A 46,871-nucleotide genomic window follows, 5' to 3' on the forward strand; every position below is an offset into this window, starting at 1 on the left:
TGGAAGCTCCGCGCGGCTTGCCCAAAACGTTCACCATGGCGCCGCGCCCAGTTCGACACGCTGCGGCTGCATCTCGTCAAGCTGGCCGCCACCATCGTCGAAAAGAAGACCCGGATCATCGTGACCCTGCCGGCATCGTGTCCCCGAAAGGGACTTCTCCTCCTTCTCTTCGACGCCCTCGCCCCACCGAAAACAGCCTGACGCATGCGCCCCGACAAACCCCGAAACATCAACCCGTATCGCCCAAGACCCAAGTCACCGGCCGGCATGCCAACCGGACGCAAACACCGGGTGCGCGCAAGAAAACCGAGACCGGGGAAACCATCCCACGGAGCACAAGTCCGCAGCTTCATGAATTATGCGGGTTAGCAAACTATACGAGCGCACCAGCGTCGTCATCACCACCAACCTGAGCTTCAGCGAGTGGGCGAGCGTCTTCGGTGATGCCAAGATGACCACAGCCTTGCTCGATCGCCTCACCCATCGCTGCCACATCCTGGAGACCGGCAACGACAGCTACCGCTTCAAGGCAAGCTTCGAGACAGCGAAGAAGAAACGGAAGGAGACAGCAGTATTGACCCCATCATGAACCAACAACCATAACGACCGGGCGGGTCAGATCTCGGTGACAATGCCGGGTCAGTTCTCAGTGACAGCCAACAGTCATGCGGGGAGCCTAGCCAGCCGCCTGCTCCGCCTCAAGCGAAGTTCTTCTGACAAGGCCGAACCCATTGCTCTGCCGTCCATAACGTCAGCCCGGAACGAGAGCGCGGGCCTTCTCACGCAGGGCGAATTTCTGGATCTTTCCGGTCGAGGTTCTGGGGATGGGCATGAAGACGAACTTGCCGGGCACTTTATATGGGGCGAGGTGTTCGCGGCACCAGGCCTTCAGCGCAACCGGATCGGGGTCATTGCCCGCGTTCAGTTCGACAAAGGCGCAGGGCGTTTCCCCCCATTTGTCATGCGGCATGGCCACCACAGCCACCACGGCTACCGCGGGATGGCGATAAAGTGCCTCCTCGACCTCGATCGACGAGATGTTCTCGCCACCCGAGATGATGATGTCCTTCGAACGGTCCTTCAGCTGGACATAGCCATCCGGGTGCATCACGCCGAGATCGCCCGAATGGAACCAGCCACCGGTGAAAGCCTCTTGCGTGGCCTTCGGGTTGCGGAAGTAGCCCTTCATCACGACGTTGCCTCGGAACATCACTTCGCCGATCGTCCGACCGTCGCGCGGCACCGGTTGCATGGTCTCGGGGTCCAGCACGTCGAGCTGTTCCAGCGGCAGATAGCGCACACCTTGACGTGACTTCAGCGCCGCCTGTTCGGCGCGGGGCAGATCCAACCATTCGGCATGCCAGTCGTTGACCACGGCGGGGCCGTAGGTCTCGGTCAGGCCGTAAAGATGAGTGACATTGAACCCTGCATCGCGCATGTCGGCCAAAAGTTTCTCGGGCGGCGGCGCGGCGGCGGTAAAGAATTGCACAGTATGATCCAATGCGCGTTTCTGATCCTCGGGCGCCGAGATCATCAACGACATCACGATTGGCGCGCCGCAGAGGTGGGTCACGCCCTCATCGGCCAGCGCGGTCCAGATCGGTTCGGCACGGACCTGACGCAGGCAAACATGGGTGCCGACGATAGCCGACAGCGTCCAGGGAAAGCACCACCCGTTGCAGTGGAACATCGGCAGGGTCCATAGATAGACCGAATGTTTCTGCATCGAGGTGGTCAGCGCATTGCCCTGCGCCAGCAGATAGGCGCCACGGTGATGCGACACCACGCCCTTGGGGTCGCCCGTCGTGCCCGAAGTGTAGTTGATCGAGATCGCGTCCCATTCGTCCTCGGGCATCAGCCACGCGAAATCCGGGGCGCCGTCGGACAGAAACGCTTCGTAATCCGGTGCGGCGATACGTGCGCGCGTCCCGTCGAACTCCGGATCGTCATACTGGATCAGGGTCGGCGCGACCTTTGCGAGCGCCAGCGCCTCTTGCATCAGCGGCATGAACTCGGCGTCCACGATCACGACCCTGGACATCGCGTGATCCAGCTGGAACGCGATGATCGCGGCGTCGAGGCGGGTATTGATCGAATGCAGCACAGCGCCGCACATCGGCACGCTGTAATGGCACTCCAGCATCGCGGGCGTGTTCGCCAACATGGCCGACACGGTGTCGCCTCGGCCAATGCCGGCCTGCGCCAAGGCCGAAGCCAGCTGCCGCGACCGCGCGTAGAACTCGGCGTAGGTCCGCCGCAGCGCGCCATGAACAATGGCAGTATGCTCGGGAAAGACGCTTGCAGCACGCTCCAGGAAGGTCAGCGGCGTCAGAGGCTGGTAGTTGGCCGGATTGCGGTCCAGATCGGTGTTATAGGGATTAGCCATGATGCCTCACCGGTCCTGCCATTCCGGCGCACGCTTTTCGATGAAGGCGCCTATGCCTTCCTCGGCGTCCCAGGCGAGCATGTTCTCGACCATGACCTGCGAAGCGTAATCATAGGCCTCGGCCAGTGGCATTTCGCGCTGAGCGTAGAAGGCGCGCTTGCCGGTTGCCAGCGTCATGCTGGACTTGGACGCGATCTTGCGCGCCAGTGCCATTGTGGCCTCGCGCAGGGCCTCGGGCGGAGCGACCCGATTGACCAGACCGATTTCAGCCGCGCGAGTGGCCGATACCATGTCGCCGGTCAGCAGCATTTCCATCGCGTGCTTGTTGCCAACATTGCGCGACAGGGCCACCATCGGGGTCGAGCAGAACAGACCGATATGCACCCCCGGCGTGCTGAATTGCGCGGTCTCGGCGGCAAGTGCCAGATCGCAGCTGGCGACCAGTTGGCAGCCCGCTGCGGTGGCGATGCCAGTCACCTCGGCAACCACAGGTTTGGGGCAATTCACAATCGCCTGCATGACCCTGGAACACCTCGCCATCGCCTTGGTGAAATAGGCCCGCCCCCTGTCGGGGTCGGCGCGGCCCGCCGTCATCTCCTTCAGGTCGTGCCCGGCACAATATGCCGGCCCGTTGGCAGCCAGGATGATGACTCGAACGGCAGGGTCGGCGCCGGCCTCGGCCATGACCCGACCGAGCGCCTCAAGCATCGCCTCGGATAGCGCATTGCGGCGGCGCGCGTCATTCAAGGTCAGGCGCAGGATGCCGTCGCGATCAAGGTCGCTGAGGAGGATATCGTCGGTCATCAGGTCAAACCCCAGTTAGAGGATGTTGATCACCACGCTGTCGGCCAGCGTGTTCGCGATGAAGCAGTAGCGATGCGCGCGGTCCTGCATCTCTTCGAGCGTCTTGTGGTCGATCGAAAAGCCGGTATCGAAGCGGACCACCGGATGCAGGTCGATGCGTGTCACCGACATCTGCCCTTTCGGGTTCTTTCCCAGGTGCGCCACGGCATGGTCGTGATAGCTGGCGACCGGCCATTTCGCCTTTGCGGCCAGTGCGAGGAAGGTCATCATGTGACAACTGGACAAGGCCGAGGCGAGCGCCTGTTCGGGGTTGGTGTTTTCCGGCTTGCCGCCCCAATCCGGGGCGGCATCCGCTTGCACTGCGTAGCTGTTGTTGTAGCGCACGATGTGTTCGGCAGAATATTTGCCGGGCTCGAAGGCGGGCACATCGCGGTGCCAGTGCAGGTCGATCGATAGGTCGGACATGGCTGCTCTTCCCGTCTGGATGATGACACTCAGGCAGCGGCGATCTTCTTCTGCGGGTCGAAGAACGGACGCTCCACGATGACTGCGTTCTCGCGCCCGGCCTCGTTGACCAGGCCGGTCTTGTTGACCACCGTCACAGTATTCCCCACGACTGCCAGATCGGCGGCGACCATCGCCAGCGCGATGTTTTGCTTCAGACGCGGCGAATAGATCGCCGATGTGACCTTGCCGATAACCCTGCCGCCTTTCACGATCAACCAATAGGACGTGTTTGGGCGTTTCAGTGGCTCGCCCTCGATTACCAGGCCGACCTGCTTGCGGCTGACGCCCTGTTCCTTGATCCGACGCAGCGCAGCCTTGCCAATGAAATCAGCCTCGATATCCAAATTCACCAGCCGGTCCAGGCCCAGCTCGAACGGGTTGGTGTTGATGTCGGCATCGGCGTGGTAGGACAGCATTCCGCCCTCGATCCGGCGGATCGATGAGGTGTGGCCGGGCTTGAGGCCATAGGGCTGGCCGGCCGCCATGATCTTTTCCCACAGCTCGTCGCCGCGTGTGCTGTCTTGAAGATAGAGTTCGTAGCCCAGCTCGCTTGACCAGCCGGTGCGCGACACGACCAGCGGCATGCCGTCCAGCTCGACATGGCGCAGCCAGTAGTATTTCAGGTCCATGATGCTGTCGCCGAACAGCGCCCGCATGACCTCGCCCGACTTCGGGCCCTGAAGCTGCAACGGCGAGACATCTGGTTCGCGGATCGTCACGTCCATGCCGGCGTGCACCGCCACGCCCTGCGCCCAAAGCAGGATGTCACTGTCGGCAAGCGACAGCCAGAACCTGTTTTCGTCCAACCGCAGCAGAATCGGGTCGTTCAGGATGCCGCCTTCGGCGTTGGTGATCAGCACATACTTGCACTGGCCCACCGCCATCTTCGACAGGTCGCGCGGCGTCAGGGTCTGAACGAACCTGGCCGCGTCCGGCCCGGTGATCTCGACCTGACGCTCGACCGCCACGTCGCACAGGATCGCGTCGTTCACGAGGTTCCAGAAGTTCTGTTCGGGGTTCCCGAAATCACGCGGGATGTACATGTGGTTGTAGACCGAGAACCCCGTCGCGCCCCAGCGCACGGTGGCGTCGAAATAGGGAGATTTGCGAATCTGAGTACCAAAGCCGAATTCATCCGATTTTCTCATGGCGTCACCCTCTTGAACCGGCGCCTGGTGCGCCGAATGCATGTTGAATTGGGTGTCCGTATAACCCAGGACGAGGCAGCTCAGCGGGCTCCAAACGCGTCGAACGGAGGCCGGTTGGTCTTCATTAAGGTCCGGTTCCGACCGATCGGTCTTTTTCCGTCAGCGGCGAGTAGGTATCACCAGATCAGCCAGTTTCGGGACGGAGGACTTTACGGTTCTTGTAACGATGTAGGTCATGTACCGACCGATCCCCAGATCTTCGGCAAGCAGGGATTCCATCAGGCTCTGAAAGGCGGTCAGGCTCGGGGCATAGATCTTGAGGACATAGTCCATACCGCCACCAGTTGCGATGCACTCGGTCACCTGATCCAAGGTGCGGATACGATCCTCGAACCGGTCGAAATCGATCTTCCGATGCTGGGTCAGCGAGACCGTCACGACGACCTGGGTGAAATCTCCGAGCCGGTCCAGCGCGATGTCGCCACGATATCCGCGGATGTATCCGGCCGCCTTCAATCGGCTCAGTCGCTCCCAGCAGGGGGTCGGAGACAGGTTGACCATTTCTGCCAGCTGGGATTTGCTCAGCTCTCCATGTTTCTGCACTGCAGAAAGGATGCGGATATCGGTCGCGTCCAGGACTGATTTGTTCATACGTTCGTCACCCGCGTGGCCTGCCCCCTTCGGGTGGTCCGGCTTCAGTCTTAGTCTAGTGCATGACGGGTCCGGGAGCTACGGTTTGGGTGGCCGGCGAAGCGGCTCCATTTGGCGAAGCCTGCCACTGCAGGACCTCTGGAGCTGGCAGCCGATAACCCAGCGCTGAATGCGGGCGCTTGGTGTTATAGTGTCTGCGCCAGCTTTCGATGACGATCTTCGCCTCGGCGAGGCTGTAGAAGATTTCGCCGTTGAGCAGTTCGTCCCGTAGCTTGGCGTTGAAGCTCTCGCAGCATCCGTTCTCCGTATCCGTCCGTTGTCGCCGCTCTGACGGGCGGAATCCGCGGCTGGTAGTGTCCGCCATCGATAGTGGACATCTTGAGGCACTCCATGGCGGGCAAGAAGGGTCAGAAGAAGCGGTTCTGGGCTGACGAAGAGAAGAGCTCGATCTGCGCGCAGGCTTTGGCGCCGGGCGTATCGGTCGCGCAGGTTGCACGTCGGTATTCGATGAACGCCAACCTGATCTTCAAATGGTTGAAGGACCCTCGCTTCTCCGCTGCCACGGGCGAAACGCCGATTGCCCCGGAAGTCGGGAGCGTCTTTCTGCCGGTGGAGATCTCCGGCTCCACCATTGACCAACGGATCGACGACAGGACCGTTGTGCCAGCCGGACCGGCATCCGCTTCTCTTCTTGCGCATCGGATCGACATCACGCTGTCGGACGGGCGGCGGGTCGTGGTGGAAGGGCCCACGGGGTGGTGTCAGACCAATTCGAACCAGTCTCAGGAAGGGCAGGGGGCCTGACTGTTATCCTGCGCAAAGACCGCGCCACTCGGCGAGAGCGGCGGTGCGGTTGGTCTTGAAGATGTCTCGGCTGGAGAGGCTGCGTTCCTGGTTGAAGTGGTTCGAGACGGAGGCGTGGACGGCGGCGAACTTCTGCAGACTTCGCATTCGCCGGAAGCGCTGCATGGCCCTCTCGCGTCGTCGGAACGGCAGGTGCAAATTCTCCGCGCGGTTGTTCAGCCACCGACCGGTCTCCTGCCGGTCCGTCATGCCGAGGTCCTTCAGAGCCGCGCCGTAGGAGCGAAGCTTGTCCGTCACGAGGGTCTCCGCTCGGCCGTGCTTCTTCATTGCTTTTCTGAGGAATTTCAGCGCAGCCTTCTTGTCCCGCGTCTTCGTGACGAAGCTTTCCAGCACTTCGCCCTCATGATCGACCGCCCGCCAGAGGTAGTGCTGCTCGCCGTTGATCTTCACGAACATCTCGTCGAGGTGCCAGCGCCAGCGGCTCGATTTCATACCCTCGATGCGTCGCTTCCGGATCTCGCCCGCGAACATCGGACCGAAGCGCTGCCACCAGAAGCGCACCGTCTCGTGGCTGACGTCGACGCCGCGCTCGTGCAGCAGATCTTCGACGTTCCGCAGCGACAGCGGGAAGCGGACATACATCATCACCGCCAGGCGAATGATCTCGGAGCTGGTCTTGAAGTACTTGAAGGGGCTGCGCTTGGTCATGCGGGGAGCCTAGCCAGCCGCCTGCTCCGCCTCAAGCGAAGTTCTTCTGACAAGGCCCATCCAAGGGATTGAGTTCCGCGACGGCCTCCGCCACCTTCAAACTGCCGCCTGATCACGCGTCACCAACTTTCGCGCATACCTCCTTGGTCATGCGGGGAGCCTAGCCAGCCGCCTGCTCCGCCTCAAGCGAAGTTCTTCTGACAAGGCCATCGTCGGACCTCATCGAAGCCGGTCCGGAACCAGGATTTCGAGCAGTATCCGTGCTTCTTCCGGGCGGGGTATTTGTGTCCCATGAGCTGGGCTGCAGCACGGCAGATGAGGGCGATGGCAATAGCGGTTATGGCGATGAGCAGAGACAACTTGGACGCGAGCGTCAGGCGGGTGTCCTCCAGGTTCAGCCCCCGCGTCTTGCTGTCGGCGAACAGGCACTCGATGAGCCAGCGCTTCTTGTACTGCCGCAGGATGTGCGCGCCAGTGGCTGGATAGGGCGAAGCCACCACGAGAAGCTCGCCGCCCTTGATACGGCGCGCACCGAAGTGGAGCTTGAGGTCGGGGTGACTCGCTCTGCCAGGCAGGACGGCCGTGAAGCCCCGCACACCCCTGCACCGTGACAGCAGGGAGCGCAGGTTCAGCTCGCGGCCGTTGGTACGGACTATCTGGCCCTCCTTCATGCGGATCGCGAAGGGGATCTCCTGCTCGACGAGAAAAGTGAACCATTCCTGACCGATGAACTCGCGATCCGCCAGCAGCATCCGAACGGTTGAGGCGTCGAAATACGCGAGATACCGCTTCATCAGCGCGATGCGCTGAGCGGTCGTGCTGTTGCCGGAATGCGGGAGCATGGTCCACATCAACGGGACACGGAACCTGGCCGTGATGACGGCCAACACGAGGACGTTAACGTCGGTCTTGCCGATCTTCCAGTTGGTGCGGTCAAGACACAGATGCCAAGGGCGAGGGTTGCCGAGCAGCGAGATCACGATGCCCACGCTCCAATCCTCGGGCAGGCACACGTGTTGGAAGAAGCGTTGCAGACGGCGATAGGTCGATGCAACCATGGCGCGACTTGGCCGCTCGCTCGCGATATGCGTCAGGTTCACCGTTCGGGCGCTGATCATGCCAAGCAGGATCATGCAGAGCGTCTCGAGCCGTGACTTGCCCAACGGCACATGCGGAGTTAGCGTTTTCTGGAGATCGGCGAGAGCACGGATATTCAAGGGACCGTTCCTTTGGCGAGGTCGAGTCCACCAGAAGAATCCGTCTTGCCGGTCTCGGCCACCCCAAAAACGGCTGTGTCGTGTAGTCTGCGGTATCCTACAACCTGTGTCAGGCCGGGGCGGCTCTTCCGCCCCGCCAGCGCGCCGCGACCCGCGCCCCAAGCGACGAATAGGCGGGGACGAGGATCATTTGCAGGATCGATCCGAACAGCACGCCCATTCCCAGAGACACCGCCGTCGGGATCAGGAACTGCGCCTGTACCGACGTCTCCAGGATCAGCGGCGCGATGCCGAGGAACGTCGTCAGCGTCGTGAGCGTCACCGGCCGGAAGCGGCCGAGCGTGGCGCCCACGATAGCGTCGAGCGGGGCCTCGCCATCCGCCTCCCGCGATCGGGTGAAGTCGACGATCAGAAGCGCATCGTTCACGATCACGCCCGCCAGACCGATCACGCCGAACAGAGACAGGATCGTCAGGTTCAACCCCAGCAACGCGTGACCGATCAAGGCCCCGACGAAGCCGAACGGGATCACGCCGAGCACGATCAGCGGGCGGAAATACGACCCGAAGGCCAGCGACAGCAGCGCATAGATCGCAAACAGCGCCAACGAGAAGTTGAGCGCCAGCGCGGGTAGAAACCGGCCCTGCTCCTCCTGCTCGCCACCGGCGCTGACGCGGAGGCTGGGATGATCCTCGCGCAGTTGCGGCACGACCTCGGCCATCAGATAGGCGGTCTCCTCTCCTCCGGTCGTCACCGCTTCGTTCACATCCGCCAGCAAGGTCGTGACGGACCGGCCGTCGATGCGGGTGATCGCCGTCGGGGCCGGCTGGAAGGCGAGGTCGGCGAGGACCGGCAGGGGGACCATGCCCTGCGCGGTGGGAATGCGCAGTTTCTGCAGGTCGGCCACGGAATCCCGCTGATCCTGTGGCAGACGAAGGCGGATGTCGACCTCTTCGCGATCGCGGGCGAACTGGTCCACGCGTATGCCGTAGAAGGCGCCGCGCACCTCGCGCGCAACCTCTTCGAGCGTGACGCCGAAGACGCGCGCGGCGGGACGCAGGTCGATCGTGATCTCCTGCGCGGCGCTGACGGAGTCGTCGCGGATGTCGAACGTGCCCGGCCGGTCTGCCAGAGCCTCGCGCAGTTTCCTCGTTGCCGCGTCGCGTGCCGCCTCCGTATCGGCGGCCACTTCCAGATTAACCGCCGCGCCGACGCCGACGATCGAGGAGGAGAATATGACCTCCTTCGCGCCAGGCACCTCTCCGACCTCGTCGCGCCAGACCTGCTTGAACCTCTCGGCGGCCGTGTCACGGGTCGCCGCATCCATGAGCTTGACCTCGATCTGTGCGGTGGAAGCCGGGTTCACGCCGCTCGACCCGTCCGGATCGCCGCCGCGCGCGGAAAACCCGATGGAGATGGCTGTCTGTTGCAGCAGCCCCTCCTCGCCGATGGCCTCGGCCGCCCGTTCGGCCGCGACCACGAAGTCGACCGCCCGCGCACGCGTCTCGATCTCGGACGTGCCCTCGGGCAGGTTGAGCTGTGCGGTAACGAAGTTCCCTTCGATGGCCGGAAAGAAGACGAAGCGCACGATCCCGCCGGTCAGCAATCCGAGACCCGCCAGCGCCACCGCAAGACAGACCGCGATGGCGAAGACGGGATGGCGGACGGAACCGGTGACGACGCGGCGGATCGGCCCCTCACGGAACCGGTCGAACCAGCGATCGACGTGACCGCGCACGAAATTGGCCGGACGCCGGGGCGACCACCGGCGCGGCGGGTGCAGGCGGATCCTGCTGAGGTGGCGCGGCAGGACGAAATAGCTCTCGATCAGCGACGCGGTCAGGACGAAGATGACGACCGAAGCGATCGGCGCGATGAAGCTGCCCGACGATCCGGGCAGGAACAGAAGCGGCACGAAGGCGCAGATCGTCGTCGACACGGCAAAGAAGACGGGGCGCCAGACGCGGATCACCGCCCGCTCCGCCGCACCGTCGGGCTCTCCCGTCTCAAGCTCCGCGAACGTGTTCTCGCCCACCACGATCGCGTCGTCGACCACGATGCCGAGCGCGAGAATGAAGCCGAAGAGCGAGAGTTGATTGATGGTCGTCCCGAACAGGAGCATCGGCGCGAAGGCCCCGATGAAGGCGACGACGACGCCGATGGCCACCCAGGCCGCAACCCGAAGGTCGAGAAACAGCATCAGGACCGCGAGGATCAGCGTGACGCCGATGGCGCCGTTCTTCATCAGCAGGTTGATACGTCCGCGCAGGGAATCCGCCTCGTTGCGCCAGATCGTCACCTCCACGCCGGGCGGCAGGCGGGGGCGCAATTCCGCCTCGAGATATTCGATCGCCGTATCCGCGACCGACAGCACTTCCTCCGAGCCGGCGCGATTGGCCGAGATGAACACGGCCGGCTCTCCGGAGACGCTGGCCGTGATGTCGGTTTCCGCCAGCACCTCCTGGATCCGGGCCACATCGCCCAGCGTGACCTGCGCCCCGCTGTCGGAGGTGAAGAGAATCTTGTCGCGCAACTCATCCGCGGACTCGGCCTCGCCCACCGTGCGGATCTGGATGTCGCTCTCTCCGGTGTCGATGGCGCCGCCGGAGAGGTCGAGGCTCTGCGCGGCGATGCGCTCGCCCAGCTCCGCAAGCCCGATCCCGTAGGCCTGCAGGGTCGAGCGGTCGACCGCGATCTCGATCAGGTCGACCGGCACGCCTGACAGGATCACCTGACTGATCTCCGGCTTGGCCGTCATCTCGTCGCGCGCGATCTGCGCGAGGTTCTTGAGCGTCTCGACCGGCACATCGCCGTGGAGGACGAATTGGACGGCCAGTTCGTCCGGATCCCTTTCGGCCACTCGCGGGCTTTCGGCGGCGTCCGGGAAGGTCGTGATGCGGGCGATCTCCGTCTCGATCTCGTCCTTCACCCTGCGCACATCGGCCCCGCGGGTGAGATCGGCGGTGACGACGCCGACGCCGGATTGCGCGCGCCCCGTCAGCTTCCGCACTCCTTCGAGCCCCTGCAGCCGCTCCTCAATCGGCACGAGGATCGCATCCGCGACCTCGGTCGGCGTGGCGCCGGGATAGGCGACGGTGACGGTGACGGCGCCGGTCGTGATCTCGGGAAAGGTACGAATGGTCACTGTCAACGCGGATGCGAGGCCCGCCGCGACGAGGGCCGCCATCAGGAGATTGGCCGCGACCGGGCTGCGCAGGAACAGGCGGATCAGCGCGGTCACGACCCGTCTCCCCCGTCCTGCGGGCCGGCCTGGTCGTCCTGCCGCGACGCGACGCGAACCGGCACCCCGTCCGCCACGCCCGACAGGTCGCTGGTCATCACCAGCGCGCCAGCTTGGAGCGTGTTTCCGCCTTCGAGGATGGCCCGCGTCTCGGTCCGCTGGATCACCACGACGTCCCTGCGGCGCAGAACATGGCGTTGCTCGGGCGCATCTTCGCCTGACGAGGGTTCGTCCCGCCCGTCATCGGGCATCGGCACGACCTCCCAGACGACATCGCCGCCCTTGACCGCACGGACCGGTATGGACAGCACGTTGCCGCGCACGAGGCTCACCGGAAGCTCCAGCTCGACCAGTTCATTCACCCGGAGCGGGCGCGCATCGTTGCGCGGCTCGAACGGGCGCGGAATGCGCACGATCAGGGGAATCGTCCGGGTATCGGGATCGACCGCAGGCCCGGTTCGGGTGACGACGCCGTAGGCCAACGGCGCCTCCCGCTCCGGACCCGTCGTCGCATTCGTCGCGCCAACGGCGACGCGACCGCCGATGGCGAGCGTCGCGTCCCCGAGGATACCGAGATCGGCGGGCGTGAGGCCCAGTTCCACTTCGACGGCCTCGGACGCGACGAGCCGACCCAGGGACTGGCCCGGCGTGGCGATCGCACCGACATCCGCGTCATCCGCGAGGACCAGCGCATCGAACGGCGCGACGACGACGGAATCGGAAAGCCGGGTTCGGGCGGTGACGAGCTCGGCGCGCGCCGATGTCAGGTCGGCCTCGGCCGAGGCGACCGCGACGATGGCCTGCTGCAGTTGTGCCTCCGAGGCGAATTCGCGCGCTTCCAACTGCTCCTGACGGTCGCGCTCGACCCGGGCCTCGGCGAGTGCGGCTTCGGCGCGGGCGACATCCGCCTCCGCCCGTGCGACCGCCGCGCGAAGCTGGCGCGTCTCCAGCCGCACCAGAACCTCCCCCGCTTCCACAAAATTGCCACGCCGGAAGGATGGTGACACCTCTTCGATGCGACCATCGAATTCGGTGGCGACCTGAATTTCTGCGAGCGGGCGAATGAAGCCGGTCTGACGGATGGCGAGCCGGTCCGCCGCCACGGCCCGCGCCGCGTTCACGAGTGGCGGAGGTGGCGGAGAAACCTCGGGGGGAGAGCCCCTAAAGGTGAGCCAGGCCAGAATCGCGGCGCCGACCAGCAGCACGCCGAGCGTGGCGAGGATCCAGCTCCAGTTGCGCCCGGACCCCGTGTCGGATTTGTTTCCGTGCCCTGCGGTACGGCCCGGTCGCGGCGGCAGGATCGGCCCCTCCGGCTCCCCGATGCGCGGTCCCGGCGGAACCGGAGGGCCTTCGGGAGGCGGAGAGAGCGGCGTCGGATCCTCACGCGGCGGGACCGGCGGCCCCTCGTAGGACCTCCCGTCGGCACTCGAGGTCCGCGCCGGTGCGCGGTTGGGGCCCGTACCGTCAGCCACCGTCGCGCGGAACGATGACGGAGCCGTCGAGCGGATCGATCGAGATGCGGTTCATGTCGACGCGCATCCGCTCCTCCTCGCCGATGCCGATCGCTTCGAGCGAGATCAGTCCCCCGTCCGCCGCGTAGACGAGCGTGCGGGCATCGGCCCCGTCGAGCGCGACGAGAACGTCGACGACCTCGCCCAGCTCGGTCCCTTGATCGTCGCGCACCGGACGGCCGATCAGATCGGCGACGGAGATGAGGTCCGCGGTCAGGTCAATCCGCTCCTGGCCTGCGGGGGGGGCGCTCGGCTCGGTCGTGGCGGCGGTAGGCTCCGGCGTCGTGTCTTCCTGAAGCGGCTGAGCGGCGGGCTCCTCGGCGGGAAGCACGACGACTTCGCCCGGCAGGTCGGCCTCCTCCGGCTCGGGGGCGGGTTGGTCCGGCCCGGGGGCGGGTTGATCCGGCTCGTAGACGAAGACCTCGGTATCGGCGGGTGCCGTCGGCTCCGGCGTGTCCGAAGCGGGGTTCACCGGCACGGTCCGGACATCGGCATCCGTCGCCTCCTGAAGGACGGTGTCGCCGGCATCGGTCAGATCCGACTGCTCGGGGACGACATTCCGGGTAGGCCCGTCGTCGGTCGCCGCGACGCGTTCGGCGAAGTCGTCGGCCGGCTCCTCCGCATCGGTGGTGCCGACCCCATCACCGGGTGCCGCGATCTCCTCCAGCATCTCCCCGAGGCCCGGCGGCAGCATGACCTGATCGATCCCGTGGATCACCGCCCCATCCGCCTGAATATCGCCAACCCGCACGCGGGCTTCGGTCACGGCACGGGCGGCAAGTGCGGCATCGGCGGCTGTGAGATCGTCCGGCGGCGCAAGGCGCAGCGTCAGGGCGCCGGTCGTGAAGGTCACGACGATGCGCGTATCGCCGACGATCGGCTTCATTTCGACCGGCAGGTTGTTGGAGGCATAGGACCCCGACGGCACGATGTGAACCGCGACGATCGCGTTGCGCACCTCGGCGGCCGCCGGATCGAACAGACGCTCCCGCAGGTCGGCAGGCAGGCGGCGGAACGCTTCGTCGGTCGGGGCGAAGACGGTCACGCCGGTCATGTCATTCACCGTATCGGCGAGAGGCGCAGCATTCAGGGCCTCGGAGAACGTGCCGAAACGGCTGTCCGACGACAGCGTGTCGATGAGCGAAGCGGCCGATGCGGGAAGTGCCGCGACTGCAAGGAGGATGCTCGCGAATGCAGTCGAGAAAGGTCTTGGCATGTCGTCTCCGATCGGGTTTGCAAACGCATGGGCAACGAGCCTCCGCAATGCAAGGTTCCTGGGTGCGGCGAATGGCGCAGGGTGCGTTCGGCGTTGCGTGCGGCTGTGTGGCCGAAGGCGCAGCAGTCTCGCCTTTGGGGGCGCAAATCGGGCGCCCCTTCAGGCGGAAAGCCTCGGAGCGGGTCCGGGCGGCAGGATGCTTGTCAAACCTCTGCGGCGGCACAGACCTGTCGCCTATCAGGTCGGTTCAGTGAAAATCGCGGGATTTCGGAATGACCTGGACGTCGCGGGGGTGCCGCCGTTCCGGCAGGGGATGCTTCACATGGTCGGCTCGGGCCAGATCGGAGGACAACCCATCCTCGCCAAGCCGCAGGAGCGCGTCGTTGCGGTCGATTACCTCGTGGGCGACGACATGGATGACGGCGTCGTCGAACTGTACGTGGCCGTGTACCGCCATCAGGCGCGAGGCCATGATCGCCCGCCGGTAGCGTTGGAACAGATCGGGCCAGATCACGACGTTGATCACTCCTGCCTCGTCCTCGAGCGTGGTGAAGCAGACACCCTTGGCGCTGCCGGGCTTCTGACGGATCAGGACAAGGCCCGCGACCGACACTTTCTGATTGAAGCGCAGCGACCGCAGCCGATCCGAGCGGGTATAGCCGCCGCGATCCATCGCGCGGCGCATGAAGGACATCGGATGCGCCTTCAGCGACAGCCGCGCGGTCTGGTAATCGGCGACGACATGCTCGTTCATCGGCATTTCGGGGAGCGTATGCTTCGGCTCGGTTCCGACATCCGGCGCGTCGCCATGGGTGAAGAGCGGGAGGGCGGGCGCAGACCGGATTGCCTTGGCATCCCACAAGGCCTGCCGCCGATCCTGTCCGGCGGAACGGAACGCGTCGGCGGCGGCGAGGATCTCGATCGCACGCTTGGACAGGCCGGTGCGGCGGCGCAGATCCTCCACACCGGAAAAAGGCGCATCGCGTGCGGCGACCAGACGTCCGAGTTCCTCTTTCCCAAGACCCGAAAGCTGCCGAAACCCCAGCCGCAGCGCAAAGAGCTTCGGCGCCACAGGCTCCAGCGTGCAGTCCCATTCGCTGTAATTCACGTCGACGGCCCGGACCTCGACGGCCGATTTGCGCGCCATGTCGACGATCTGCGCAGGCGCGTAGAACCCCATGGGCTGAGAATTCAGGAGCGCACAGGCGAAGATTGCCGGGTGGTGGCATTTCAGCCAACTCGACACGTAGACCAGATGTGCGAAGGAGGCCGCGTGGCTTTCGGGAAAGCCGTATTCGCCGAACCCCTCGATCTGGCTGAAGCAGCGCGTGGCGAAGTCGCGGTCGTAGCCGCGCGCGACCATACGTTCGACCATGCGGGCCTTGTGGTCGGACACCTTCCCCTTGGCGCGGAACGTGGCCATGGCGCGGCGCAACTCGTTGGCCTCCGCGCCGGAGAACTCGGCCGCGACGATGGCGATCTTCATCGCCTGCTCCTGAAAGATCGGCACGCCGAGCGTCCGCTCGAGGATGTTTCGCAATTCGTCGGGATCGTGCTTGGGGCCGGGCTTGGGGTAGTCGACCACCTCGCCGCCCCGCCGCCGCTTGAGATAGGGGTGGACCATGTCGCCCTGGATCGGGCCGGGCCGGACGATGGCGACCTGGATCACGAGGTCATAGAACCGCGCGGGCTTCAGCTTGGGCAGCATCGCCATCTGCGCCCGGCTCTCGACCTGAAAAACGCCGAGGCTGTCGCCGCGCTGGAGCATTGCATAGGTCGCACGGTCGCCGCGCGGGATGCGGGCGAGGGTCATCTCCTGCCCGTAATGCCGCTTGAGCAGGCCGAAGCACTTGGCGATGCAGGTCAGCATCCCGAGCGCGAGAACGTCCATCTTGAAGATACCGAGCGCGTCGATATCGTCCTTGTCCCATTCGATGAAGCTGCGATCGGGCATGGCGCCGTTGCCGATGGGCACGGTGCGGGTCAGCGGATGCTTCGTGATGACGAAGCCGCCGACATGCTGCGACAGGTGCCGGGGCATTCCGATCAGCTGATCGGTGAGTTGCAGGACGAGGCGCACCAGCGGGTCGCCCAGGTTCACGCCCGTATCCTCGGGGTGCATGTCCTTCGTCGAGCCCCCCCACGACCCCCAGGTCGTGCGGCCAAGCGCGGTCGTCACGTCCTCGGGCAGGCCCATGACCTTGCCCACCTCGCGCACCGCCATGCGGGGGCGGTAGTGGATCACCGTCGCGGCGAGGCCGGCATGGGTGCGGCCGTAGCGGGAATAGATGTGCTGGATCACCTCCTCGCGACGTTCATGCTCGAAATCGACGTCGATATCGGGCGGCTCGTTGCGCTCGTCGGACAGGAACCGCTCGAACAGGACCTCGTGGCGGGCCGGATCGACCGAGGTGATCCACAGGCAGTAGCAAACGACCGAATTCGCGGCGGAGCCCCTTCCCTGGCACAGGATCCCCTGCGACCGCCCATAGGCCACGATCTCCTGGATGGTGATGAAGTAGCGGGCGAGTTCCTTGCGCGCGATAAAGGCCAGCTCCATCTCGATTGCATCGCGGATCTTCTGCGGCACCCCGTCGGGATAGCGGCGCGCGGCGCCCTCCTCGGTCAGGATGCGCAGATGCGCGTCCGGGGTGCGGCCGGAGGGTACGTCATCCTCTGGGTACTCGTATTTCAGCTCGTCGAGCGAAAAGTCCAGCCGGTCCGCGATCGCCACGCTCTCCCGGATCGCGTGGGGCCAGCGCGCGAAGAGGCGGATCATCTCCTGCGGCGGCTTCAGATACCGCTCCGCATTGGCATGAAGGAGGAATCCGGCCGCATCCATCCGCACCCCCTCCCGAATGCAGGTCATCACGTCCTGCAGCGGGCGGCGATCGGCGGCGTGGTAATGCACGTCGTTGGTCGCCACGAGGCGCAGCCCGTGCCACCGCGCCATGCGGTCGAGCCGCTCGATCCGGGCGTGATCGTCGCCGCGATAGAGATGCGCCGCCGCGATATGGGTGAGCCGCGGCAGCGCGCGGACGAGGCGCGGCAGATCGGCCTCGAACGCATCGACCCCGTCGGGCGGGACGGCGATCAGGATGCTGCCCTCCTGATGCGCGGCGAGGTCGGCGAGCGTGAGGTCGCAGCGCCCCTTCTGCTGCCACGCGCCGTCGGGGCCGGTCATCCGCCCCTTCGAGATCAGCGCGCAGAGGTTGCCATAAGCCTCCCGGTCCTTCGGATAGGCGAGAAATTCCGCCCCGCAGGTCAGCACGATCCGCGTGCCGATCAGGGGGCGCATCTTCGCGGTACGCGCCGCGACATGCAGCCGCACGATGCCGGCCATCGAATTGCGGTCGGCCACGCCCAGCCGATCGTAGCCCATGCCCTGCGCCGCCACGACCAGATCGACCGGATCGGACGCGCCGTGCAGGAACGAGAAACAGGTCGTCAGCCCAAGCTCGACGAAGGGCGCGCGGGGGTTCGGGTCGAACGCCTCCGCCCGCTCCAGCATGCGCTTGCCCGGCATCGGCGGGATGTCGGGCATGTCAGGCGAACATCCCGTGCAGGAACCATTCCGGGTCGCCGCCGCGCCCGTCGCTCACCAGCCCCTCGCGGAACAGCCAGTAGCGCGCGCCCTCCTCGACCTCGACCTTGTAATAGTCGCGCATCCGCGTGCCGGGCCGGGCGCGCCACCATTCGGGCGCGATGCGCTCGGGCCCCTGATGGCGGCGGATGAGATAGGGCTTGCGCCGCCATTCGAACCGCACGGGCGGCCCCTCGGGCACGGCATAGAGCACCTTGATCCGCTCGGGGTGACGCAGCAGGCGGACCGGCCGGTCGCGCCGGGGCGCCACCATGCCGCCGCCGCCGAGGCCCCCGGGGGCGAGCAGATCGGCCCGGCGTCCCTTGAGGGCATCGATGGCAGGGGTCCAGCCTTCGGCCCGCTCGGGAAGGTGGCTCTCCTGCGGGTCGGGCAGCTGTACCGCATCGCGCCCGAGCCGGGCCGCGAGCCGGTCGATCAGCGTGGCCACCGCGACCTCCGCGTCGATCCCGCCATCGAGCCGCACTTGCGCGGCGGCGAGCGGTTCGGGACGCAGCGCCTCGGCGGCCAGCATGTCGAAGCCGAAGCCGGCATCGAGCTCCTCGAAGTGCCGCGCCGTCAGGCGGATCAGGTGGGCCGGATCGCGGTTGGCCTGTGCGCAACCGACCTCGATCCGGGTGGCATGGCCGTCAGCGCGAAACAGCTCCAGCCGCAGACCGCGCAGCCCCTGCCCGGCTGCCGCGAGATCGGCACAGAGCGCGCCGAGCGCCTCGGGCAGAAGGGGCTGCGGATCCATCACCGGCTCGGCCAGACGGCGGATCGTCCGAAACCGGCGCGCGGGCGCGGGGCTGACGACCGGCTCCGGCAGGGTGCCCAGCATCTGGTCGAGCCGGCGCAGCGGCGTCGTCAGCGCCTTGCCGTCGCGGCCGAAGCGGCGCTCCAGCGTGGCACGGGGGATGAGCATCAGGTCACCCACTCGCTTCAGTCCGAGCCGGCGCAGCACGAGACGCGTTTCCCCGTCGAGCCGCAACGCGCCGACCGGCAGCATCGCAAGCCGCGCCCGGAGCGCATCGCCGCCGCAGATCTCGCGCCCGTCGCCGAACCGCGCCAGCGCCCAGGCGGCCCCGTGGGTCGGCGCGACGGCAAGCCGGACCTCCTGCCCCAGATCGGCCAGCCGCGCGGCCATGTCGGCTAGCATCGCATCCTCTCCACCCCAGAGATGATCCGATCCGGTCGTGTCGAGCACCAGCCCGTCCGCCCCGTCGGCGGCCGACCACGGGCACCACCGGCGCACCCAATGCACCAGACGGCGCAAGGCCTCGGCGTCGCCGGCGAGATCGGCGGGGGCGACCTGCAATTCGGGACAGATCGCCCGGGCATCGACCACGCGCGCGCCGGGCATCGCGCCGGCCGCCTGCGCCGCATCGTTGGCGGCATGGATCACCGAGCCATGCGTCCCCTCCACCGCCAGAACGAGCGGCGCGTCGGGGTCCGGTCCGGTTTCAGCCGTCTCCCACGGCGCGAGTTCTTGGCGCGGGGCCTTCGCCTGCGCCCTCTCCCACAGCGCCATCGGAAAGCGGGGCAGCCAGAGAGACACGATGCGCCGCCCGGTCATGGCTGGCCACCCATGTGCCGGGCGGCCGGTCGCGCGCCCGGAACAATTCCGCCCGCCAACGCGCCCGTCCCGGCGCACGGATGTCGAAGGTGTTGGCAGTCGAGGGCTCCGGCATCACGCGCCAGCGATTCGGCGCCACCGACAATGCCGCGTCGCCATCCATCCGCAACAGCCAGAGCGGCACGCCCGAGCGGCGCGACCGCAGCGCGAGCCGTTTGGTGGCGGTAAAGTCGAGCACCTTGGGATTGCCCCAGATCTCGCCCACGACGGCGGATATCGCGGCACATTCCAGTCCCTCCTCCATCGCCCAGAGCGCCTCGCCCGCATTGCGCGCGGCGATCCGCAGGATGGGCATACGCAAACCCGTTTCGCCGATCCCCCGAAGGCAGGGCAGCCCGCCCTCCTGCGCCGCGCGGCCATCCTGCACCCACAGGATCGGCCCTCCGGGACGCGCCGACTTCGCCACCGCGGCGTCGATCTGGGCTAGGACCAGACCGGTCCCCGCCCCGTCCCGCGCATTCGAGAACGTTTCGGTAAAGGCGAAAGCGGTCGGTTCCGTCATGCGGCGGACCTTCGAAGAATCACTACATGTTCACATAATGTTCTATTACCGAGGGGGCTCTTGTCGAGTCCCCTTCTCGCCTGATTACTCCGTCAGGCACTCTGACAGGGAATTCGCGATGTTGCGCAACAGCATGGGATAGAGTTCCGGCCCCGGCTTCAGCGTCGCACCCAGCGGGTCGAGCGTGCCGAGCCGGATGTTCCCCTCCTCGGCCAGCAGGGTCGCGAGGCGCGATTCGAACTGAGGCTCCCCGAAGACGCAGACCACATCGCCGGCCGCGATCCGCGTCTGGATCGCTTCGATCCGCGCGGCCGAGGGTGGCGCGGCCTCGCTTTCGACGATGGCCCCGGCGGACGGGATGTCGAAGCGGGCTTCGAATGGTGCATAGGCATCATGATAGACCACGAAACCGCGCCCCCGCACGGGAGCGAGCTGCTCCTGGACCTCCCGGATGAGCGTGTCGAGCTTGGCGGCCGCCGCCGCCGCGTTCGTTTCGTAGACGATGGCGTTGAGCGGGTCGGCCTCCGACAGCGTTTCCGCAATGACGTTCAGCCAAGCCTTGCCAACCACCGGGTCGAGCCAGGCATGCTCCGCCCCATGATCGTGCTCCTGCTCGTGATCGTGCTCATCTTCATGCGCTTCGTGATCCGGGTCCGCCTCGGCCGCTCCACGACCCTGACTGCTGGCCTGCTCCGTCTCGGGGCGATCAAGGAGCGCCACCGAAATCGCATCCTCCGCGAGCGTATCGACGACGCCCCCGAGCCACGGCGCCAGAGCCTCACCGGACCAGATGACCACATCGGCGGATTCAAGTACGCGCGCCCCGGACGGCCGCAGGGTATGGTCATGTGGCGACAGGCCGGGCGGAAGCATCAGCACCGGCGCGCCCACCCCCTCCATCACAGCGGCGGTGAGCGAGTGGACCGGTCCGATATCCGTGACGACGGCGACATCGGCCCGGGCGGAGGACGCCCCGGCCACGAGGACCGTCATCAGGCTGAACAAGCGGAAAAACGACATCGGACCCCCCTCATATCTGCACGGCTTGTTATTCGTTATAGTATAACATATCAACTCCTCCATGGTACCGATCGGCTTCGAACGTCATGACCACGCGGATTGCGTGGAAGCCGCAATCGCCGCGGCGGATGCCCGGTGTACGGAGAATGGCCTTCGGCTGACTCCAATCCGCCGCCGCGTGCTCGAGATCCTGCTGAGCCGGCACTGCGCGATCGGGGCGTATGACATTTTGGACATCCTGAAGTCCGACGGCGTGAAGGCGCAGCCGCCACTGGTGTACCGGGCCCTCGATTTCCTGACGGGGCATGGCTTTGCGCATCGTGTGGAGCGCCTGAACGCCTTCGTCGCCTGTGCCGTTCCCGGACAGCGACATGCGCCCGTCCTGCTGATTTGCCGGACCTGCGCCCGCGTCGCGGAGACCCATGCCGAAGACGACACCGCCCTCGGCCGCGCCACCCGCGACAGCGGATTCGTCGTCGAACGCGCCGTCATGGAAGCGGAAGGCCTCTGCCCGACCTGTCAGGAAAACGCGACTTGAGCCTGCTTACGATCGAAGGCCTCGACGTGCGATATGATGGCCGGCGCGTCCTGCACGATGTCGACCTGTCAATCGATTCCGGCGAAATCATCACCGTCGTCGGGCCGAACGGCTCGGGCAAGTCGACCTTGCTGCGTACGGTGATCGGGGCGGTTCGCCCCTCGGGCGGCCGGATCATCCATCGGCCGGGCCTTCGGATCGGTTACGTTCCGCAGAAGCTGCCGGTGGACCGGAGCTTGCCGATGACGGTCCGCAGGTTCATGGCCCTTCCCGACGCTGCGCCGAAGGCGGCGGTCGAGGCCGCGCTGGCGCGTGCCGATGTCGCGGAAATCGCCTCCTCACAACTCGCGACCCTGTCGGGCGGCCAGATGCAGCGTGTTCTCCTCGCGCGGGCGCTTCTGAACGATCCTCACCTCCTGATCCTGGACGAACCGACGCAGGGTCTCGACCAGCCGGGCACCGCCAGCTTCTATCAGCGGATCGCCGCCATCCGCGCGGAGACGGGCTGCGCCGTCCTGATGGTGAGCCATGACTTGCACGTCGTCATGGCGGCCTCGGACCGGGTAATCTGCCTCAACGGTCATGTCTGCTGCGACGGGCGGCCGGAATATGTCGCGTCGGCCCCGGCCTACCGCGCCTTGTTCGGAAGCGGCACGCAGGGCGCGCTCGCCCTCTATCGGCACGAACATACACACCGCCACGACGAGGCCGCCGAGTGATCCTGTTCGACAGTCTCGTCATGCGCGCGGCGGCGGCCGGACTGGGCGTTGCGCTTGTCGCCGGGCCGCTCGGCTGCTTCGTCGTCTGGAGGCGGATGGCCTATTTCAGCGACGCCACGGCCCATGCCTCGATTCTGGGCGTCGCGCTGGCGCTGGTTCTGGACGTGCCCGTCTTCGGGGGCGTCCTCGTCGTCGCGTTCGCGGCGGCACTGGCGCTGTGGGCGTTCGGGGCGCGAAGTCTGGGACAGGATACCGGCCTCGGCGTGATGGCGCATTCGACGCTGGCCTTCGGGCTGGTGGCGGTCTCGTTCCTGCCCTCGGTGCGGATCGACATCTCGGCCTATCTTTTCGGTGATATCCTCGCGGTGCGGGAACGCGATCTCGCGCTGATCTGGGGGGGCGGGGCGATCGTTCTGGCCCTGCTCGCCTGGCGCTGGTCGCGGCTTCTGATCGCGACGCTCGGGGCGGACATGGCCCATGCCGCAGGCGTCAATCCCCGCCGGGAGGAATTGTTGCTGACGGTTGCGCTGGCGATTCTGGTGGCGGCCGCAATCAAGGTCGTGGGCGCTTTGCTGGTCGGTGCGCTCCTGGTCATTCCCGCCGCGACGGCGCGCGGGCTGACGCGAACGCCGGAGGCAATGGCCGCCACTGCGGCGCTGATCGGCGGCGCATCGGCTCTGGGCGGGATCTGGATGTCGTGGGAGTTCGACACGCCGACGGGACCCAGCATCGTCTGCTGGACAGCGCTGGCCTTCGTCCTGTCGCAGCTTCGCGGCGTCATTCGCTGACGACACGATCCGGGTATGGGGGCGACCGTCGCCGCCCCCTGTTCTCGGTTACTCGTACCAAGGGCCCATACGCACCTCGACGGCCTCGTCGACCATTTCGGCAAAGGCCTGCGGATCTTGCGTGCCCCCGTCCCGGCCACGGTAATGATAAGGGTAGACGTAGGTCGGCGCGAACGCGTTGACCGCGTCGGCGGCGGCTTCGGCATCCATCGTGAACGGCAGGTTCATGCTTACGAAAGCAAGGTCGACCCCCTCCAGCGCGCGCATTTCGGGAATGTCCTCGGTGTCGCCCGAGACGTAGACCGTAAAGCCGTCGAGCCCGATCACGTAGCCGTTGTCCCGCCCTTCGGGATGGAAGTCGAGCCGCCCCTCGGTGATGTTGTAGGCGGGAACCGCATCGACCAGGACGCCGATCAACGTGCCGCTTTCGCCGTTGGCCAATGCGGTTGCGTTCGCCGCCAGCCCCTCGGGCAGCATTCCGGCAACGGCCGGGTTCACGATCATCGGCACGTCGCCTGCAACCTCCTCGAGCAGCGCCGGATCGTAGTGGTCGCCATGCTCGTGGGTGACGAGGATCGCATCGGGCCGGGGAAGCCCTTCATAGGCGGAAAGCTCGCCCATCGGATCGACCCAGAACGTGCCGGCCGGCGTTTCCATGACGAAGGAGGCGTGGCTGACCGGATGCACAGTCACCGGCCCGGCGGGCGTCTCGAAGACGTCGCCGTCATGCGCCGCGGCGCGCGCACCGTAGGGCAGGATCGTCAGACCGGCCGCGCCGGCGAGGGAATGCTTCATGAGTGTGCGACGTGTGAACATGGCGGTGATTCCTATACTTCGTGGCTGAAGATGAGTTTCGGGCCCGTTGCGCTACCAACGCTGATGGACATGCGGCGCGATCAGCCGGTCGTAGACGTCGCGCGCAGCCTCCATCACCTCGTCGGACAGGGCGGGCAGCGCGGCAGCCTCGGCATTCGCGACGGCCTGATCGGCATTCTTGGCGCCGGGGATGACGGTGGCGACCGACCGCTCCATGAGGATCCAGCGCAGGGCGAACTGCGCCATCGTCGCGTTCTCCGGCACAAGCGGGCGCAGGGCCTCGACTGCCTCGAGCCCGGTTTCGTAGGGCACGCCGGCAAAGGTCTCGCCCACGTCGAAGGCTTCGCCGGCGCGGTTGAAGCTGCGGTGGTCGTCGGCCTCGAAACTGGTGGTGCGGGTCATCTTGCCGGTCAGCAGGCCCGAAGCCAGCGGCACGCGCACGATGATGCCGACACCCTTGTCGGCCGCCCGAGGCAGCAGCAGGTCCGCCGGGCGCTGACGGAACAGGTTGTAGATCACCTGCACCGAGACGACGCCGGGCCACTCGATCGCCTTCAGCCCCTCCTCGACCTTCTCGACCGACACGCCGTATTGCGCGATCTTGCCCTTGGCCTTCAGGTCGTCGAGCGCCCCGAACACCTCCGGGTCGTAGAGGACGGCTTGCGGCGGGCAGTGCAGTTGCACGAGGTCGAGCCGGTCGGTGCGCAGGTTGGCGAGACTGCGGTCGACGAACGCCTCCATATTCGCGGCGTTGTAGCCCTCGGCCACGTGAGGATCGAGCCGGCGGCCCAGTTTCGTCGCCACGATCGGCCGCTCTCCGCCGCGCGCCTCAAGCACCTCCGCAATGATCCGCTCCGAGCGGCCGTCGCCGTAGACATCGGCCGTGTCGATGAAGTCGACCCCGGCATCGAGTGCGGCATGGAGGGCCGCCTTGGCGTCGGCCTCCTCGACATGCCCCCAGGTGCCGCCGATGGCCCAGGCGCCGAAACCGACCCGGGAGACCGACCAGCCGGCGCGGGCAAAGGACCCGGCGGAGCGGGCATCGGATTGCTGTGTCACGCTCATGGTTCGGTCTCCGTTCGGGGTCAGTAGGCCAGCGCGGCTGGTTCGTGTTTGAGGAGGACGGGGACGACAAGATCCTCCTCGTCCTCGAAATGACGCAGAAGCATCGGATTGCTGCGGCCGAGAACCGCCTGCAGCGCACCGACATGGTCGCGCAACGCATTGCCGTCCGACGGCTCCCGCAGGACGGCGTTGGCCTTGTCCGTCAGTTCGTGCAGCAAACCGTCGAGAGCGTGATGATCGGCTTCGAGGATTTCGAGCCCTTTGGCAAAGACGGGATCCGTCCGCTCAAGGACCGGGAAATAATGCGTGTCTTCGATCGTGTGGTGACCGTGCAATTCGTTCACCAGAAGCCCGCCGTGCCGCGCGAGCGAGTGACGGTAGGCCGCCGGATCGGCGCCATCGAGCGCAGCCTGCCCGTCGGCCTCCAGCCGGTCCAGCAGGTGGCGGAACGACATGTGCTTGTCGAGCCAGAACGTGATCAGGTTGCGAAACGGCCCCGCCTCCGACCAGCCAGTGCGGGGATATTCCTCCGCAAGCGCACGCAGCGCATCGGGAAGTCCCTGACGTTTCGTGAGGTCGAGGTCGGTCATCAGGTCCTCCACGGCAAATCCTGTACGAAGACGAAGAGGTGGCGTGAATGGCCGCCGCGGACGAGGTCCGCCTTCGCACATCTGTTGTTGGCAGACGCACCGCAATCGCGGGCCGCCTGTTGGTCCCGCGAGGGGTGGAGCTTGAACACCTTGGGACCGGCTCGTCCAACTTGCGCAGCAATCTCCGCCGCAAATGGATCACTTGGATGCGTCATCGCTTCAGGCGGCGCGGGCGCGACACCTGCGCCGCCTAATCCGCCCCCTTGGAAGCCCGATGCGCCGCCAAACGGGGCGACGAGCGGGACAAGCGGAGCCGTCATCCCTATCCGCGTCAGGCGCCGCGCAGATGCTGCTCGAGGAACATCTGCAGGCCCAGCCAAGAGGCTTGATCGGCGTCGAGATCGTAATCGTCCGATCCGAAGACCGTGAAGCTGTGCCGCGCCCCGCCGTAGATATCCGCCTCGTGGGGGACGTCTGCGGCTTCGAGTTCCGTCAGGGTCTGCGCCAACTCTACGGGCCCCGAGACAGGATCGGCGGTGCCGTGGAAGAACGCGACCGGCGCGGTCGTGGCCGACCAATCCTGGCCTTCGGGGGTGCCGAGCCCGCCGTGGAAGCTGACGAAACCGGCGAGGTCCGCGCCCGCGCGCGCAGCCTCCAGAACGGCCGCACCGCCGAAGCAGTACCCGATCATCACCGCCGCGTCGGACGCGCCCGGGATCTCTGCGGCCTCCGACACCGCGCCCATGAGACGCGTACGGAACATTTCACGATCCTCATAGAGTTCGCCGGAAAACTGCCGGTTCTCCTCCATGGAGGTCGGACGGCGATCCGCCCCGTAGACGTCGATCGCGAAGGCCGTGTAGCCGAGCGCAGCCAGCATCTCAGCCCGGCGCATCTCGTACTCGGTCAGCCCGTCCCAGTCATGCACGATCAGGACGGTGCCGCGCGTCTCGGGGAGGTCGGAATTATAGGCGACGAAGCCTTCGAATTCGGTGCCGTCGACGGTGTAGCCATAGGGCTCGGCGACGATCTCGGCGGCGGCGGGCGCGGCGGCGAGGATAAGGGCGGCGGCGGCGAATTTCATGGGGTGAACCTCCTGCAATCGGGTGACAGGCGTGAACGTAGCGCAGCCGGGCGCGCATCCCAGTTTCGAGGCGAGCGCGCATTCCAACCCACCGCGTCGAGGCCCGGCAACCGGAAGCCGTCACGATGTCGCGGTGCGGAACAATCGCGCGGCAGCGGGGTTCAGCGGGTCGGACAAGGGAGGCGCAGCATGGACGTCACGATCACTGTGAATGGAACCGAGCGGAAGCTGGAACTCGATCCGAGGGTCACGCTTCTCGATGCGCTGCGTCACGAGCTGGGCCTCACCGGCACCAAGAAGGGGTGCGATCACGGCCAGTGCGGCGCCTGCACAATTCTGGTGAACGGGCGGCGCATCAATTCCTGTCTCGCGCTCGCCGCATCCCATGACGGCGACGAGATCACGACGATCGAGGGTCTGGGCACGCCCGAGAACATGCATCCCCTGCAGACCGCCTTCGTGACGCATGACGGTTACCAATGCGGCTACTGCACGCCCGGGCAGATCATGTCGGCCGAGGCGATGCTGCGCGAAGCGGCCGAGGGCTGGCCCTCCTACGTGTCCAAAACGCTCGACGCCGATCCTACCCTGACCGACGAGGAGATTGCGGAGCGGATGTCCGGCAATCTCTGCCGCTGCTCTGCCTACCCCCGGATCCGCGAGGCAATCGCCGCTGTTCGCGATGCCCGCAACGCAACGAAGGAGGCTGCGGAATGAGACCGTTCGATTATGCCCGCGCCGACACGACCAGCGATGCCGCCACGCGCGCGGCCGCAGGAGCGACGTTTCTGGCCGGCGGGACCAACCTTCTGGACCTGATGAAGCTGGAGGTCATGGCGCCCGAAGCGCTGGTGGACGTCACGCGCCTCGATCTGCACGAGGTCGAGGCGACGGATGAGAGTGGCCTGCGGATTGGTGCCCTCGTGACGAATTCGGACCTTGCGAACCACGCTACGGTTCGCGCGCATTATCCGGTGCTGTCGCGGGCATTGCTGTCGGGCGCGACGGTCCAGTTACGCAACAAGGCCACGACGGGCGGTAACCTGCTGCAGCGGACGCGGTGCCCCTATTTCTACGACACGGCAGCTGCTTGCAACAAACGCGACCCCGGAACGGGATGCGCGGCGATGGAGGGGCGCAATCGCATTCTCGCAGTGCTTGGCGCGTCGGATCATTGCATCGCCACGCATCCTTCGGACATGGCCGTCGCGATGCGCGCGCTCGGCGCACGGGTCGTGACCGAAGGCCCGGATGGCGGACGCGAGTTGGATCTGGGCGACCTCTACCGCCTGCCCGGCGATACGCCGAATATCGAGACCGTGCTATCGGACGGCGAGTTGATCACCGCCGTGATCCTGCCCCCGCCGCCGGCGGGCGCGCAATCCTATGTCAAGGTACGCGACCGGGCCTCCTACGCCTTTGCGCTGGTCTCCGTGGCAGGAGTCGTCGCCGTCGAGGACGGACGCATCACGTCCGCCAACCTCGCCTTCGGTGGCCTCGCGCCGATGCCATGGCGGAATGAAGCGGTCGAGACGGCCCTGATCGGAAAGGCACCGAGCACGGAGACCTTCGACGCCGCAGCGGACATTCTGCTGGCCGACGCCAAGGGCCATGGTGACAACGATTTCAAAATCCCCCTCGCACGCCGGACCCTGCGCCGGGCGCTGCGCGAGCTTTGCGAAAGGGCTGCGTGATGGATGATACTCCCCGTAATGCCGACTTCGACGTCGCGCTCACCATGGATGCGGCGCAGCCGCCCGTTCTGGACCGAACCGTGCAGGGGCTTCTCGGCACCGCCATGGACCGGCCCGACGGACCGCTGAAGGTCACCGGCACCGCACGTTATGCGGCCGAGGCCCTGCCCGAGAACCTCGTGACCGGGTTTCTGGTCCGGGCCACGATCACCAAGGGTCGCGTCATCGGGATGAAGGCCGAGGCCGTCGAGGCGATGCCTGGCGTGATCCGCGTGATGACGGGACACCCCCTCCTGCGGAATCCGGCGCAGGGTCAGGCCCATCAGGCGCCCGAGCAAATCCTGCCGAAGGTGGATTATTTCGGCCAGCCGGTTGCTCTGGTTGTCGCGGAGACCTTCGAGCAGGCGCGCCATGCGGCGCAGGCCCTCGTCGTTACCTATGAGGAGGAAGTTGCCGAGGTCGATCCGAACGCCGCCTCGCAGGTGGACAAGCCGAAGGCGAGCCAACTCGATCAAGGCGACCTCGAAGGGGCGATGCGGTCCTCTCCCGTCGCTATCGACACGACCTACACGACCGCCCCGCACAGTTCCGCACCGATGGAACCACATGCCTCCATCGCCGAATGGGTAGACGGGCGGCTGCAGCTTCGCGGCTCCTATCAGATGCTCAAGCACAACGTGGCCGAACTTGCCGATTCGCTTGGCGTGGACGAGGCCAGGGTCCGGATTCACGCGCCCTATGTCGGCGGCGGCTTCGGCTCCAAGCTCGGCATCGCGCCCGAGGCCGTGGCCGCCGCGCATGCCGCGCGGGAACTGGGCCGGCCGGTGCGCGTGGTGATGGCGCGCGATCAGGTCTTCGAGATGACCATGCGCCGCACCGAGACGACGCAGCGCATGCGGCTGGCCTGTGACGCCGATGGACTTATGACTGCGCTGGCGCATGAGGACCGTGTGTCCAACCTGCCGGGGGAGGCCTTCAGCGAGCCGACCGCGCAGGGCACGCATTTCCTCTATGGCGGCGCCAACCGGCGTTTCACCCATGAGGTGGCCCGGATTCACCGTCCCTGTGCCGGGTCGGTCCGCGCACCGGGAGAAGCGGTCGGGATGATCGCGCTTGAATGTGCCATGGACGAGTTGGCCGAGGCTGCCGACATCGATCCGGTCGAATTGCGCATCCGCAACATTCCCGACACCACTCCCGAAGGCGGGCAGCCGTATTCCGAACGGGCGCTGGAGCGTTGCCTGCGCGAGGGTGCGGAGCGGTTCGGCTGGTCGCAACGGCGCGGTATGGCCGAGCGGCTCGAAGGGGATTGGTGGGTCGGCATGGGCGTCGCCGCCGCCGTCCGCACCAACATGATGGAAGAGTCGATCGCCCGCGTCACACTCCGCCCCGACGGCACCGCCCTTTGCGAAACCGACATGACCGATATCGGCACCGGCTCCTATGCGATCCTCACGCAGATCGTAGGCGAAATGCTGGGCCTGCCGCGCGAGAAGGTCGAGGTTCAAATCGGCGATTCCGATCTTCCCAAATCGTCCGGTTCGGGTGGCAGCTTCGGCGCGCAATCCTGCGGATCGGCCGTGTTCCTGGCCTGTCAGGGCGTGCGAAAGCATCTGGCCGAGCGTATGGAGGTCGCGCCCGACGATCTGACCCTGCGCGATGGGCGTGCCACCGGCGGCAACCGTCAAGTCGCTCTGACCGATCTGGTCGAGGCGCCGATGTCGGCCGAGGGTCACGTGAAGCCCGGCGAGACGGAGGATAACTTCTCGATCGCCGGCTATGGTGCGCATTTCGCCGAGGTCGGGGTACACCGCGATACCGGCGAGGTTCGGGTGCACCGGATGTTGGGCGTGTTCTCCATCGGACGGGTGCTCAACATGAAGACGGCCACCAGCCAGTGCCACGGCGGCATGATCTGGGGTATCGGCAGCGCGCTGACCGAGGAAATTATGCACGATCCGCGCGACGGGCGCATCGTGAACCATAACCTCGCGGAATATCATATCCCGGTCAGTCTTGACGTGCCGCAGCTCGACGCGATGCTCCTTGAGGATACGCGCGACGATCAGGCCAACCCGATTCAGGCCAAGGGGATCGGTGAGTTGGGCATATCGGGCGCGGCGGCGGCGGTCGGCAACGCGATCCGAAACGCTTGCGGTGTGCGGGTGCGCGATTTCCCCGCCACGCCGGACAAGATCTTTCCGCATCTTCCGGACGTCACCTGAGCCGGCGCCGGCGTCCTTGTGGGGCGCCGGCACGGCCCGTAACGGGCTTTCGGGTCAATTCCTATAAGGATCTGCTGCCGTGCGGCTGGTTGACAGGCTTTGTTGCGTCCGTTCCACCAGTAGTTCGATCGCGTCGGCGAGATGTTCGCGCTGGATGTGATTGTCGCCTCGCGCGACGCGGATCCGATGCGCCTCGATCATCACGTCGGCATGGCGGCATCCTTCCGGCGGCTCGAACCGATAGCTGGCCAGTTCGATCGTCAGGCCGAGTGGATCCGAGAAGTAGATCGAGTCCATAAAGCCTCGGTCTTTCGGCCCGGAATGCTTGATGCCGCGCGCGTCGAGACGCTCCACCACCTGCCAGAAAGTCGCTTGACTGATGGAGAATGCGATGTGGTGCACGCAGCCGGGATCGGTCGGTGTCCGCCTGCGGTCCGGCTTGCGGTCCTCCGAGGTGAAGATCGTGATGAGCCGTCCATCGCCGGGGTCGAAGTAGAGGTGCCCCTGCGACGGATCGTCGAGGTTCGGCTGGTCGAAAATGAAGGGCATGCCGAGCACGCCTTCCCAGAAATCGATGGACGTCTGACGGTCGGCCCCGACAAGGGTGATGTGATGCACCCCCTGCACCTGAAGCTTGCGGATCTTCTGGCTCATGCGTCTCCTCCCTGTAACGTTCGCGTCGCGGGGCCGGGCCGCGTATTCCCGAGGCGAGAAGGCTTTTCCTTCACACGATTGCGGCACCCTAGCCTGTGGCCTTCAGTTTGGCGAAGACCAACCGATCGGAACGGTAGTTTAGTTCGCGATGCCGCGCGACGATCATCCGCGCGGTATCGATGTGCGGCAGCGCGCGGCTATCGGGAGGCATAGCGGCGGCACTCACGATAATCTTGGCGTCGCCGGAGTCAGCCGTCCCCGTCTGCTTCTCCGAATTTGTACCCGAAACAGTTATGGTGCGCGTCTCGGTCAATTGTACAACACGGGAGCTAAGATTCTTGCGTTGCGTCATCTGCGCCGGCGCAGAGTATAGAGGCCGCGAGGCTGCCCATACCGATTGCGGAATTGGCCACTTACAGTCGCGGACCTGACGCTAGAATCTGCCATAGCGCCGGCTGCATCATTCACAGGGCAAATCGGGCGGTGTCAGCAAACCGTGTTGGTTCCGTCTTTGTTCTTATGCGGCAGCAGGATAGAGTCCGAGGTCCCGAGACCTCAGGAGACCCGCCATGTCCCACTTCGATCCGGCCGAGTTCAGCCGCATGCTTGCCCGCCTGACACCGCAGGAGCTGCGCCAAGTCGAGGGGATTGTTGCCGAGGCGCGCAAGCGGGCCGAGGCCGTCCTGGAGATTGATGCCCGTGCCGAGGCGGGTGGTCCGGCGAGCTCGTGCCCGCGCTGCGGCGGCGACGAGCGCATCCGTTGGGGCCGAACCCGGACAGGCGCGCAGCGATGGAACTGCTCGGGCTGCGGGGCGACCTGGTCCGGTCGCAGCGACACGCCGCTCGCCCGGGTGCACCGCCCCGACCTCGTGGTTGCACTGGCGCGCGACATGATCGAGGCGCCGCAGCCGATGTCCTGCCGCCGCGGGGCCGAGGTCCTGGACACGTCGCGCCACAGCATCTGGCGCTGGCGGATGACGATCATCGGCGCCTTGGCGCCGGAGCCCGACGGCACCCTCGCCGGTATCGTCGAGGCCGACGAAGCGCGAGAGCCGAAAGGCGTCGCGGGAGTGGGTCCGGCACCGGCGCGATCCGGCCAACGTCCCCGTGCCGCCGCGCTTGCGCTGGCAAGACTACCGGCGACCGATCGCGGCGGCCACCGGGTCTTCGAAGCGATCACCGACGCGGGCCAGCGGGCGATCTCCGGTGCCCTTCTGCCAGTGATGGCGCGGGACGCGGTCCTCTGCACCGACGGCCTGGCGACCTACGCGCGGATCGCAAGGGACGAGCGCATCCCGCACTTTGCGCTCAACGCCGGCCGGCGCTCGAAACGCACCCCGCGCAGCCATCACATCAACACCGTGAATGCCCTCATCGGCCGATTCCGCACCTTCATGAAGCCCTTCTGTAGCCCCTCCGCAAAGAACCTCGCCGCCTACGGCCGCTGGCACGCCGCCCGGGACAACGACCAGCGGGATTACCTTGACGTCCTCAGGCTGCTCCTCGCATCAGGCCCCCGCGCAAACACGGTTTGCTGACACCGCCGCAAATCGTGTGTCGCCTGGACCTCGAACGTAAGCAGGACAAGCCTCCTGCCCCGCATCAGAGCACCTTACTCGCGCATTACGATATATGGGTGAGGCCGCTGTCGTCGTTAGGCAGGCGAATCTTGCCGCCCGGCCCTGGAGTCATGATCTGGCCGCTCGACAAAATTTGCCGATCCCACTCCGCACCTACGGATAGCAATCCGGTCGCTCCTCCCTTTGCATTGCCCAAAGGCTCTCCTCCCGCATCCGGGAGCAAGCGAGCGTGGGAGGGGAAGATCATTGGATCGTTAGAGTCGCCTACGCCGCCTCAGCTTCTATGTTCCGGATTCTCGTAGTCGAAACGACAGCCCGCAGACCAAGCATTGCGGTCATTGCCGTGGTTGGAAATACCGCCGGCGTCCTTCAGCATCCGCGCCATGTGCAACAGGTTCCAGGTCATGATGGTGGTGTTGCGCTGCGTGAATTCGTTGTCGAAGCCTGCGCCGTCGTCGCCATAGCTTGGCCCCGGTCCGGCCTCGCCGATCCAGCCGCAATCGGCCTGCGGTGGAATTGCATAGCTGAGATGCGACAGGGAGTAGAGGACGTTCATCGCGACATGCTTGATCCCGTCCTCATTGCCGGTGACCACCACGCCTCCTGTCTTGCCGTAGAAGATGGATTGCCCCTTTTCGTTTAGGATCGCAGACATCGCGTAGAGGCGTTCGATCAGTAGCCGGCAGATCGAGGATTGTTCGCCCAGCCAGATCGGTGTGCCGATTACGAGAATGTCCGCCGCCGCGACCTTGGGCCACAAGTCTGGCCAATCGTCATGATTCCAGCCGTGTTCACGCATATCCGGCTGCACTCCGAAGGCGACGTTGTGGGCGGTCATGCGAATGTCTTCCACCGCGGCCCCGCTCTTGCGCATGATCTCGGCGGACGCATCCATCAGCAGCGACGTGTGCGAGGCTTGGTCGGGGAGCTTCAGCGTGCAGTTGAAGAATACGGCCCGCAGGTCGGAAAAATCGGTTTCGTTTTCTTCGCACAAGGCGGCTTGTTTCTCGCTCAACGTCATGGCGTCTCCTCCCGTTGATTTGCCTAACTGCATGCAGAGGGACAGCGCCGGAGACGGATCCCCTGTTCCAAGTTCGCGGAGGCGAGTGTGGAACACGTTACCGGCAAAGTTTCAGATCCAGTCAATAGCCGCGCCTCCGGCGGAAGAACAAAGGTTGCGCATCTCCGGATACATATGATCCTCAAGGCGCGTCGCGCTGCAACTTTCTATCCGCCGGAACGGCAATGCCCTGGGCGACACGGTTGGGCAGGAAACCGAGTGCCGGACCATTTCGCTTTTTGGCATCTCGGGATGGGCGAACAATTTGATGGCAGGACCCTAGGGCGTGAGGGGTTCCAAAATCACGTCAGGTTTCTTTCGCTGCCGCTTCGCCATGGCCGTAGAGGGCAGCGTTCTCATGCGCGTGCTCGGCATGCTCGAATTCGAGGCTCGAATGGGTAATGTCAAAGCGGTCCTCAAGCCGCTGCTTGATCTCGGCCTTTACCTCCGGAATCCGCGCCCAGCCCTTTTCGTTCAAGACCACATGACAATCGAGCGCGGCTTCATGCTCCTGCATCTGCCACAGATGCACGTGATGAACGTCCTGGACACCGTCCGTACTCCGCAATGTCTTGATGACCCTCTCGCCGTCGATATCGGGGGGGCTGCCCAGCATGAGCGTACGGATCGGGCTCCCGATTTCGCTGATGGCGAGATAGAGGATATAAAGCGCGATACCGATGGTGATCGCCGGATCGACCCATCGCATGTCGTAAAGGATGATGAGCGCACCGCCCACGATCACGGCAACTGACGCGAGAGCATCCGAAAGGTTGTGCAGGAAAAGCGCGCGGATGTTCACGCTGCCCTTCTGCATCGAGTAGGTCAGGAGCGCGGTCAGCGTGTCGACCGCCAATGCAACGCCTCCGATAATAACCACGGCCCAGCCGGCGACCTCGGTCGGGTCGATCATCCGCATCACGCCCTCGTAGATCAAGTAGGTGCCAACGAGGATCAGGGTTGTATAGTTGATCAGAGCGGCGACGATCTCGATCCGCCCGTATCCGAAGGTCATGCTCTGGTCGGCGGGCCGCCGGGCGATCTTGCGCGCTGCGAAGGCGATTACGAGCGAGGCCATATCCGAAAAGTTGTGCAGCGCATCGGCAATCAGGGCGAGGCTGCCGGACAGAATGCCGCCGACGACTTGCGCAACGGTCAGAAGGCCATTCGCCCAGATCGCGATCGAGACCCGCCGGTCACCGGATTTGGGATCGATATGAGCGTGGCCGTGAGCATGTGGCATCGGCGCTTTCCTCAGTTTTCCTGTCCGCTCTTAACACGCAAACCGCACTCTTCGTTCAACCTGCCTCCCGGTCCGGTGGAGGAGCGCAAAGTCGTCGAAGCAACTCAAAGCCGCGAAACGATCGTCGAACGCATTTGCCGCGCCTTTCCGCAGTGGGCGCAACATTGGAGACTGACGACATCTCGCTTACGGCGGGTCTCGAAGCGACGTCTTTCAAAGGCGTCCGATGCGCCATTTCACGGGAAGCCGAATCCAAGGCTGCGGCAAAGGGAGGGCGCGGGAAGGGCGGCGAAACGGCGAGCTTGGCACCGGGGTCGCAACCGCCGCCCTTGGGCGACATTTGACGACGCGGGCTCGGTTGAGGCGATCGGGGTGCTGAAAACTGGGGAACGACAAGGGGAGCCAAGAGCCGATCATGGCCGCGCGTGTTCCCTACGCCAAGGAGAGTTTCCGGTTCGCCGAAATCATCGGATTAACATCAAGGCCGCCGGACGCCGATGTTCCGTCGCCCATGCTCGCGGCGACAAACAACATAGCGCTGGTGCTGCCGCCTGACCGTCCCCTGACGGATCACGAGGCGGTGTTGCAGACAGCTAGAGCGAAGCGGAGAGCCATGATGCGCCGGACAGTAAGGAGTTCCGGCGACTGCATCTACTGCCTGATAGCTGGATTTGCAGCAAGCAGCCGTAGGATCAAGCAGTTGATGGCAACTGGCATCAGTACTGCTTGTACCGCTGGAAGCGCATTGGCGAGAGTTTTAAAGTTGCGCCTGTCCGGCGCTCATGGGCTGAACAGGCTCGGCGGACCATCATGAACTGGGAGTCCGCGCCGGCAGGTCGGCCTGGCCGCCAGCGGACCTCCGGCGACGCTGCCAGGCAGGTCTGTCTGACGGTGAAGGTGCTACTCGGCATGCCCTTGCGCCCGACGCCGTTTGGCAAGCCTCACCGCCGCGAGCCTGTTGCGCTTGGTGGGCTCGATTGGACCGTGCCCGATTTCAGCACGCTGTCCGGCCGCCGGAAAACCTTGGCCGTCAAGATTTCTCGCCGGGCCCAAGGGCCCGCTGCATCTGCTGATTTCCTCTCGGGGCAGTGCTACGCAATGCCCTGTCGGGCAGTGGGCAGCACCGGCATCGAGGTCGAGGGTGAAAACGGGCGGTACGCGCGCAAGCATGGCGGGCCCAAACGGCGCATTCGCCATGGTCGCTCGGATTTGGGGCGCGGAATGGCTCACGGCGCAAGATCCCTCTCGGGATCGATACGGAAGCGCTGGAGGTTCGGGCCTTCGCGAGTGAGCGGGCGAACGCCAACGATCCGAGAGAGCCCGCGAACGCGAACGGGAGCCATGTCGGCGATGGTCGGCCGCGCAGCGCCACCGCTTCAAGCGCGCCGCGAACGTCCTGCCCGACCTTCTCAACCGGATCCCGGTGGACCAGGAGATCGCAAGCGGCGCCCCGGCCGGAAACGAAGCTCCCCGAGCGTCGAAATACCTCGGCCGAACGATCTGGCGACACCGGAACGGGCACCACCGCCGATGCCGTGCCGGAGGCTAGGATGCTCTGCACGAAATCACTCGGGCGGGGCACGGCGCGGGGCTTTGCCCCACAGCCCGCGCAGACCCAGCTCCGCATCGCCATCATGAACCGCCACACCGCACCTGGAATCCCAGTCACCGAGGCCATGGGACGAGATCCTCCGGGTAAAGGTGAACCTCCACTCCGGGCTTTTGTGCAACAGAAGCGTTCTGCGGGTGTCTCGGCTCGTCTATACGGAGGGGTGCGTTCTACAATTCCTTACCGCTGCTGGTTGAAGAAGGGTTGTATCTGTTCGATAACCTGCGCCGCCAACGACAGGCTCTCAGCAAAATTCTGATCGAACGCAGTGTGAAATCCGGCCGCCGGCGGCTCTGCCGGAGCACTCGCCATTGCGATCAAAGGAGGCACCCCTGTCGTCGGCTGCACATTTCCGGCAATATGTGCGGGAAACGGACCGCCCGGCCGCAGATGCCCTGCGACTGCACATCAAAGCTTGTCCAACCGCTCCGCTTTTGCATGACCGGGCTGCCAATCCCGCCCCCTTGAGGGCACTGAACAAACCGCGCGGCTGTATTTCGGATCTGAACGGGTGCATTTGGTCTCATCGTTTGCGAACGATGTCGCCACTCAAAGGATTGACTGATGCCAAGAAACAAGTCCCCCCTCGCCTTGACGGAGACAGGATCACCGCGTCCATCAAGGCGCTCCGCTGTAATGGCTGGAACGACGGTAGTGTCGGGGAGGACGCTCGTGCTTTCGGCACTTCTCCTCACGCTCGGTGCCTGCGCCGTTCCAGTCGAGCAAGTAGGTGTCGGGCCCTCGGGCTTCATCGAAGATCTGCCCGAACGCGTCGTCGAGCTTGCGGCGCCGGATCAGGATCTGGAGACCGTGCGCCTGATGCGGGAAGATGGCTGCTATTGGTACCAATATGTCGGGCCGGTGGAGACCACGATGCTGCCGCTGCGCACGACTGACGGCAAACCGATCTGCAATCGGCGCGCGGGTGCCGCGCCGGTTGCCGCGTGACCGGCGGGGCCCTTCGCGAGTTGCCGGTAAAGTGATGCTCCACTCGCGGGCGCCGGGCGCGGCCGCGAGTGTCCGATCGCAAAACGATCCGCCCCGTGCACCCGAGGCGGCGTCTCCTCAGGCGGGATAGAGGTGAGCGGTGACGCCGGTATCGACCTGCTCATAGAGGTCGTTGATGTGGGGCATGATCATGCGCACGCATCCTGAACTCGCACGGCTCCCGATCGAGCGTGGCTGCGGCGTGCCGTGGATTCGCAGGTACGTGTCCCGGTTGCCGACATAGAGGTATAACGCCCGCGAGCCGAGCGCATTGCTGGGACCCGGTTCCACGCCACCGGCAAATTGCGCATAGGCTTCGGGCTGTCGGCGGATCATGTTCTGCGTGGGCGTCCAGCGCGGCCACTTCACCTTGCGCCGGATCTTGTAGGTGCCCGCTTGGTACAGACCGTCGCGTCCGAGGGCGACGCCGTAGCGCATGGCCGTTCCGCCCTCTTCGATGTGGTAGAGATACCGCGCCACCGCATCGACATGGATGTCCCCGGGCACGAGGTCGGCCCGTGCCTCGACCCGCTGCGGCAGAAGGCGCGGGTGAATCCCCCAAGGGTTCGTCGTTGCGGGATCGTAGTTCCGCGGCGTCACCTGCGCATCCCAAGCCGCCTGCTGCGCCTCCGACGGCCGGGCACTCGCGAGGGCCGGTCCGGCCACCGGGGACGAGAACAGGGCGGCGGTTGTCAGGATGAAATGGCGTCTGGTCAGCACGGCTCGACTTCCTTTTGTGATGCGTCCTTATCCCAAACAAAGGTCGCGATGGAAAGTTCGGCGCCGTGGCGGTGGCACAAGATCATGTGAACCGGGTCTCATGCGCATCCGGCGCAACGGGCAAAACCGTTGGTAGCATGAGACAAGCCCGCGATGCGTCGGCGGCAGCCAGGCCCGCGGATCTGACTAGTTGCAAATCGTTCGCAAGAAGGGTCTACCTCTCCCGGAATGATTTCGTGGAGTGTAGCGTGACCGATCTTTCCCCTGTCGCTCTTGGTTTTCTGGGCAGCCTGATCGCCGGGTCCATGACCGCGGCAGGCGCGCTTCCGGTACTCTTCGGCCGCGTTCCCTCGCGCGGGACGCGCGACCTGTCGCTGGGTTTTGCGGCGGGCGTGATGCTGGCGGCGTCGTTCTTCTCGCTGATCATTCCCGCCCTCGACGCAGCAGAGCCGCAATACGACAACGGGGCTGCACCGGCCGCCATCGTATGCGTGGCGATCCTGCTCGGCATGGGAGCCGTGGCGCTCATGAACGAAAGGCTGCCGCATGAGCATTTCAGCATGGGACGCGAAGGGCCCGAAGCGGCCTCGCTTCGGCGTGTCTGGCTGTTCATCATCGCCATCACGATCCACAATTTTCCCGAAGGGCTCGCCGTCGGCGTCGGGTTCGGATCGGGCGGCCTGGAGGGCGGCATGCCTCTGGCCATCGGGATCGGATTGCAGAATGCGCCCGAAGGCTTGGCCGTGGCCGTCGCACTTCTGGGAGAGGGTTATTCCAAGCTGCGCGCCTGGGGTATCGCCGGCCTGACCGGCCTTGTGGAGCCCATCGGCGGCGTGCTCGGGGCCGGCATCATCACCCTGTCCGAACCGCTCCTGCCTTGGGGCCTCGCCTTCGCGGCGGGCGCAATGCTCTACGTAATCAGCCACGAGATCATTCCCGAAACCCACCGCAGCGGGCATCAGAACAAGGCGACGCTCGGCCTGTCGGTCGGCCTTGTCCTGATGCTGTTCCTTGACGTGTGGCTCGGGTGACAGGAGGCGCAGCCTGCGGTGGCGCCTGAGATCGCACGACCGAGGGGCTTTAACGGAGGGCGGCCGTGGCTGGACCAGCAGGCCGACCTTCTGCTCGATACCGGTAACGACTCATTGGATAGTCTCACTCACGCGCCGGCTGCGGAAAGGCGTTCCGCCATCTTCGCGTGAAGATCTCACGCTTGTCGGCATCCATCGCCACCAGAAGGGCCGGCGTCAGGCCGACGAGGCGCTCCAGGGTCGCGACGGCGCCCGAGACTTCGATCTGGGCGCCGTCCTCCCCCTCGATCGGCACGATCAGATCCGCGTTCACCAAATCCACGCGCCCCGCATCGGAGAGCAGATAGTCGATGAAATCCTCTGCCACGTCCTTTCCCGTCGCTGCGGCGGGAATCATTGCGGCGCGGGTCAGGATCAGCGTGTAATCTTCCGGCGCAACGACGCCGAGACGGACATCCTCGCGCGCCCGCTGCAAGGCGTAGGAGCCGAGAACGTTATAGGCGACGAGGTATTCACCGGACGCCACCGCGTCGATGATCTCGGCCGAACAACAGGTGGCGACGGCGCCGCTGCGTCCGAATGCCTCCATCAGGCCGCCGAAGGTCGTCGCCTCGAGCGAGTCGCTGAAGGCCAGCAGGAAACCCAGCCCTGAATCCTCGATATCGTAGGTTGCGACGCGGCCGACGAAAGGATTTCCAGCGGGACGCAACAGGTCGAGCAGGTCGAAACGTGACCGCGGAACGTCCTGCGGCGCGACAAGGTCGCGGTTGTAGACCATTACGGCGGGTTCCCGCGTGATGCCCCAAAGCTGATCGCGCCATTCAAGCCGGGGCGAAAGACCGGCGGTCGCGGCCGAGGAATGGCTGGAGGCGCAGCCCCGGTTCACCAGCTCGACCATATGATGGGCGGCGGAACTGATCACGAGATCGGCGCCCGAGCGATCTTTGGCGCAGTCCTCGCGCGTCAGGGCGTACAGGTCGTTCGAACCCCATTGCTCATAGACGATGCGCGTCGCGGGGCGGGTCTGGAGGAACGCCTCGATGACCGGACCGAACACGTCGAGATCGGTCGTGCCGCGCAGGGTTGCGGTGCGCTCCGCTCCGTCGGGACCGAATGCGGCCCTCAGTTCGGCACATTCCGCAGGGATCGGCAGCCAAGTAAAGAGAAGAAACAGGATTTTCACACTGCGATCCCCGGCAGGTCGAGCGAGACGATGAAACGGTTTCCGTCGCTGCGCATCGCGATTTCGCCACCATGACCTTCGGCGACCTCGCGGGCGATGGCGAGGCCGATGCCGGAACCGGCGCCCGGGCCGGCCTTCGCGTAGCGGGCGCTGAGCACGACGCCCGGGTCGGGGCCCCCGCCGAGGTCGCTGACCCAGATGCGCACCGTCGAGCCGTTCTCGACGCCCAGCCGGATCGGCGGCCGACCGTGCCGAAGCGCGTTCGTCAGCAGGTTCTTGACCGCCTCGATAAGCGAGAGCGTGTCGCCCCTGACCATGACGGGAACATCTGGCAGTTCGAGCGCAATCTCGGTTCCGGCGGCGAGGAAGAGGTCGTCGCAGGCTTCGACGGCCTCCACGGCAACATCGCGCAGATCGAGTGGCGCCACCGGGGCGGTGTCGGCGCGGTGGATGATCATGGCGCGGCTGAGAAGCTGGTCCAGCAATCCGCCCAGACCGACCGCACGCGCCTCGATCCGGCTGACGATGCGGTCGCGTCGCGCGGGGTCAGTCTCGCTCGCGGCAAGTTGCGCCTGCGCCCGGATCGCGGCGACATGCGTCCGAAGCTGATGCGCCGCATCGCCGATCAACTTGCCGGTCGCAACGCTCTGCCGGTCGAGCCGGGCCATGAAATCGTTGAGGGAAGTGAGCATGGTCGCCACCTCTGCGGGTGCCGACAGCGACAGGGGCGTGAGGTCTGTCGGCTGCCGCGCGGCCAGCGCCGCCCCGATGCGCGGCAGGGGCCGAAGCGCGCGACTGACGACAAGCCAGCCGAACAGGGCCATTACACCACCGGCGACTCCGAGGACCAGAAGCGCGTTCCGGGCGATGTCGCGGGCGAATTCGCGGCGCGCCAGGAGCGTATGCCCCACCACGACGCGAACAGGACCGGAATAGCTTCGCTCGGCGAAACGGCGGGTGAAGACGACGTAGCGGGCCGGCTCGGTGCCGAAGCTTCCGTCGAGAAATACGCTCTCGTCGCCGCCCCTGATCTCGGGCAGCGGAGCGGTCGGATCGCCGGTCAGGGTCGTCCCGTCCGGTCCCACCACGCGGTAGCGGATGCGATCGTCGGGGGCGAGCGACAGAAGCTCGAAGGCCGAGACGGGCATGTCCACCAGCGCCCGTCCATCGCGGACGGTGATCGTCTCGGCAATATCGGCCGCGGCTCCCAGAAGCAGGCGGTCATAGGCTTCGCGCGCGGCTTGGCGGCCGTAGGCCAAGGCTGCGATCAGGACCAGAACGCCCCCCAGAAGGAGAACCGCCGTAATCGCAAGCGCAACGCGGTTCCTCAGCGACAGAGTCGCCCGCACGTCGCCGGTCTCAGCCATCGGTGGTTTCGAGCCGGTAGCCGAGCCCCCGATGCGTCTCGATCCTCACGCGCGATCCCGCAAGCTTCTTGCGCAGCCGCGCGATGTAGAGCTCGACGGTATTCGTTCCGACCTCGGAGCGGTCGAACGAGAACAGCCCGTCGAAAAGCCGCTCCTTGGACAGGATGCGGCCCTGTTGAGACAGCATGATATTCAGCAGCGTCATCTCGCGGCGCGTCATCCGCACGGGGATGCCCCCGATACGGACGGATCGGCCCGTCGGATCGAAGGCGAGATCGCCGAGCGTCATCGAGTTGTCGGCATGCCCCTTCTCACGGCGCAGCAGTACGCGAAGCCGGGCCTCAAGTTCGCGCAGGTCGAACGGTTTGACGAGGTAGTCATCGGCCCCGTCATCCAGCGCCTCAACGCGTGCCATGACCTCGAACTCCGCCGTCAGCATGAGGATCGGCGTGCCGTCGCCGCTTCGACGCAGGGTCCTGAGAAATTCGCGCCCGTCCCCGTCCGGCAGATCGATGTCGAGGATGATCGCGTCGTAATCCTGCACGGCCAGGGCGGCGTCGGCTTCGCTCAGGTTGGGAGCCAGATCGCAGGCGAACCCCGCGCGGTCGAGACTCGCCCCGACGGCCTCGGCGACATCGGTCGTATCTTCGACGATCAGGACGCGCATGCATTCGCTCCTTTGAAGGTGGACGTTATTCCGGGCGCCGAGCCGCGGAAAGTGCCCATTCCCTGAGCATGACAGGTTGACGACAGGTTCGCCGCCTAAAACCGGCGCATGGCCGGCGGCAAGGAGGGCTGCCGGTTTCAGTCCTGTGGAGGAATACATGAATATCAAGACAATCCGGCGCGGCTTGGTGGCCGCGGTGCTTCTGACCTGCGCGCCGCTGGCCGCATCCGCCCAAGACTTCACCCCCGAAAGCCCCGAATGCATCGCACCCGCCAACCCGGGCGGCGGTTGGGACTTCACCTGCCGCCAGGTCGGCAAGTCGTTGCAGGACCTCGGGCTGATCCCGTCCACCATGCAGGTCGTGAACCTGTCCGGCGGCGGCGGCGGCGTGGCCTTCGCCCAGGTGGTCAACAAGCGCAACGACGACAACGATCTGATCGTGGCTGCGTCCTCGGCGACCGCCACGCGGCTTGCCCAGAACGCGTTTCCGGGGAACACGATGGACCAGGTGCGCTGGATCGGCGCGGTCGGTGCGGATTACGGCGTGATCGCCGTCGCCGATGACAGCGATATCCAGACCCTTCCCCAGCTCATGGACGCCATCAAGGAGGACCCGACCTCGATTTCCATCGGCGGCGGATCGGCCGTCGGAGGCTGGGACCACCTGAAGGTGCTGAATGCGGCGCAGAAGGCCGGGATCGATGACGTGCGTCAGGTGAAGTACATCGCCTTCGCCGGCGGCGGCGAGGCGGTGACCCAGCTTCTGGCCGGATCGCTGCAGGCCTTTACCGGCGACCTGTCGGAGGCGAAGGGCTTCGTAGAATCCGGTGACATCCGGGTGATTGCACTTCTGGCGCCCGAGCGGCTGGAGGGCGAGTTCGCAGGGTTCGAGACCGCGCGCGAGCAAGGCATCGATGCCGTCGGCGCGAACTGGCGCGGCTTCTACGGCCCCGGCAACATGAGCGACGCGGCCTACGATTACTGGGTCGGGCGTATCGACACGCTCTACGACAGCCCCGAATGGCAGGCCATCATGGAAGCTAACGGCCTCGCATCGCTGGATCTGCAGGGTGCGGAGTTCGAAGAATTCGTCTCGGAATCGGTCCAGAACATCGAAGATCTCTCCCGCGAGATCGGCATCCTTCAGTAATCTCTCGCGCTCCCGGCCCGGCCGGGAGCGCCCCCTCTTTTCGCGCACTTTTGGGAGGAGTCCGCATGAGCGACCGGATCTTTGGCGGGATCGGGCTGGTCCTTGCCGTCATCTTCGCCTGGCAGGCATCAATCATTCAGGAAAGCTTCTTGACCGATGCCGTTGGCCCAAAGATGTTCCCCTATATCATTGCCGCCGTCATGGGGCTGGCGTCGATCTACTTTCTGCTGAAGCCGGATCCCGAACCCGATTGGCCGCGGGGCGGACGTCTCGTCGAAATAATCTTCGCCGCGCTGGTGATGCTGGCCTATTCGCAGGCGCTGCCCGAATTGGGATTCGTCATCGCGACTGCCATCACGGCAAGCTACCTGACCTGGCGCCTGGGTTCGCGTCCACTCGAGAGCCTTGCGATCGGGATAGGCACCTCCGTTGGCATCTATGTCGTCTTCCGCCTTCTTCTCGGCCTGAGCCTCGCTCGCGGCCCCTTCGGTTTCTGAGGAGCGTTCCGTGGAATTGATGTCGAACCTCGCCGACGGCTTCGCCGTGGCATTCACTTGGCAGAACCTCGCGCTTGCGCTGATGGGCTGTTTTCTAGGGACGATCATGGGTGCCCTGCCGGGGCTGGGGCCGTCGAACGGCGTGGCCATCCTGATCCCGCTCGCCTTCACGTTGGGGCTCGGGGCGACGCCGTCACTGATCCTGCTGACCTCCGTCTATTACGGCGCGATGTATGGCGGACGGATCAGCTCGATTCTGCTGAACATCCCCGGCGACGAGCCGGCGATGATGACCTGCCTCGACGGCTATCCGATGGCCCAGCAGGGCCGCGCGGGCGAGGCGCTGGCGCTTTCCGGCATCGCCTCCTTCGTCGGTGCCTTCTTCGCGACCTGCGGCCTCGTCTTGCTGGCGCCGCAACTGGTGAAGGTGGCGCTTCTTTTCGGGCCGGCGGAATATTTCGCCCTCTTCGCGCTCGCCTTCGCCACGCTCGGGGGAATTTCGTCGACCAATCAGGCAAAGTCCGCCTTTGCCGCGGCACTCGGCCTCGGCCTTGCGATGATTGGTGTAGATACGCAGACCGGCGTGCCGCGCTTCACCTTCGGCGAGGTGCACCTCTATGACGGGATCGACTTCCTCGTGGCCATCGTCGGCCTCTTCGCGCTGTCCGAGGTTTTCATCTTTCTGGAACATCGCGGCACGGATCGCGACATCTCCACCAAGCCGAAGATGGAGATCGGGCGGATCGTCCCGTCCTGGAGCCTTATCCGGTCATGCATCCCGACCATGGGCCGCACGACGGTTCTGGGCTTCATCGCCGGCGTCCTGCCCGGCGCGGGCGCGTCTTTGGGCTCCTTCATCTCCTACTCGATGGAAAAACGCCTGGTCGACCGCGACGGGACCTTCGGAAAGGGTGATCCGCGCGGGGTCGCGGCGCCGGAAGCGGGCAACAATGCCGCGGCCGGCGGTGCATTGGTGCCGATGCTGGCACTCGGGGTGCCGGGGTCCGGCACAACCGCAGTGCTTCTGGCCGTGCTTCTGGCCCTCAACATCACGCCGGGACCGCTTCTGTTCACCCAGAACCCCGACGTCGTCTGGGGCCTCATCGCGGCGCTCTTCATCGGGAACTTCATGCTTCTGGCAATGAACATTCCGATGGTCGGCCTGTTCACGCGTGTGCTGCTGGTGCCGCCCCGGATCCTCATGCCGATCGTCGCCATGATCTCATTCGTGGGAATCTACGGGATCTCAGGTTCAAGCTTCGATCTCATGGTCATGGTCGGCTTCGGCATCCTCGGCTGGGGCCTGCGCAAGCTCGACGTCCCGCTCGTCCCTGTGATACTGGGCACGCTGCTGGGCAACGAGATGGAGGTCAATTTCCGCCGCGCTGTCAACATCGCCGACGGAGATTATTCGGTGCTGATCTCTTCACCACTGACAATCCTGCTCTGGACGGTGGCCGCCGTCGGCTTCGTTCTGCCGATCCTCGTCGGGGGCCTCGTTCGCCGCCGCATGCGGATGGCGCGAGATGCCAAAGGTGGTGTCAGGGACTGAACCCGGAACTAGCCCGCATAATTCATGAAGCTGCGGACTTGTGCTCCGTGGGATGGTTTCCCCGGTCTCGGTTTTCTTGCGCGCACCCGGTGTTTGCGTCCGGTTGGCATGCCGGCCGGTGACTTGGGTCTTGGGTGGTGTGGATTGATGTTTCGGGGTTTGTCGGGGCGCATGCGTCAGGCTGTTTTCGGTGGGGCGAGGGCGTCGAAGAGAAGGAGGAGAAGTCCCTTTCGGGGACACGATGCCGGCAGGGTCACGATGATCCGGGTCTTCTTTTCGACGATGGTGGCGGCCAGTTTGACGAGATGCAGCCGCAGCGTGTCGAACTGGGCGCGGCGCCACGGTGAGCGCTTCGGGCAAGCCGCGCGGAGCTTCCACCAGACCCAGTAGGCGCAGCCGTGCAGCATCAGGCGCATCTGGTTGGCGTTGGCTTCCGAGCACGACGTCCGGTCTGCTGCGAGGTGGGCCTTCCACGCCTTGATGTGGTTCTCGGCCTGGCCCCGGGCGGAATAGAGCTTCTCGTAAAGATGCTTGCCGCGACCGCCCTCGAGGTTGGTGACGATGTAGCGGGTGTCCCGACCCATGGGGCCAACCTCGACGCGGGCGATGATGCGGCGGGGTTTCGACCACGAGCGGGCTGCGTAGGAGAAGGTTTTGAACCGGCGCAGCTTCTGGCCCGGCGTTCGGGCGTAGCGCGCCGCTGTCGACGCTTCCAGAGCCGAGATGTTCCGCGCCAGACGGCCGTTCTTTGACAAACCAAAGACATAGCGCAGCCCGAGCCCGTCACACAGGTCCAGAACCTGCGGGGTGCAGTAGTGGCTGTCGGCTCGCAGCAGGATTTCTGTCTCGGGCCAATGCCTGGCAATCTGCCGGATCAACCGGCGGATGTGGGCCGCGCTCTCGGCCCCCTTGGGGCGGCGGGCCGGGCGCAGCAGTGTCCCCACGAGCCGGCCTTCGCCGTCGAAGACGACGATCGGCTGGAAGCCGAACTCGTCGTAGAACGCATTGAACAGGCGCAGCTGCTGGTGGCCATGCACCGCGTCAAAGGTATCATCGATATCGAGCACGATCCGGCTTGGGGGGCGCGCAAACGAGTGGCAGTAGAACCGGATCATCTCGCG

Annotated in this window: 43 protein-coding genes and 2 pseudogenes; 17 read left to right on the forward strand and 28 right to left on the reverse strand. The window is 65.5% G+C overall.

Translation table 11 applies throughout. The annotated features are described in order from the left end of the window. Together JSE7799_RS15575 and JSE7799_RS15580 are read left to right on the forward strand one after the other, a co-directional pair. The coding region (locus tag JSE7799_RS15575; protein ID WP_055664432.1) for a transposase at positions 1-201 on the forward strand (201 nt) is incomplete at its 5' end. 163 nt (positions 202-364) lie between these two features. Then, positions 365-589, forward strand: a pseudogene (locus JSE7799_RS15580) (ATP-binding protein); the annotation flags it as partial. Positions 590-751: 162 nt separating this feature from the next. Here JSE7799_RS15580 and JSE7799_RS15585 read toward each other — a convergent pair. The 6 genes from JSE7799_RS15585 to JSE7799_RS22070 form a co-directional block, all read right to left on the reverse strand. Continuing rightward, complete coding sequence (locus JSE7799_RS15585) at positions 752-2,386, reverse strand: acyl-CoA synthetase (RefSeq protein ID WP_055664434.1); 1,635 nt, start codon at positions 2,384-2,386, stop codon at positions 752-754. Between the two features lie 6 nt (positions 2,387-2,392). Further along, a complete protein-coding gene (locus JSE7799_RS15590) occupies positions 2,393-3,193 on the reverse strand; it encodes an enoyl-CoA hydratase (RefSeq protein WP_055664435.1) in 801 nt (266 codons plus the stop codon). A gap of 12 nt (positions 3,194-3,205) precedes the next feature. Continuing rightward, positions 3,206-3,655, reverse strand: a complete 450-nt coding sequence (locus JSE7799_RS15595; protein WP_055664436.1) for an OsmC family protein — start codon at positions 3,653-3,655, stop codon at positions 3,206-3,208. A gap of 29 nt (positions 3,656-3,684) precedes the next feature. Further along, complete coding sequence (locus JSE7799_RS15600; protein ID WP_055664463.1) at positions 3,685-4,845, reverse strand: glycine cleavage T C-terminal barrel domain-containing protein; 1,161 nt, start codon at positions 4,843-4,845, stop codon at positions 3,685-3,687. Between the two features lie 159 nt (positions 4,846-5,004). Continuing rightward, the gene (locus JSE7799_RS15605) at positions 5,005-5,496 is read right to left on the reverse strand and encodes an Lrp/AsnC family transcriptional regulator (RefSeq protein WP_055664437.1); all 492 of its coding nucleotides are present in this window, start codon (positions 5,494-5,496) and stop codon (positions 5,005-5,007) included. 55 nt (positions 5,497-5,551) lie between these two features. Then, the gene (locus tag JSE7799_RS22070) at positions 5,552-5,992 is read right to left on the reverse strand and encodes an integrase core domain-containing protein (protein ID WP_275934906.1); all 441 of its coding nucleotides are present in this window, start codon (positions 5,990-5,992) and stop codon (positions 5,552-5,554) included. Here JSE7799_RS22070 and JSE7799_RS15610 point away from each other — a divergent pair. Further along, positions 5,887-6,300, forward strand: a complete 414-nt coding sequence (locus JSE7799_RS15610) for a transposase (protein WP_055664438.1) — start codon at positions 5,887-5,889, stop codon at positions 6,298-6,300. The two genes, JSE7799_RS22070 and JSE7799_RS15610, sit on opposite strands and share 106 nt — an antisense overlap. 3 nt (positions 6,301-6,303) lie before the next feature. Here JSE7799_RS15610 and JSE7799_RS15615 read toward each other — a convergent pair whose 3' ends face one another. The 9 genes from JSE7799_RS15615 to JSE7799_RS15655 form a co-directional block, all read right to left on the reverse strand. Further along, entirely contained in the window at positions 6,304-7,008 is a 705-nt protein-coding gene (locus tag JSE7799_RS15615; protein WP_055662829.1) for an IS6 family transposase, read from the reverse strand. Positions 7,009-7,190: 182 nt separating this feature from the next. Next, positions 7,191-8,225 carry an IS4 family transposase gene (locus JSE7799_RS15620; protein WP_055664439.1) on the reverse strand — a complete coding sequence of 345 codons (1,035 nt, stop codon included), beginning with the start codon at positions 8,223-8,225 and terminating at the stop codon, positions 7,191-7,193. A 109-nt stretch (positions 8,226-8,334) separates the two neighbouring features. After that, positions 8,335-11,466: an efflux RND transporter permease subunit gene (locus tag JSE7799_RS15625; RefSeq protein ID WP_144431752.1), complete on the reverse strand. Its 3,132-nt coding sequence runs from the start codon at positions 11,464-11,466 to the stop codon at positions 8,335-8,337. Then, the gene (locus tag JSE7799_RS15630; RefSeq protein ID WP_055664440.1) at positions 11,463-12,938 is read right to left on the reverse strand and encodes an efflux RND transporter periplasmic adaptor subunit; all 1,476 of its coding nucleotides are present in this window, start codon (positions 12,936-12,938) and stop codon (positions 11,463-11,465) included. Before JSE7799_RS15630 ends, JSE7799_RS15625 begins: the two co-directional genes overlap by 4 nt. Beyond that, a complete protein-coding gene (locus tag JSE7799_RS15635) occupies positions 12,931-14,193 on the reverse strand; it encodes a fasciclin domain-containing protein (protein ID WP_144431753.1) in 1,263 nt (420 codons plus the stop codon). The genes JSE7799_RS15630 and JSE7799_RS15635 overlap by 8 nt, the downstream gene beginning before the upstream one ends. Positions 14,194-14,440: 247 nt before the next feature. After that, the gene (locus JSE7799_RS15640) at positions 14,441-17,737 is read right to left on the reverse strand and encodes an error-prone DNA polymerase (protein ID WP_055664442.1); all 3,297 of its coding nucleotides are present in this window, start codon (positions 17,735-17,737) and stop codon (positions 14,441-14,443) included. A gap of 1 nt (position 17,738) precedes the next feature. Next, positions 17,739-19,349, reverse strand: a complete 1,611-nt coding sequence (locus tag JSE7799_RS15645; protein ID WP_055664443.1) for a Y-family DNA polymerase — start codon at positions 19,347-19,349, stop codon at positions 17,739-17,741. Then, a complete protein-coding gene (locus tag JSE7799_RS15650) occupies positions 19,237-19,911 on the reverse strand; it encodes an ImuA family protein (protein WP_055664444.1) in 675 nt (224 codons plus the stop codon). The genes JSE7799_RS15645 and JSE7799_RS15650 overlap by 113 nt, the downstream gene beginning before the upstream one ends. Positions 19,912-19,995: 84 nt before the next feature. Next, positions 19,996-20,931 carry a zinc ABC transporter substrate-binding protein gene (locus tag JSE7799_RS15655; RefSeq protein ID WP_055664445.1) on the reverse strand — a complete coding sequence of 312 codons (936 nt, stop codon included), beginning with the start codon at positions 20,929-20,931 and terminating at the stop codon, positions 19,996-19,998. A gap of 61 nt (positions 20,932-20,992) precedes the next feature. On the opposite strand from JSE7799_RS15655, the gene JSE7799_RS15660 reads away from it, so the two are divergent. The 3 genes from JSE7799_RS15660 to JSE7799_RS15670 are packed head-to-tail and all read left to right on the forward strand — an operon-like array spanning position 20,993 to position 22,976. After that, a complete protein-coding gene (locus tag JSE7799_RS15660; protein ID WP_055664446.1) occupies positions 20,993-21,469 on the forward strand; it encodes a transcriptional repressor in 477 nt (158 codons plus the stop codon). Then, positions 21,466-22,188: an ATP-binding cassette domain-containing protein gene (locus tag JSE7799_RS15665; protein ID WP_055664447.1), complete on the forward strand. Its 723-nt coding sequence runs from the start codon at positions 21,466-21,468 to the stop codon at positions 22,186-22,188. Before JSE7799_RS15660 ends, JSE7799_RS15665 begins: the two co-directional genes overlap by 4 nt. 2 nt (positions 22,189-22,190) lie before the next feature. Continuing rightward, positions 22,191-22,976, forward strand: coding sequence for a metal ABC transporter permease (locus JSE7799_RS15670; RefSeq protein WP_055664464.1), 786 nt, complete (start codon positions 22,191-22,193; stop codon positions 22,974-22,976). A 48-nt stretch (positions 22,977-23,024) separates the two neighbouring features. Here JSE7799_RS15670 and JSE7799_RS15675 read toward each other — a convergent pair whose 3' ends face one another. The 4 genes from JSE7799_RS15675 to JSE7799_RS15690 form a co-directional block, all read right to left on the reverse strand. Then, on the reverse strand, positions 23,025-23,771 hold the full coding sequence (locus tag JSE7799_RS15675; protein ID WP_245624913.1) for an MBL fold metallo-hydrolase: 747 nt from the start codon (positions 23,769-23,771) through the stop codon (positions 23,025-23,027). A gap of 72 nt (positions 23,772-23,843) precedes the next feature. Continuing rightward, positions 23,844-24,857: an aldo/keto reductase gene (locus JSE7799_RS15680; RefSeq protein WP_055664449.1), complete on the reverse strand. Its 1,014-nt coding sequence runs from the start codon at positions 24,855-24,857 to the stop codon at positions 23,844-23,846. 20 nt (positions 24,858-24,877) lie between these two features. Further along, positions 24,878-25,447 carry a hemerythrin domain-containing protein gene (locus tag JSE7799_RS15685; protein WP_055664465.1) on the reverse strand — a complete coding sequence of 190 codons (570 nt, stop codon included), beginning with the start codon at positions 25,445-25,447 and terminating at the stop codon, positions 24,878-24,880. Between the two features lie 331 nt (positions 25,448-25,778). Then, the gene (locus JSE7799_RS15690) at positions 25,779-26,531 is read right to left on the reverse strand and encodes a dienelactone hydrolase family protein (RefSeq protein ID WP_055664450.1); all 753 of its coding nucleotides are present in this window, start codon (positions 26,529-26,531) and stop codon (positions 25,779-25,781) included. 189 nt (positions 26,532-26,720) lie between these two features. Here JSE7799_RS15690 and JSE7799_RS15695 point away from each other — a divergent pair, with 189 nt between their 5' ends. The 3 genes from JSE7799_RS15695 to JSE7799_RS15705 are packed head-to-tail and all read left to right on the forward strand — an operon-like array spanning position 26,721 to position 30,450. Next, positions 26,721-27,248: a 2Fe-2S iron-sulfur cluster-binding protein gene (locus JSE7799_RS15695; protein WP_083480634.1), complete on the forward strand. Its 528-nt coding sequence runs from the start codon at positions 26,721-26,723 to the stop codon at positions 27,246-27,248. Then, positions 27,245-28,225, forward strand: a complete 981-nt coding sequence (locus JSE7799_RS15700) for an FAD binding domain-containing protein (protein ID WP_055664451.1) — start codon at positions 27,245-27,247, stop codon at positions 28,223-28,225. The genes JSE7799_RS15695 and JSE7799_RS15700 overlap by 4 nt, the downstream gene beginning before the upstream one ends. Before the next feature lie 44 nt (positions 28,226-28,269). Next, entirely contained in the window at positions 28,270-30,450 is a 2,181-nt protein-coding gene (locus JSE7799_RS15705) for a xanthine dehydrogenase family protein molybdopterin-binding subunit (protein ID WP_144431756.1), read from the forward strand. A 54-nt stretch (positions 30,451-30,504) separates the two neighbouring features. Here JSE7799_RS15705 and JSE7799_RS15710 read toward each other — a convergent pair whose 3' ends face one another. Both JSE7799_RS15710 and JSE7799_RS20665 read right to left on the reverse strand, forming a co-directional pair. After that, on the reverse strand, positions 30,505-31,092 hold the full coding sequence (locus JSE7799_RS15710; RefSeq protein ID WP_055664466.1) for a VOC family protein: 588 nt from the start codon (positions 31,090-31,092) through the stop codon (positions 30,505-30,507). Positions 31,093-31,192: 100 nt separating this feature from the next. Beyond that, entirely contained in the window at positions 31,193-31,417 is a 225-nt protein-coding gene (locus JSE7799_RS20665; protein WP_222101788.1) for a hypothetical protein, read from the reverse strand. Between the two features lie 256 nt (positions 31,418-31,673). Here JSE7799_RS20665 and JSE7799_RS15715 point away from each other — a divergent pair, with 256 nt between their 5' ends. Next, on the forward strand, positions 31,674-32,642 hold the full coding sequence (locus JSE7799_RS15715; protein WP_055664453.1) for an IS1595 family transposase: 969 nt from the start codon (positions 31,674-31,676) through the stop codon (positions 32,640-32,642). A gap of 316 nt (positions 32,643-32,958) precedes the next feature. On the opposite strand, the gene JSE7799_RS15720 is transcribed toward JSE7799_RS15715, so the two are convergent. Together JSE7799_RS15720 and JSE7799_RS15725 are read right to left on the reverse strand one after the other, a co-directional pair. After that, positions 32,959-33,705, reverse strand: coding sequence for a flavodoxin family protein (locus JSE7799_RS15720; protein ID WP_055664454.1), 747 nt, complete (start codon positions 33,703-33,705; stop codon positions 32,959-32,961). 346 nt (positions 33,706-34,051) lie between these two features. Then, complete coding sequence (locus tag JSE7799_RS15725; protein WP_055664455.1) at positions 34,052-34,987, reverse strand: cation diffusion facilitator family transporter; 936 nt, start codon at positions 34,985-34,987, stop codon at positions 34,052-34,054. A 415-nt stretch (positions 34,988-35,402) separates the two neighbouring features. On the opposite strand from JSE7799_RS15725, the gene JSE7799_RS20670 reads away from it, so the two are divergent. The 3 genes and pseudogenes from JSE7799_RS20670 (at position 35,403) to JSE7799_RS15730 (ending at position 37,544) form a co-directional block, all read left to right on the forward strand. After that, positions 35,403-35,801: a hypothetical protein gene (locus JSE7799_RS20670; RefSeq protein WP_144431755.1), complete on the forward strand. Its 399-nt coding sequence runs from the start codon at positions 35,403-35,405 to the stop codon at positions 35,799-35,801. Then, positions 35,714-36,669 (forward strand): annotated as a pseudogene (locus JSE7799_RS20085) (transposase); the annotation flags it as partial. The gene JSE7799_RS20670 and the pseudogene JSE7799_RS20085, both read left to right, overlap by 88 nt. Positions 36,670-37,232: 563 nt before the next feature. Beyond that, complete coding sequence (locus JSE7799_RS15730) at positions 37,233-37,544, forward strand: hypothetical protein (protein WP_055664456.1); 312 nt, start codon at positions 37,233-37,235, stop codon at positions 37,542-37,544. A 117-nt stretch (positions 37,545-37,661) separates the two neighbouring features. Here JSE7799_RS15730 and JSE7799_RS15735 read toward each other — a convergent pair whose 3' ends face one another. Then, positions 37,662-38,303 (reverse strand): L,D-transpeptidase, encoded by a 642-nt coding sequence (locus JSE7799_RS15735; RefSeq protein ID WP_055664457.1) that lies wholly within the window; start codon positions 38,301-38,303, stop codon positions 37,662-37,664. 248 nt (positions 38,304-38,551) lie between these two features. On the opposite strand from JSE7799_RS15735, the gene JSE7799_RS15740 reads away from it, so the two are divergent. Further along, positions 38,552-39,334, forward strand: a complete 783-nt coding sequence (locus JSE7799_RS15740; protein ID WP_055664458.1) for a ZIP family metal transporter — start codon at positions 38,552-38,554, stop codon at positions 39,332-39,334. Between the two features lie 124 nt (positions 39,335-39,458). Here the strand turns inward: JSE7799_RS15740 and JSE7799_RS15745 are convergent, their stop codons facing one another. From JSE7799_RS15745 to JSE7799_RS15755, 3 genes are read right to left on the reverse strand one after another with little or no spacing between them, the layout of a single operon-like run. Continuing rightward, positions 39,459-40,517 carry an ABC transporter substrate-binding protein gene (locus tag JSE7799_RS15745; RefSeq protein WP_083480636.1) on the reverse strand — a complete coding sequence of 353 codons (1,059 nt, stop codon included), beginning with the start codon at positions 40,515-40,517 and terminating at the stop codon, positions 39,459-39,461. Then, a complete protein-coding gene (locus tag JSE7799_RS15750) occupies positions 40,514-41,884 on the reverse strand; it encodes a sensor histidine kinase (protein WP_055664459.1) in 1,371 nt (456 codons plus the stop codon). Before JSE7799_RS15750 ends, JSE7799_RS15745 begins: the two co-directional genes overlap by 4 nt. Beyond that, the gene (locus JSE7799_RS15755; RefSeq protein WP_055664460.1) at positions 41,877-42,551 is read right to left on the reverse strand and encodes a response regulator; all 675 of its coding nucleotides are present in this window, start codon (positions 42,549-42,551) and stop codon (positions 41,877-41,879) included. Before JSE7799_RS15755 ends, JSE7799_RS15750 begins: the two co-directional genes overlap by 8 nt. Positions 42,552-42,708: 157 nt before the next feature. Here JSE7799_RS15755 and JSE7799_RS15760 point away from each other — a divergent pair, with 157 nt between their 5' ends. The 3 genes from JSE7799_RS15760 (at position 42,709) to JSE7799_RS15770 (ending at position 45,750) form a co-directional block, all read left to right on the forward strand. Continuing rightward, positions 42,709-43,701, forward strand: a complete 993-nt coding sequence (locus tag JSE7799_RS15760) for a Bug family tripartite tricarboxylate transporter substrate binding protein (protein ID WP_055664468.1) — start codon at positions 42,709-42,711, stop codon at positions 43,699-43,701. A gap of 65 nt (positions 43,702-43,766) precedes the next feature. After that, positions 43,767-44,198 carry a tripartite tricarboxylate transporter TctB family protein gene (locus tag JSE7799_RS15765; RefSeq protein WP_055664461.1) on the forward strand — a complete coding sequence of 144 codons (432 nt, stop codon included), beginning with the start codon at positions 43,767-43,769 and terminating at the stop codon, positions 44,196-44,198. Between the two features lie 10 nt (positions 44,199-44,208). Continuing rightward, the gene (locus JSE7799_RS15770) at positions 44,209-45,750 is read left to right on the forward strand and encodes a tripartite tricarboxylate transporter permease (RefSeq protein ID WP_055664462.1); all 1,542 of its coding nucleotides are present in this window, start codon (positions 44,209-44,211) and stop codon (positions 45,748-45,750) included. 176 nt (positions 45,751-45,926) lie between these two features. Here the strand turns inward: JSE7799_RS15770 and JSE7799_RS15775 are convergent. Continuing rightward, on the reverse strand, positions 45,927-46,871 hold a 945-nt coding region (locus tag JSE7799_RS15775; RefSeq protein WP_055664469.1), incomplete at its 5' end, for an IS1380 family transposase.

The organism is Jannaschia seosinensis, from assembly GCF_001408515.1.
Lineage (GTDB): Bacteria > Pseudomonadota > Alphaproteobacteria > Rhodobacterales > Rhodobacteraceae > Jannaschia > Jannaschia seosinensis.

What these genes read in the sequence shown, in the direction of transcription:
- JSE7799_RS15680 (WP_055664449.1), bottom strand. Translation starts at nt 24,857, where the DNA reads ATGAGCGTGACACAGCAATCCGATGCCCGCTCCGCCGGGTCCTTTGCC.
- JSE7799_RS15635 (WP_144431753.1), bottom strand. Translation starts at nt 14,193, where the DNA reads ATGCCAAGACCTTTCTCGACTGCATTCGCGAGCATCCTCCTTGCAGTC.
- JSE7799_RS15645 (WP_055664443.1), bottom strand. Translation starts at nt 19,349, where the DNA reads ATGACCGGGCGGCGCATCGTGTCTCTCTGGCTGCCCCGCTTTCCGATG.
- JSE7799_RS15610 (WP_055664438.1), top strand. Translation starts at nt 5,887, where the DNA reads ATGGCGGGCAAGAAGGGTCAGAAGAAGCGGTTCTGGGCTGACGAAGAG.
- JSE7799_RS15660 (WP_055664446.1), top strand. Translation starts at nt 20,993, where the DNA reads ATGGTACCGATCGGCTTCGAACGTCATGACCACGCGGATTGCGTGGAA.
- JSE7799_RS15650 (WP_055664444.1), bottom strand. Translation starts at nt 19,911, where the DNA reads ATGACGGAACCGACCGCTTTCGCCTTTACCGAAACGTTCTCGAATGCG.
- JSE7799_RS15725 (WP_055664455.1), bottom strand. Translation starts at nt 34,987, where the DNA reads ATGCCACATGCTCACGGCCACGCTCATATCGATCCCAAATCCGGTGAC.
- JSE7799_RS15640 (WP_055664442.1), bottom strand. Translation starts at nt 17,737, where the DNA reads ATGCCCGACATCCCGCCGATGCCGGGCAAGCGCATGCTGGAGCGGGCG.
- JSE7799_RS15755 (WP_055664460.1), bottom strand. Translation starts at nt 42,551, where the DNA reads ATGCGCGTCCTGATCGTCGAAGATACGACCGATGTCGCCGAGGCCGTC.
- JSE7799_RS15690 (WP_055664450.1), bottom strand. Translation starts at nt 26,531, where the DNA reads ATGAAATTCGCCGCCGCCGCCCTTATCCTCGCCGCCGCGCCCGCCGCC.
- JSE7799_RS15705 (WP_144431756.1), top strand. Translation starts at nt 28,270, where the DNA reads ATGGATGCGGCGCAGCCGCCCGTTCTGGACCGAACCGTGCAGGGGCTT.
- JSE7799_RS15675 (WP_245624913.1), bottom strand. Translation starts at nt 23,771, where the DNA reads ATGAAGCATTCCCTCGCCGGCGCGGCCGGTCTGACGATCCTGCCCTAC.
- JSE7799_RS15655 (WP_055664445.1), bottom strand. Translation starts at nt 20,931, where the DNA reads ATGTCGTTTTTCCGCTTGTTCAGCCTGATGACGGTCCTCGTGGCCGGG.
- JSE7799_RS15605 (WP_055664437.1), bottom strand. Translation starts at nt 5,496, where the DNA reads ATGAACAAATCAGTCCTGGACGCGACCGATATCCGCATCCTTTCTGCA.
- JSE7799_RS15700 (WP_055664451.1), top strand. Translation starts at nt 27,245, where the DNA reads ATGAGACCGTTCGATTATGCCCGCGCCGACACGACCAGCGATGCCGCC.
- JSE7799_RS20670 (WP_144431755.1), top strand. Translation starts at nt 35,403, where the DNA reads ATGGCCGCGCGTGTTCCCTACGCCAAGGAGAGTTTCCGGTTCGCCGAA.
- JSE7799_RS15760 (WP_055664468.1), top strand. Translation starts at nt 42,709, where the DNA reads ATGAATATCAAGACAATCCGGCGCGGCTTGGTGGCCGCGGTGCTTCTG.
- JSE7799_RS15585 (WP_055664434.1), bottom strand. Translation starts at nt 2,386, where the DNA reads ATGGCTAATCCCTATAACACCGATCTGGACCGCAATCCGGCCAACTAC.
- JSE7799_RS15750 (WP_055664459.1), bottom strand. Translation starts at nt 41,884, where the DNA reads ATGGCTGAGACCGGCGACGTGCGGGCGACTCTGTCGCTGAGGAACCGC.
- JSE7799_RS15595 (WP_055664436.1), bottom strand. Translation starts at nt 3,655, where the DNA reads ATGTCCGACCTATCGATCGACCTGCACTGGCACCGCGATGTGCCCGCC.
- JSE7799_RS15765 (WP_055664461.1), top strand. Translation starts at nt 43,767, where the DNA reads ATGAGCGACCGGATCTTTGGCGGGATCGGGCTGGTCCTTGCCGTCATC.
- JSE7799_RS15600 (WP_055664463.1), bottom strand. Translation starts at nt 4,845, where the DNA reads ATGAGAAAATCGGATGAATTCGGCTTTGGTACTCAGATTCGCAAATCT.
- JSE7799_RS15615 (WP_055662829.1), bottom strand. Translation starts at nt 7,008, where the DNA reads ATGACCAAGCGCAGCCCCTTCAAGTACTTCAAGACCAGCTCCGAGATC.
- JSE7799_RS15715 (WP_055664453.1), top strand. Translation starts at nt 31,674, where the DNA reads ATGTCCCACTTCGATCCGGCCGAGTTCAGCCGCATGCTTGCCCGCCTG.
- JSE7799_RS15685 (WP_055664465.1), bottom strand. Translation starts at nt 25,447, where the DNA reads ATGACCGACCTCGACCTCACGAAACGTCAGGGACTTCCCGATGCGCTG.
- JSE7799_RS15720 (WP_055664454.1), bottom strand. Translation starts at nt 33,705, where the DNA reads ATGACGTTGAGCGAGAAACAAGCCGCCTTGTGCGAAGAAAACGAAACC.
- JSE7799_RS15695 (WP_083480634.1), top strand. Translation starts at nt 26,721, where the DNA reads ATGGACGTCACGATCACTGTGAATGGAACCGAGCGGAAGCTGGAACTC.
- JSE7799_RS15730 (WP_055664456.1), top strand. Translation starts at nt 37,233, where the DNA reads ATGGCTGGAACGACGGTAGTGTCGGGGAGGACGCTCGTGCTTTCGGCA.